General features: G+C 70.2%; 54 protein-coding genes, 2 tRNA genes and 1 other RNA gene (1 of these 57 only partly in view). 32 read left to right on the top strand and 25 right to left on the bottom strand.

The features are described from left to right. Window positions 1-973 carry the 5' portion of a TAXI family TRAP transporter solute-binding subunit gene (locus tag F6X53_RS02375; RefSeq protein WP_150996851.1) on the bottom strand. The gene continues 314 nt to the left of window position 1, outside the view, so the window shows 973 of its 1,287 coding nt (coding positions 1-973); the start codon lies at window positions 971-973; its stop codon lies beyond the left edge, outside the window. Between the two features lie 421 nt (window positions 974-1,394). Between F6X53_RS02375 and F6X53_RS02370 the strand changes: the two genes are divergently transcribed. Genes F6X53_RS02370 through F6X53_RS02360 form a run of 3 tightly spaced genes read left to right on the top strand, consistent with a single transcriptional unit; the run spans window position 1,395 to window position 3,154 of the window. Then, window positions 1,395-2,189, top strand: a complete 795-nt coding sequence (locus tag F6X53_RS02370) for a DUF2092 domain-containing protein (protein ID WP_191970665.1) — start codon at window positions 1,395-1,397, stop codon at window positions 2,187-2,189. 28 nt (window positions 2,190-2,217) lie between these two features. After that, on the top strand, window positions 2,218-2,745 hold the full coding sequence (locus tag F6X53_RS02365; RefSeq protein WP_150996847.1) for a hypothetical protein: 528 nt from the start codon (window positions 2,218-2,220) through the stop codon (window positions 2,743-2,745). A 40-nt stretch (window positions 2,746-2,785) separates the two neighbouring features. Next, window positions 2,786-3,154: a hypothetical protein gene (locus tag F6X53_RS02360; RefSeq protein WP_150997363.1), complete on the top strand. Its 369-nt coding sequence runs from the start codon at window positions 2,786-2,788 to the stop codon at window positions 3,152-3,154. A 110-nt stretch (window positions 3,155-3,264) separates the two neighbouring features. On the opposite strand, the gene F6X53_RS02355 is transcribed toward F6X53_RS02360, so the two are convergent. Then, entirely contained in the window at window positions 3,265-3,561 is a 297-nt protein-coding gene (locus F6X53_RS02355; protein ID WP_150996845.1) for a hypothetical protein, read from the bottom strand. 273 nt (window positions 3,562-3,834) lie between these two features. After that, window positions 3,835-3,912, bottom strand: a tRNA-Pro gene (locus F6X53_RS02350). 197 nt (window positions 3,913-4,109) lie between these two features. On the opposite strand from F6X53_RS02350, the gene F6X53_RS02345 reads away from it, so the two are divergent. The 6 genes from F6X53_RS02345 (at window position 4,110) to F6X53_RS02320 (ending at window position 12,786) form a co-directional block, all read left to right on the top strand. Then, the gene (locus F6X53_RS02345) at window positions 4,110-5,432 is read left to right on the top strand and encodes a glycosyltransferase family 4 protein (protein ID WP_150996843.1); all 1,323 of its coding nucleotides are present in this window, start codon (window positions 4,110-4,112) and stop codon (window positions 5,430-5,432) included. A 225-nt stretch (window positions 5,433-5,657) separates the two neighbouring features. After that, the gene (locus F6X53_RS02340; RefSeq protein WP_150996840.1) at window positions 5,658-5,978 is read left to right on the top strand and encodes a rhodanese-like domain-containing protein; all 321 of its coding nucleotides are present in this window, start codon (window positions 5,658-5,660) and stop codon (window positions 5,976-5,978) included. Window positions 5,979-6,130: 152 nt separating this feature from the next. Then, entirely contained in the window at window positions 6,131-7,294 is a 1,164-nt protein-coding gene (locus tag F6X53_RS02335) for an efflux RND transporter periplasmic adaptor subunit (RefSeq protein WP_150996838.1), read from the top strand. Window positions 7,295-7,456: 162 nt separating this feature from the next. Continuing rightward, the gene (locus F6X53_RS02330) at window positions 7,457-10,672 is read left to right on the top strand and encodes an efflux RND transporter permease subunit (protein ID WP_150996836.1); all 3,216 of its coding nucleotides are present in this window, start codon (window positions 7,457-7,459) and stop codon (window positions 10,670-10,672) included. Window positions 10,673-10,817: 145 nt separating this feature from the next. Next, window positions 10,818-11,828, top strand: a complete 1,011-nt coding sequence (locus F6X53_RS02325; RefSeq protein ID WP_150996834.1) for an SDR family oxidoreductase — start codon at window positions 10,818-10,820, stop codon at window positions 11,826-11,828. A gap of 94 nt (window positions 11,829-11,922) precedes the next feature. Further along, the gene (locus F6X53_RS02320; RefSeq protein ID WP_150996832.1) at window positions 11,923-12,786 is read left to right on the top strand and encodes an MBL fold metallo-hydrolase; all 864 of its coding nucleotides are present in this window, start codon (window positions 11,923-11,925) and stop codon (window positions 12,784-12,786) included. Between the two features lie 27 nt (window positions 12,787-12,813). Here the strand turns inward: F6X53_RS02320 and F6X53_RS02315 are convergent, their stop codons facing one another. Both F6X53_RS02315 and F6X53_RS02310 read right to left on the bottom strand, forming a co-directional pair. Then, complete coding sequence (locus F6X53_RS02315) at window positions 12,814-13,839, bottom strand: PAS domain-containing protein (RefSeq protein WP_150996830.1); 1,026 nt, start codon at window positions 13,837-13,839, stop codon at window positions 12,814-12,816. A 391-nt stretch (window positions 13,840-14,230) separates the two neighbouring features. Further along, on the bottom strand, window positions 14,231-14,938 hold the full coding sequence (locus F6X53_RS02310; RefSeq protein WP_150996828.1) for a glutathione binding-like protein: 708 nt from the start codon (window positions 14,936-14,938) through the stop codon (window positions 14,231-14,233). Window positions 14,939-15,184: 246 nt separating this feature from the next. Between F6X53_RS02310 and F6X53_RS02305 the strand changes: the two genes are divergently transcribed. The 4 genes from F6X53_RS02305 (at window position 15,185) to F6X53_RS02290 (ending at window position 17,908) form a co-directional block, all read left to right on the top strand. Beyond that, the gene (locus F6X53_RS02305) at window positions 15,185-16,084 is read left to right on the top strand and encodes an alpha/beta hydrolase (protein ID WP_150996827.1); all 900 of its coding nucleotides are present in this window, start codon (window positions 15,185-15,187) and stop codon (window positions 16,082-16,084) included. Continuing rightward, complete coding sequence (locus F6X53_RS02300; protein WP_150996825.1) at window positions 16,081-17,478, top strand: MFS transporter; 1,398 nt, start codon at window positions 16,081-16,083, stop codon at window positions 17,476-17,478. Before F6X53_RS02305 ends, F6X53_RS02300 begins: the two co-directional genes overlap by 4 nt. 14 nt (window positions 17,479-17,492) lie before the next feature. Next, window positions 17,493-17,569, top strand: a tRNA-Pro gene (locus tag F6X53_RS02295). A gap of 27 nt (window positions 17,570-17,596) precedes the next feature. After that, window positions 17,597-17,908 carry an ETC complex I subunit gene (locus F6X53_RS02290; RefSeq protein WP_150996823.1) on the top strand — a complete coding sequence of 104 codons (312 nt, stop codon included), beginning with the start codon at window positions 17,597-17,599 and terminating at the stop codon, window positions 17,906-17,908. A gap of 64 nt (window positions 17,909-17,972) precedes the next feature. On the opposite strand, the gene F6X53_RS02285 is transcribed toward F6X53_RS02290, so the two are convergent. From F6X53_RS02285 to F6X53_RS02275, 3 genes are read right to left on the bottom strand one after another with little or no spacing between them, the layout of a single operon-like run. Further along, window positions 17,973-18,437 (bottom strand): nucleoside deaminase, encoded by a 465-nt coding sequence (locus tag F6X53_RS02285; RefSeq protein WP_150996821.1) that lies wholly within the window; start codon window positions 18,435-18,437, stop codon window positions 17,973-17,975. 58 nt (window positions 18,438-18,495) lie between these two features. Further along, on the bottom strand, window positions 18,496-19,563 hold the full coding sequence (locus tag F6X53_RS02280; protein WP_150996819.1) for a spore photoproduct lyase family protein: 1,068 nt from the start codon (window positions 19,561-19,563) through the stop codon (window positions 18,496-18,498). 57 nt (window positions 19,564-19,620) lie between these two features. After that, complete coding sequence (locus F6X53_RS02275; RefSeq protein WP_150996817.1) at window positions 19,621-20,340, bottom strand: SHOCT domain-containing protein; 720 nt, start codon at window positions 20,338-20,340, stop codon at window positions 19,621-19,623. Window positions 20,341-20,729: 389 nt separating this feature from the next. Here F6X53_RS02275 and glgX point away from each other — a divergent pair, with 389 nt between their 5' ends. From glgX to F6X53_RS02260, 3 genes are all read left to right on the top strand, one after another. Next, window positions 20,730-23,009: a glycogen debranching protein GlgX gene (gene glgX / locus F6X53_RS02270; protein ID WP_150996815.1), complete on the top strand. Its 2,280-nt coding sequence runs from the start codon at window positions 20,730-20,732 to the stop codon at window positions 23,007-23,009. 122 nt (window positions 23,010-23,131) lie between these two features. Next, window positions 23,132-23,512, top strand: coding sequence for a response regulator (locus F6X53_RS02265; protein ID WP_150961916.1), 381 nt, complete (start codon window positions 23,132-23,134; stop codon window positions 23,510-23,512). Window positions 23,513-23,569: 57 nt separating this feature from the next. Next, the gene (locus tag F6X53_RS02260) at window positions 23,570-25,546 is read left to right on the top strand and encodes an AI-2E family transporter (protein ID WP_150996813.1); all 1,977 of its coding nucleotides are present in this window, start codon (window positions 23,570-23,572) and stop codon (window positions 25,544-25,546) included. Here the strand turns inward: F6X53_RS02260 and F6X53_RS02255 are convergent. Further along, the gene (locus F6X53_RS02255) at window positions 25,543-25,779 is read right to left on the bottom strand and encodes a hypothetical protein (RefSeq protein ID WP_150996811.1); all 237 of its coding nucleotides are present in this window, start codon (window positions 25,777-25,779) and stop codon (window positions 25,543-25,545) included. The genes F6X53_RS02260 and F6X53_RS02255 overlap by 4 nt on opposite strands. A gap of 386 nt (window positions 25,780-26,165) precedes the next feature. Here F6X53_RS02255 and F6X53_RS02250 point away from each other — a divergent pair, with 386 nt between their 5' ends. Together F6X53_RS02250 and F6X53_RS02245 are read left to right on the top strand one after the other, a co-directional pair. Beyond that, window positions 26,166-27,788, top strand: coding sequence for a hybrid sensor histidine kinase/response regulator (locus F6X53_RS02250; RefSeq protein WP_150996809.1), 1,623 nt, complete (start codon window positions 26,166-26,168; stop codon window positions 27,786-27,788). Between the two features lie 47 nt (window positions 27,789-27,835). Next, the gene (locus F6X53_RS02245; RefSeq protein WP_150996807.1) at window positions 27,836-28,153 is read left to right on the top strand and encodes a plasmid stabilization protein; all 318 of its coding nucleotides are present in this window, start codon (window positions 27,836-27,838) and stop codon (window positions 28,151-28,153) included. A 99-nt stretch (window positions 28,154-28,252) separates the two neighbouring features. Here F6X53_RS02245 and F6X53_RS02240 read toward each other — a convergent pair whose 3' ends face one another. The 6 genes from F6X53_RS02240 to gap all read right to left on the bottom strand — a co-directional run bounded on the left by F6X53_RS02240 (window position 28,253) and on the right by gap (window position 34,158). After that, window positions 28,253-29,272 carry a tetratricopeptide repeat protein gene (locus tag F6X53_RS02240; protein WP_150997361.1) on the bottom strand — a complete coding sequence of 340 codons (1,020 nt, stop codon included), beginning with the start codon at window positions 29,270-29,272 and terminating at the stop codon, window positions 28,253-28,255. A gap of 26 nt (window positions 29,273-29,298) precedes the next feature. Then, window positions 29,299-29,958: a thiamine phosphate synthase gene (locus F6X53_RS02235; RefSeq protein WP_150996805.1), complete on the bottom strand. Its 660-nt coding sequence runs from the start codon at window positions 29,956-29,958 to the stop codon at window positions 29,299-29,301. Between the two features lie 17 nt (window positions 29,959-29,975). After that, window positions 29,976-31,049 carry a class II fructose-bisphosphate aldolase gene (gene fba, locus F6X53_RS02230; RefSeq protein ID WP_150996803.1) on the bottom strand — a complete coding sequence of 358 codons (1,074 nt, stop codon included), beginning with the start codon at window positions 31,047-31,049 and terminating at the stop codon, window positions 29,976-29,978. 212 nt (window positions 31,050-31,261) lie between these two features. Beyond that, the gene (locus F6X53_RS02225; RefSeq protein ID WP_150996801.1) at window positions 31,262-32,461 is read right to left on the bottom strand and encodes a phosphoglycerate kinase; all 1,200 of its coding nucleotides are present in this window, start codon (window positions 32,459-32,461) and stop codon (window positions 31,262-31,264) included. 45 nt (window positions 32,462-32,506) lie between these two features. Beyond that, on the bottom strand, window positions 32,507-32,995 hold the full coding sequence (locus F6X53_RS02220; RefSeq protein WP_150996799.1) for a hypothetical protein: 489 nt from the start codon (window positions 32,993-32,995) through the stop codon (window positions 32,507-32,509). Window positions 32,996-33,150: 155 nt separating this feature from the next. After that, window positions 33,151-34,158, bottom strand: a complete 1,008-nt coding sequence (gene gap, locus F6X53_RS02215; RefSeq protein WP_150996797.1) for a type I glyceraldehyde-3-phosphate dehydrogenase — start codon at window positions 34,156-34,158, stop codon at window positions 33,151-33,153. 476 nt (window positions 34,159-34,634) lie between these two features. Here gap and F6X53_RS02210 point away from each other — a divergent pair, with 476 nt between their 5' ends. The 7 genes from F6X53_RS02210 (at window position 34,635) to F6X53_RS02180 (ending at window position 39,102) form a co-directional block, all read left to right on the top strand. Beyond that, window positions 34,635-34,925, top strand: coding sequence for a DUF4164 family protein (locus F6X53_RS02210; RefSeq protein WP_150996794.1), 291 nt, complete (start codon window positions 34,635-34,637; stop codon window positions 34,923-34,925). Between the two features lie 20 nt (window positions 34,926-34,945). After that, window positions 34,946-35,305, top strand: coding sequence for a cell division protein ZapA (locus tag F6X53_RS02205; protein ID WP_150996792.1), 360 nt, complete (start codon window positions 34,946-34,948; stop codon window positions 35,303-35,305). A gap of 77 nt (window positions 35,306-35,382) precedes the next feature. Next, window positions 35,383-35,540: non-coding RNA, 6S RNA (gene ssrS / locus F6X53_RS02200), on the top strand. Next, window positions 35,530-36,141 (top strand): 5-formyltetrahydrofolate cyclo-ligase, encoded by a 612-nt coding sequence (locus F6X53_RS02195; RefSeq protein ID WP_150996789.1) that lies wholly within the window; start codon window positions 35,530-35,532, stop codon window positions 36,139-36,141. The genes ssrS and F6X53_RS02195 overlap by 11 nt, the downstream gene beginning before the upstream one ends. 8 nt (window positions 36,142-36,149) lie before the next feature. After that, the gene (locus F6X53_RS02190) at window positions 36,150-36,971 is read left to right on the top strand and encodes a TIGR00282 family metallophosphoesterase (RefSeq protein WP_150996787.1); all 822 of its coding nucleotides are present in this window, start codon (window positions 36,150-36,152) and stop codon (window positions 36,969-36,971) included. 135 nt (window positions 36,972-37,106) lie between these two features. Continuing rightward, window positions 37,107-38,084: a MotA/TolQ/ExbB proton channel family protein gene (locus F6X53_RS02185; RefSeq protein ID WP_150996785.1), complete on the top strand. Its 978-nt coding sequence runs from the start codon at window positions 37,107-37,109 to the stop codon at window positions 38,082-38,084. Window positions 38,085-38,088: 4 nt separating this feature from the next. Then, window positions 38,089-39,102: a peptidoglycan -binding protein gene (locus F6X53_RS02180; RefSeq protein WP_150996783.1), complete on the top strand. Its 1,014-nt coding sequence runs from the start codon at window positions 38,089-38,091 to the stop codon at window positions 39,100-39,102. A 24-nt stretch (window positions 39,103-39,126) separates the two neighbouring features. On the opposite strand, the gene F6X53_RS02175 is transcribed toward F6X53_RS02180, so the two are convergent. Next, entirely contained in the window at window positions 39,127-40,989 is a 1,863-nt protein-coding gene (locus F6X53_RS02175) for an ABC transporter transmembrane domain-containing protein (RefSeq protein WP_150996781.1), read from the bottom strand. Between the two features lie 155 nt (window positions 40,990-41,144). Between F6X53_RS02175 and rpmE the strand changes: the two genes are divergently transcribed. Beyond that, window positions 41,145-41,399: a 50S ribosomal protein L31 gene (gene rpmE, locus F6X53_RS02170; RefSeq protein WP_150996779.1), complete on the top strand. Its 255-nt coding sequence runs from the start codon at window positions 41,145-41,147 to the stop codon at window positions 41,397-41,399. A gap of 147 nt (window positions 41,400-41,546) precedes the next feature. Here rpmE and rcdA read toward each other — a convergent pair whose 3' ends face one another. The 6 genes from rcdA to F6X53_RS02140 all read right to left on the bottom strand — a co-directional run bounded on the left by rcdA (window position 41,547) and on the right by F6X53_RS02140 (window position 45,904). Further along, entirely contained in the window at window positions 41,547-42,077 is a 531-nt protein-coding gene (gene rcdA / locus F6X53_RS02165) for a protease adaptor protein RcdA (RefSeq protein WP_150996776.1), read from the bottom strand. Between the two features lie 326 nt (window positions 42,078-42,403). Next, window positions 42,404-43,084 (bottom strand): phosphoribosylformylglycinamidine synthase subunit PurQ, encoded by a 681-nt coding sequence (purQ, locus tag F6X53_RS02160; RefSeq protein WP_150996774.1) that lies wholly within the window; start codon window positions 43,082-43,084, stop codon window positions 42,404-42,406. Continuing rightward, entirely contained in the window at window positions 43,084-43,323 is a 240-nt protein-coding gene (gene purS, locus F6X53_RS02155) for a phosphoribosylformylglycinamidine synthase subunit PurS (RefSeq protein WP_150996772.1), read from the bottom strand. Before purS ends, purQ begins: the two co-directional genes overlap by 1 nt. A 119-nt stretch (window positions 43,324-43,442) precedes the next feature. Then, window positions 43,443-43,679, bottom strand: a complete 237-nt coding sequence (locus F6X53_RS02150) for a hypothetical protein (RefSeq protein ID WP_150996770.1) — start codon at window positions 43,677-43,679, stop codon at window positions 43,443-43,445. 199 nt (window positions 43,680-43,878) lie between these two features. Beyond that, window positions 43,879-44,481, bottom strand: a complete 603-nt coding sequence (locus F6X53_RS02145) for an ActR/PrrA/RegA family redox response regulator transcription factor (protein ID WP_150996768.1) — start codon at window positions 44,479-44,481, stop codon at window positions 43,879-43,881. A gap of 37 nt (window positions 44,482-44,518) precedes the next feature. Beyond that, on the bottom strand, window positions 44,519-45,904 hold the full coding sequence (locus F6X53_RS02140) for an ActS/PrrB/RegB family redox-sensitive histidine kinase (protein ID WP_150996766.1): 1,386 nt from the start codon (window positions 45,902-45,904) through the stop codon (window positions 44,519-44,521). Window positions 45,905-46,056: 152 nt separating this feature from the next. Here F6X53_RS02140 and F6X53_RS02135 point away from each other — a divergent pair, with 152 nt between their 5' ends. Then, window positions 46,057-47,334 carry a polyhydroxyalkanoate depolymerase gene (locus F6X53_RS02135; protein ID WP_150997359.1) on the top strand — a complete coding sequence of 426 codons (1,278 nt, stop codon included), beginning with the start codon at window positions 46,057-46,059 and terminating at the stop codon, window positions 47,332-47,334. A gap of 79 nt (window positions 47,335-47,413) precedes the next feature. Further along, window positions 47,414-48,148 carry a M48 family metallopeptidase gene (locus F6X53_RS02130; protein WP_150996763.1) on the top strand — a complete coding sequence of 245 codons (735 nt, stop codon included), beginning with the start codon at window positions 47,414-47,416 and terminating at the stop codon, window positions 48,146-48,148. A 14-nt stretch (window positions 48,149-48,162) separates the two neighbouring features. Here the strand turns inward: F6X53_RS02130 and F6X53_RS02125 are convergent, their stop codons facing one another. Next, complete coding sequence (locus tag F6X53_RS02125) at window positions 48,163-48,531, bottom strand: hypothetical protein (protein ID WP_150996761.1); 369 nt, start codon at window positions 48,529-48,531, stop codon at window positions 48,163-48,165. Between the two features lie 189 nt (window positions 48,532-48,720). Here F6X53_RS02125 and F6X53_RS02120 point away from each other — a divergent pair, with 189 nt between their 5' ends. From F6X53_RS02120 to F6X53_RS02110, 3 genes are read left to right on the top strand one after another with little or no spacing between them, the layout of a single operon-like run. Continuing rightward, on the top strand, window positions 48,721-49,245 hold the full coding sequence (locus F6X53_RS02120; RefSeq protein ID WP_373875964.1) for an invasion associated locus B family protein: 525 nt from the start codon (window positions 48,721-48,723) through the stop codon (window positions 49,243-49,245). A 36-nt stretch (window positions 49,246-49,281) separates the two neighbouring features. Continuing rightward, window positions 49,282-49,935 (top strand): hypothetical protein, encoded by a 654-nt coding sequence (locus F6X53_RS02115; protein WP_150996759.1) that lies wholly within the window; start codon window positions 49,282-49,284, stop codon window positions 49,933-49,935. Next, window positions 49,919-52,000: a glycosyltransferase family 2 protein gene (locus tag F6X53_RS02110; protein WP_150996757.1), complete on the top strand. Its 2,082-nt coding sequence runs from the start codon at window positions 49,919-49,921 to the stop codon at window positions 51,998-52,000. Before F6X53_RS02115 ends, F6X53_RS02110 begins: the two co-directional genes overlap by 17 nt. 81 nt (window positions 52,001-52,081) lie before the next feature. Here F6X53_RS02110 and purC read toward each other — a convergent pair whose 3' ends face one another. Both purC and nth read right to left on the bottom strand, forming a co-directional pair. Next, window positions 52,082-52,876: a phosphoribosylaminoimidazolesuccinocarboxamide synthase gene (purC, locus tag F6X53_RS02105; RefSeq protein ID WP_150961889.1), complete on the bottom strand. Its 795-nt coding sequence runs from the start codon at window positions 52,874-52,876 to the stop codon at window positions 52,082-52,084. Window positions 52,877-53,148: 272 nt separating this feature from the next. Then, complete coding sequence (nth, locus tag F6X53_RS02100; RefSeq protein ID WP_150996755.1) at window positions 53,149-53,877, bottom strand: endonuclease III; 729 nt, start codon at window positions 53,875-53,877, stop codon at window positions 53,149-53,151. 20 nt (window positions 53,878-53,897) lie between these two features. On the opposite strand from nth, the gene F6X53_RS02095 reads away from it, so the two are divergent. Next, window positions 53,898-54,419 carry a DUF2244 domain-containing protein gene (locus F6X53_RS02095; RefSeq protein ID WP_150996753.1) on the top strand — a complete coding sequence of 174 codons (522 nt, stop codon included), beginning with the start codon at window positions 53,898-53,900 and terminating at the stop codon, window positions 54,417-54,419. Window positions 54,420-54,624 lie beyond the last annotated feature (205 nt).

Below are 54,624 nucleotides of genomic sequence, written 5' to 3'. Positions count from 1 at the left end.
AGAGGTAGTTCTGCGAGGTGTCGAAGAAGCTCTGGTCGCCGCTGCTCAGATAGGCGGCGGCGCCCGGGTGGATCGGGACCAGCGGGTTCTTGTCGTCCGTGTCCGGCGCCTCGATCTGGCTGGCCAGGGGGGTGGCGGCGGTGAGCATCGGCTTCATGGTGAAGATCGACCGGGCGACCGCCGCCGCCGTGACGTCGAGCATCGCGCGGGACGCCACGAAGCGGTAGGTCACCGCGACGCTCGTCACGCTGTCGTCGGGCGTCTCCGGGCGCCCCCGGAAGGCGCCGGCCGGCACCTCGATCGATTCGAAGCCCGGGTCGCGCTTGCCGATCGCCTCCGCGGCGTCGATGGCCAGGAGTTTCGGAGCGCCCTTCAGCGCCTTCGCGAGAGCCGCCGTCGCGTCGACCGCCTGGCCGGGCCCGATCGGGCCGACGGCCAGGACGGCGGCCACCCGGCCGTCCCGCATTGCCGGGCCGATGCCGTCGACCGGCAGGACGATCCGGTGCACGTGCTCGGCCGGCACCTCGAAATAGCCGAGCAGGGTGTCGAGGATCCGGGCGTTGTCCGCCGCGAGGGGACCCTCCACCAGGGCGACGGTGCGGCCCGCGAGCTGGCCGACATGCGCGACCGGGCTGTGGGGCGGCAGCAGGAGGGCGACGACGTCCCGGCGCAGGATCGCGATGGTCTGGGCGTTCCGGGGCGGCGGCAGGTCGCTGCGGATGACCGCGAGGTCGACCGTGCCGTCCTCGAGCGCCCCCGCGCCCGCCGCGAGGCTCGGCTCCTCGACCAGGATGAGGCGCACCCGCGGATGGACCTTGGCGTTGGCGGCCTCCAGGGCGGTCATCAGGCGCCGGATCGCGCTGCCGGGCGGCCCGGCCGTGACGCGCAGGTCGGCATGGACCATCCCGAAATATAGCGCCGCCACCGCGAGCCCGACGAGGGCGAACATCCCCGCGACCGCACGGATGATCATCAGCCTGCCCTTCCGCCGAGCCAAAGCCCGCCTCCGTCGCGACGGGGCGCGCCGGCCCCGCCTCACGACGGTTTACGACAGGCGCGGACGCTTTCACAGTGATCACGGGAAGATGGGCGCCGGCCTTGTTCTGGATGTAGATCAAGACCATTCTGTATTCGACCGTGTTGAACGTACGGTCTATTGCCATGGACTGGTGCGGGCAAAGCGCGTACCTTGACGACATGCCCCGGGCGGCAATCCTCTTGTCCGCGAAAGGGATGCGTGGACAGGCTTGGCCTGCGCGCGGGACCGCCCGCGATGGCCGCCCTCCGCAGGGCCGCGTCCTCCGCCGCCCCGATCCGGGCACCGTCTTCGCGCGCCGGCCCGGCGGCCAAGCGGGCTGCCGGCTGAGCGGAGCGCGCCGATGCGGGAGCGGAGCATGATGGCCTCGAGGCGGCGCTTCTCGATCCTGCGGGCCCTGAGCCTGACCGGGTGCCTCGCCGGAACCCTCGCGTCGGGCGGCCCCGGAGCGGCGCAGAGCCCGGGCCCGGCGCAGAGCCCCGGCACGGCGGTGGAGCCGGCGGCGGTCGCGCTCCTGAAGGCGGCGGGCGACGCGCTGGCCGAGGCCCGGAGCCTGTCCTTCACGGCGACCGCCCTGCACGACGTGCCCAATGCCGAGGGGCAGTCGATCTTCTACACCTTGCGCAGCCGGGTGGTGCTGCAGCGGCCCGACCGCCTGCGCGTCGTCACGGAGGGGGACGGCCCCGCGAGCGAGTTCATCGCCGACGGCCGGACCCTGACGCTGTTCAACCCCCACGACCGCACCGTGGCCTCGGCGCCCGCGCCCGGGGACCTCGATGCGGCGCTGAAGGCCGAGGTCGAGGCCGCGGGCCAGACCCAGGCCTTCGCCGACATGCTGATGGCCGACCCCGCCAAGGGCCTGACGGAGGGGCTCACCCGCGCCTTCGTGGTCGGCCGCTCGAACCTCGTCGGCGGGGTCGAGACCGACATCGTCGCCTTCGCGGCGAAGGACGCGCAGGCGCAGATCTGGATCGGCGTCGCGGACCGGCTGCCGCGCCAGCTCTGGGTCACCGAGACCACCACGGCTGGTCCGGCGCGCAACGGCGTGACCTTCACGGATTGGACGATCGGCCAGCCGGTGCCGGACCGCCTCTTCTCGACGGCCCACATGGCGGGCGCCCGGCCGATTCCCTTCACGAAGCCCCGGAACTGACGCGACGAAATCCGAAGAGGAGCCACCGATGAAACGCATCGTCCTCGCGCTTCTGGTTGCCGGCACGGCGGCCGGCCTCGCGACCCCCGCGGATGCCTTCTGGGTCGCCCGCGGCTGGCGCGGCGGCGTGGTGGCGGGCGGAGGCGTCCCGTTCGCCGCGCGCGCGGCCCTGCTGGCGCATTGCTGGCGCTGCGCCCCGGCCGCGGCCCTGGCGGGCGGGGCGGTCGTCGGTGCCGCCGTCGTCGGAACGGCGCCCGCTCCGACGCCCGCCGCCGCCACCGCGACGGCCCTGCCCGCCAAGGCGGCCAACACCCAGGTCGCGCAGGCGGGCGGGGCCGGGTCCGGCGCGGCGGCCCATTGCGCCTCCAGCCTGCCGGCGGATTCGAAGATCATCTACGACGCCTCGATCCGGAACATGAAGAGCCTCGAGACCTTGCGCGACACCGTGGTGGCCCAGACCCGCTCGCTCGTGGAGGCCGGCAAGATCAGCGAGGCCGATGCCCGCCCGGCCGCCGAGAAGGCCGGAACCTGCCTGCGCATGCTCGCGACGCCGTGAGGCGGCGCGCTCCGTCCTGCCGTGTCCAGGAGACAGGTTCATCCGAACGCTCATCATCGCGTCGACGGCCTTCGCGGCCCTGATCCTCACCGGATTCAGCGCCGATGCGCGCGGCTTTCGCGGCGGTGGCGGGTTCCACGGCGGCGGCTTCCGGGGCGGCGGATTTCGCGGCGCCGGGTTCCGGGGCGGCAGCTTCCGCGGAGCCCGGGTCTCCGGTGTCCGCGGCTATCGCGGCGGCGACGCTCGCGGCGGCAACGGCCGCTACGGCTTTGCCCGCGGCGGATACGGCCTGGCCGCCGCCGGGGTGGGGGCGGCCGCCGCCGGCTACGCCCTGAGCAATCGCGGCTATGGCGGCTGCGGCCCCTACCGCACCTACGATCCCAATGCGGGTTTCTGCCGGCCCTATTGAGGAGCGCCTGAGCCGGCATTCGGGGACCGCGCACGAGAAAGGCCCCGCCGCGATCTCCGCGGGCGGGGCCTCTTGGATTCGATCGGTCGGGCGTTCGACCGTCGCCTTGCTCAGTAGCCGCGGCCGTAGGGGCCCGGACCGTAGCCGCGATCATAGGCGCCGGCGGCCGCGGCCCCGGCGGCCACGCCGGCGATTCCGAGGCCGACCGCGGCCCCCGTCGACAGGCCGCGCCGGCCGCGACGGTCGTAACCGCGCTCGTGGCCGTAGCCGCCGCGGTCATAGCCCCGGGCATAGCCGCCATCGCGGTAGCCGCCATGGCCGTAGCCGTAACCCTGTGCCTGCGCGCCGGTTGCGCCGAGAGCCCCCAAGGAAAGCGTCACGGCGGAGATGAGAGCGAGCTTACGCATCGGTGTCTCCTTCGCTGTTGCGTTGGGGGGCCAACCCGAAGCGATGGGATGGGTTCCGATATTTTTCGAGACGGCCCCGAAGCCTCAGGAAGGATTGCGGGCCCGTCGCGCAGGACTTTCCTGACTGAGCGAGGGCCGAAAACGGCGCCGCGCGGGCGCGTCGGGACCCGTGAGCGCCAGCGTGCCGAACACGGCATTGCGGCCGACCGCCCTGAGCTTGAAATTGTGATGAGATGCGCGGGGAGCGGATCCGCTCGAACGCCGCGAACAGAATGGTCGGAGCGAGAGGATTCGAACCTCCGACCCCTAGTCCCCCAGACTAGTGCGCTAACCGGGCTGCGCTACGCTCCGACACCCCGTGGGGCCAGGGCGTCTTAGCTTTCCGGTTTAGGCTGCGCAACCCCCATCCTGATGCGGTTTCCTCAGGGGGCGGGGCCGGCTCGGCTGGCCCTCGGGGCGTCGGGGCGCTAACCGGGCGGAGAGGCCGGCGCCAGAGGCCGCGCCCTGCTTGCACGCGACCTGCCCGCACGCGACCTGCCCGGAGGATCATGCCCGAGACCGCGATCGCCTTCGATCTCACCCGCCTCGTCACCCGGCTGCGCCATGCCAGCCCCTCGGGGATCGACCGGGTCGACCTCGCCTATGCGCGCCACGTCCTCGCCGGGCAGGGGCCGCGCTTCGGCCTCGTCTCCACCGCGCTCGGGCCGCGCATCCTCGATCGGGCGACCTTCGCGGCGATCGTCGAGGCGGTGGCGGCCGGCTGGGTCGAGGACCGGGAGGCGGCGCAGGATCCGGTCTATGCCGGCCTCGCGACCCGCCTCGGCGGGCGGGCCGGTCCGGAGGCCGGGATCGACAGGCCGGGCCTCACGCAGGGGCCCCTGCGCGCCCCGCCCGGCGCCTGGGGCCGGCGTCGGGTCCAGGCCGAGACCCTCGCCCGCACCCTGCGGGGCGCCGGCCCCGCCGCCCTGCCGCCCGGCACCCTCTACCTGCACACCTCGCATCTGCGCCTCGACCGGCCGGAGCGGTTCGACTGGCTCTATACCCGGCCGGACATCCGCCCGGTCTTCTTCGTCCACGACCTGATTCCGATCACCCATCCGGAATATGGCCGCCCGGGCGAGGCCGGGCGGCATGCGGAGCGGATGCGCACCATCGCGCGCCACGCCCACCGCATCATCGTCAACTCGGCCGATGTCGGGGATCAGGTCTCGCGCCACATCGCGGGGCTCGGGCTCGCGCCGAAGCCCGTCACGGTGGCGCATCTCGGGGTCGAGCCGGTCTTCGGGCGCGCCGGGCCGGGCTTCCTGCCCGAGCGCCCGACCTTCCTCGCCTGCGGCACGATCGAGCCGCGCAAGAACCACCTGATGCTGCTCCAGGCCTGGCGGGCGATGGCCGAGCGCGCGGCGTCAGGGCAGGGGGCGGGGGCCTCCGGCCTGCCCCGCCTCGTCCTCGTCGGGCGCAGGGGCTGGGAGGCGGAGAACGTCATCGACATGCTGGAGCGCTGCGCGGCGATCCAGGCATCGGTGATCGAGGTCGCGGGGCTGTCGACCCACGGCCTCGCGGCCCTGATGCGCAGCGCCACCGCGTTGCTGATGCCCTCGTTCACGGAGGGCTACGGCCTGCCGGTGGTGGAGGCCGCCGCGAGCGGGCTCCCGGTCATCGCCTCCGACATCCCGGTCCACCGCGAGATCGGGGCCGGATTCGCCGATTTCCTCGATCCCCTCGACGGGCCGGGCTGGATCGCGGCGGTCACGGATCTCTGCGCCCCGGGCTCGACCCGGCGCGCCGCCCTCGCGGCCCGCCTCGACGGCTACACGGCGCCGAGCTGGGCCGGGCATTTCGCCCACGCGGAGGCCGCGCTCGCGGGTTGAGCCGGGGCAGGGCGGTCCGGCCCCGCCGGTGACATGGTTGTCAGGCTGACGACTGATGAATAAGGAAAAGCGTCACCCCGTGGTCGCGCCGCGGCGATGACGGTTGCGCGCACCGATCCACTGCCTGTCGCCTGCGACCCGCCCGGTCGGGTATGGGGTTCTGCCGGGCGGCCTGGCGCGGCCCGCCGCGGGCAGCGCCGGGGCGGCCACGGAAGAGGGAAGCACATGAAGGTTGTCGACCTGGACCGGGACGCGATCAAGAGCGGCCTCGCCGACGGCACGCTGCTCGTCATCGACGTGCGCGAGTCCCACGAATACGAATCGGGCCACATCCCGGGCTCAGTCACGCATCCCCTCTCGCGCTTCGATCCCGCGGCGCTCGCGGCCCTAATGGCCGAGGACGGGCGCCGGCCGGTCTTCTCCTGCGCGGCGGGCGTCCGCTCGCTCCATGCCCTGGCGGCGGCCCAGAATGCGGGATTGCCGATCGAGACGCATTACCGCGGCGGCTTCAAGGATTGGTACGGCTCCGGTGAGCCCATCGCGTGATGCGGCACCGCGACATCCGGTCTTGGCGGCGGCCTCAACCGCTCTCCCGTGTTTTCATCCGGCTCCGGCCGGCCCCATCCGCGGAGTTGTGCGGTAACGCACGACACGGCGGGCTCCAAGCTTCTACGGCGCAAGGCGCAGGGAAACCCAACATGCGCAAGCGGCTCTCAAGCCTTCTGATTCAACGCGGCCTGTTCATCGGGACAGCCGCCGGCCTCCTCGTCGGCCTGTGCGCCGGACCGGCCCTCGCCCAGGCTCCGGGCGGGCCGCCCCCGACCGTGTCGGTGGCCAAGCCCGTGGTGCGCGAGATCGTCGAGCGCGACGCCTATACGGGCCGCTTCGACCCGGTGGAATTCGTCGAGGTGCGCGCCCGGGTTACGGGCTATCTCGACAAGATTGCCTTCCAGGACGGCGCCACGGTGAAGAAGGGCGACCTGCTCTTCGTGATCGACCGGCGGCCCTACAAGGCGGCCCTCGACCAGGCCCAGGCGACGCTCACCTCCGCCAAGGCGCGCCTCAACTTCACCCAGACCGACCTCGACCGCGCCCAGACGCTCAGCCGCTCGGGCAACATCTCCGAGCAGGTCACCGACCAGCGCCGGCAGGCCTCGCAGACCGCGCAGGCCGATGTCGACAACGCCGAGGCGGCCCTGCGCCAGGCTCAGCTCAACTACGACTTCACCGAGGTGCGCTCGCCCATCAACGGCCGCATCAGCCGGCGCCTCGTCACCGAGGGCAACATCGTCATCACCGACCAGACCCTGCTGACCACGATCGTGTCCCTCGACCCGATCTATTTCGGCTTCACGGTCGATGAGCGCTCGTTCCTGAAGTACCAGGGCTCCCTCGGCATCGGCATGGGCCAGACGCAGCAGGGCAAGGGCGTGCCGATCGTGATCGCCCTGACCGGCGAGGAGAAGCCGACCCGCAAGGGCACCCTCGACTTCGTCGACAACCGCGTCGACAACCAGACCGGCACGGTGCTGCTGCGCGCCACGGTCGAGAACCCGGACGGCTTCATCAAGCCGGGCCTGTTCGGCATCGTCTCGCTGCCGGCGACGAAACCCTTCCAGGGCATCCTGATCCCGGACGACGCGGTGGCGGCCAACCAGGACAAGCGCATCGTCTACGTGATCGCCGAGGACGGCACGGCGTCGGCCAAGGACGTCAAGCTCGGGCCGAAGGTCGATGGCTACCGGGTGATCAGCGGCGGCCTGAAGGGCGACGAGACCATCGTGATCAACGGGATCACCCGCGTGCGCCCCGGCGCCAAGGTGACGCCCGAGATGAAGACGCTGCCGCCGAGCCGCAGCTGACCCGCATGCGCCCGGGCGCCAGACCCGCGAGGGGGCGGGGGTCGGCGACGGGCTTGAATCGATGAATGTCACGCCCGGGGCCCGATGCCCCGGGCGTCGCGCCGCAGACGACGCAAGCCGCCCACCGCCTCAGGCGCGCGGGGCGGCGAGAGGTTTGGACCGATGCGCTTTGCCCACTTCTTCGTCGACCGGCCGATCTTCGCCTCGGTCACGTCGATCATCTTCCTGATCATCGGCTACGTCGCCTACGAGGCGCTGCCGGTCTCGCAATATCCCGAGATCGTGCCGCCCACCGTGACCGTGCGCGCCTCGTTCCCGGGCGCCAATGCCGAGACCGTGGCGGCCACCATCGCGACGCCGATCGAGCAGGAGGTCAACGGCGTCGACAACATGCTCTACATGACGTCGCTGTCGACCAATGACGGCAACATGCTGCTGACCGTGACCTTCAAGGTCGGCACCAACCTCGATATCGCCAACGTCCTGGTGCAGAACCGCCTCTCGGTGGCGCAGCCGCGCCTGCCGCCGGACGTGCGCAACCTCGGCGTCACGGTCCGCAAGGCCTCGCCCGACCTGATGCTGGTCGTGCACCTGCTCTCGCCGAACCGGACCTACGACCAGAACTACCTCGCCAACTACATCTACCTGAACATCCGCGACGAGATGCTGCGCCTCGACGGCGTCGGCGACATCTCGATCTTCGGCGGCAACGAGTATGCCGAGCGCATCTGGCTCGACCCGAACAAGCTCGCGGCCTACGGGCTGACCACCACCGACATCACCAACGCCCTGCAGGAGCAGAACGTGCAGGTGGCGGCCGGCGCCCTCGGCGCCCCGCCGGCGCCCTCCTCGAACGCCTTCCAGCTCGTGGTGCAGTCCCAGGGGCGCTTTCAGACCCCGGAGGAATTCGCCGAGGTCATCGTCAAGGCCAATGACGGGCGCCTCGTGCGCATCAAGGACGTGGCCCGCGTCGAGATGGGCCAGAAGGACTACACCACCAACTCCTTCCTGAACGACACGCCAGCCGTCGGCATCGGCGTGTTCCAGCGCCCCGGCACCAACGCCCTCGACGCCGCCAGCCAGGTCCGCGCCACGATCGACCGGCTGAAGAAGAACTTCCCGCCGGACGTCGAGTACCGCATCGCCTACAACCCCACCGAGTTCATCGAGGAATCGATCCACGAGGTCTACAAGACCCTGTTCGAGGCGGTCGCCCTCGTGGTCATCGTGGTGCTGGTGTTCCTGCAGAGCTGGCGCACCGCGCTGATCCCCGTCATCGCGATCCCGGTCTCCCTCGTCGGCACCTTCGCGGCGATGGCGGCCTTCGGGTTCTCGCTCAACAACCTGACCCTGTTCGGGCTGGTGCTCGCCATCGGCATCGTGGTCGACGACGCGATCGTGGTCGTCGAGAACGTCGAGCGCAACATGGAGCAGGGGCTCTCGCCGGGCGAGGCCGCGCACAAGACCATGGACGAGGTCGGCGGCGCCGTCGTCGCCATCGCGCTGGTGCTCTCGGCGGTGTTCATCCCGACCGCCTTCATCCCGGGCATCTCGGGCCAGTTCTACAAGCAGTTCGCGCTGACCATCGCGGCCTCGACCATCATCTCGATGTTCAACTCGCTGACGCTCTCGCCGGCGCTCTGCAAGCTGCTGCTCAAGCCCCACCACGCCCGCAAGGAGCCGAAATTCTTCCTGACGCGCTTCATCGCCTGGCTCGCGAGCCTGTTCAACCGCGGCTTCGACGCGCTCTCGCACGGCTATGCCCGGGTGATCGGCGCCCTGACCGGCTACGTGGTCGGGCTCCTCGGCATGATGGTGCTCTACGCGGGCATCATCGCGGCGACGCTCCACCTCGCCCAGACGACGCCGACGGGCTTCATCCCGGACCAGGACCAGGGCTACCTGATCGGCGTCGTGCAGCTGCCCTCGGGCGCCTCCCTCGACCGCACCACCGCGGCGGTGAACCGGGCGGCGGCCGAGGCCCGCAAGATCGAGGGCGTGACGAACACCGTCATCATCGCGGGCTTCGACGGCGCCACCTTCACCAACACCACCAATTCGGGCGTGATGTTCATCACGCTCGCCAACGCCAAGGAGCGGGCCACCAAGGGCCGCAGCGCTGCGGTGATCACCGGCGAGGTGCTCAAGGCCACGGCCAACATCCAGGAGGCGCGGGTCATCGTGATCCCGCCGCCGCCCGTGCGCGGCCTCGGCAATGGCGGCGGCTTCAAGATGCAGGTGGAGAGCCGCCAATCCTCGGCCATCGGCCCGCTTCTGGCGGCGACCGGCGACCTGATCGGGCAGGCCAACCAGAGCAACGACGTGCAGCGGGTCTTCACGACCTTCGGCAACGACACGCCGCAGCTCTATCTCGACATCGACCGCACGGTGGCGCGCATGCTCAACGTGCCGCTCGCCAACGTCTTCGCCACGGTGCAGGCCAATCTCGGCGGCGCCTACGTGAACGACTTCAACACGCTCGGCCGCATCTACCAGGTCCGGGTGCAGGCGGACGCGCCCTACCGGCTCTCGAAGCAGGATATCGAGCAGCTCAAGGTGCGCTCCTCCACCGGCGCCCTGGTGCCGATGGGGACGCTCGCCCAGATTCGCGAGATCACCGGCCCGCAGATCGTGCAGCGCTTCAACCTGTTCTACTCGGTGCCGGTTCAGGGCGTGGCCAAGCCCGGCATCTCGACGGGCCAGGCGCTCACCGCGATGGAGCAGATCGCCGCCAAGGCCCTGCCGGAGGGCATGGCCTATGACTGGACCGAGATCGCGTTCCAGCAGAAGGCGACGGGCAACACCGCGATCTACGTGTTCGCGCTCGGCGTGCTCCTGGTCTTCCTGGTGCTGGCGGCGCAGTACGAATCCTGGGCGCTGCCCCTGGCGATCCTGCTGGTGGTGCCGACGGGCGTGCTCGCGGCCCTGTTCGGGGTGCAGCTACGGGGCCAGGACAACAACATCCTGACCCAGATCGGCCTGATCGTGCTGATCGGCCTGGCGGCCAAGAACGCGATCCTGATCGTCGAGTTCGCCCACGACATCGAGCAGACCGAGCGGAAGGGCCCGGTCCAGGCGGCGGTCGAGGCCTGCCGCCTGCGCTTGCGCCCGATCCTGATGACGGCCTTCGCCTTCATCCTCGGCGTGCTGCCGCTCGTGGTCGCCACCGGCCCCGGCGCCGAGATGCGCCAGGCGCTCGGCACCGCGGTGTTCTTCGGCATGATCGGCGCCACCCTGTTCGGCCTGTTCCTGACCCCGGTCTTCTACGTCGCCATCCGGCGCGTGCTGATCTGGATCGCGAAGAAGCGCGGCAAGGACCCGGCGGGCCCGACCCCCGACCGGCACGACGTGCCCCACGGCTCGCCCGCCCACCCCTGAGCGCGCGACGACCCGAACGGCCTCCAGCGGCCCCGGCACCGTGTCATTGAGGCACGGGGCCGGGGCCGCAACCGTTTCGAGGCCCCCGCATTGACCGGCCGGAAGGATCGCGGCGCGGTCCTGCGAGGACAACCGGGGGAACAGGATGGCGCGGGTCGCAGTCGTGACGGGGGGCTCGGCCGGAATCGGCCTCGCGACGGCCCATCTGTTCGCCGCGCGGGGCTGGTCGGTCGCGATCCTGGCCCGCGACCCCGCCCGCCTCGCCGCCGCCGAGGCGGCTTTGCGGGCCTATGGCCGCCCGGTCCTGGCGATCGCCGCGGATGTCGCCGACGCGGCGGCGGTGGACGCGGCCGCCGCCCGGATCGAGGGCGAGCTCGGCCCGATCCGGGCCTGGATCAACAACGCCATGTCGACGGTGGTGTGCCCGGCCGATGCGATCACGCCGGAGGAGTACCGGCGCGTCACCGAGACCACCTATCTGAGCCAGGTCTTCGGGACGCTCGCGGCCTTGCGGCACATGAAGCCGCGCAACCGCGGGGCCATCGTCCAGGTCTCCTCCGGTCTCGGCATCCGGGCCGCCCCCCTGCAGGCGCCCTATTGCGCGGCGAAATTCGCGGTCTCGGGCTTCACCGACGCGCTCCGGGCCGAGCTGATCCACGACGACGTCGCGGTCTCGCTCAGCGTCGTCTACCTGCCGGCCGTCAACACGCCGCAATTCAACTGGGCCCGCAACCGCACCGGCCACGCCCAGCAGGCCCCCGATCCGGTCTTCGACCCGCGCCTCTGCGCCGAGGCGATCCATCATGCGGTGACGCATCCGCGCCGGGAGATCTGGGTCGGCCGCTCGACCCTGATGATGGCGGCGGCCCAGGCGCTCGCACCGGGGTTTGCTGACCGCAAGGCGGCCGAGGCCTGGGAGAGCCAGCTCACCGACGCGCCCGCCCCCGACAAGGCCGGCAACCTGTTCGAGCCGGTGCCGGGCGAGGTCGGCATCGACGGCCGCTTCGGCTCGCGCACCAAGGCGACCCGCTCCGAGTTCTGGTCGAGCCGCGAGCGCGACCTCCTGGTGGCCGGCCTCGCGGGCGCGACGCTCCTGGGATTTGCCGGCCTCGCGGCCCTGGCGCGCGCGCCGCGGCGGCTGCTGCCGCGCCGCTGACCGCGCGGGGGTGGTCGGGCCGGCGATCGCCCGGATGCAATCCCGCCCGCAGCCTGATACCTGACCCCATCGCCGCCTTGAGGACGAGACGCCCGTGCCCGGTTACCTGCCCTTCGCGGGCGCCCTCGCGCTGCCCGCCTACACGTGCGACAATTGCGGCTTCTGGCAGCGCCATTTCGAGACGCCGCCGCATTGCCCGATGTGCCTCGATGCGCGCCACGTCGTGCCGCAGGACGGCTGGCGCTTCTGGACCGAGCGGGAGGCGCAGGCGCGCTTCCCCTGCCACTGGGAGGAGCTGGAGCCGGGGGTCTGGCGCTTCTGGAACGAGCCGGTCTCCGGCATCGGCCCGAGCGCCTACCTGATCCAGACGCCGGCCGGCAATATGGGGTTCGAGGCCTGCCCGGTCTTCAGCGAGGCGGCGCTCCAGCACATCGCGAGCCTCGGCGGCCTGAAGGTCCTGTCCTCCTCCCATCCCCACGCCTACGGGGCCCTGGTGCAGCTGCAGGACCGCTTCGACCCCGAGCTCTGCCTGCCGGCCGCCGATTTCACCTGGAGCGCGGCGCTCCAGGTCTCCTGGCCCTACGATGATTTCCTCGAGCCGCTGCCGGGCCTCGAACTGCACCGCACCGCCGGCCATTTCGACGGGCACGCGGTGCTGTTCGACCGCGCGCGAAAGATCCTGTTCTGCGGCGATGCCCTCAAATTCGAGCTCGATCCGGGAAATCCCCGCCGCGCCACCACGATCTCGGCCCACAAGGCCTTCGTGCGCGGCGTGCCGCTGACCACGAACGAGCTGCGCCGCTACCGCGACGTCTTCGCGATGCTCGATTTCACCCAGACCTGGACGCCCTTCGAGCCGGCGGCGAATTGCGGCCGGGCCGAGGTCCTGGCGCTCATCGACGGGATGCTGGCGACCCGCCCCCACGCGGCGCCGGTGCCCCTCGACAGCCTGCGCTGAGGGCTGGGCCGCCTTCGCCGCGTCGGTTCAGGTCGGTCGGCACAGGACCGCGATGCGGTTGTGGTCCATGAGCCGGAATCCGATGCCGGACGCGCGCAGGGCCGCGATGGCGACGTGGCGCGAGCGCGCGGCCGCCGCCTCAACATTCGCTTCGAGGCGCCGGATGGTCGATAGGGAGAGGCCGCTCGCCCGGGCCATATCGAGCATCGACCAGTCGAGGAGCGCGCGCCCCGCCCGCAGGTGATGCCCCCGCACGGCCTGTTCCAGGCCGGCGCGGAGCGCGCCCGAAACCGCGAGGCTGCCGACCGCCAAGGGCTGCGCGAGGCTGCTCCATTCCGCGATCCGCCCCTGCGCGTCGAGAACCGGGACCGTGACCACCATGAAGCGGCCCTGCCCGCCGGCCATGAGCGGCACCAGCGGCGTCGTGATGTGGACCGAACCGGCGGATCGCGCCGCGAGGCAGTGGCTGCGCCAATGCTCGCGCTCCTGCGCCACGATCGCTACATACGGATTGTCCGCGATCTCGTCGGCGGGCAGCCCCGTGAGGCTGAATAGCTCCTGCGGGTGGTTGAACCGGCCATCGACGGAACTGGAGAATTCGAAGCTCCGGACCGCCGCGAACAGGGCCAGCCGCCGCTGCCGCTCCAGCGCCTGCGCCCGTTCGAGGCGCTCGGGCTCCGTGATGTCCAGCACCGTGCCGGCGGCGGCAAGCGGCCGGCCCTCGGGGGTGACGTAGATCTCGCCGCGGGTCGCCAGGATGCGGATCGACCCGTCCGGGCGGATCACCCGGATCGCATGGTCGCGCAGGAGACCGTCCACCCGGATCTCCGAGACGGTCTCCACCATCGCGAGATCGTCAGGATGCACCCGGTCGCGGAACAGGTCGTAGCTCGGCCGCACGCTGCCGGGTTCGAGCCCGAGCAACCGATAGAATCCGAGAGACCAGGTCTGGATGTTGGCCTCGAAGGCCCAGTTCCAGTGGCCGGTGAGCCCGTAATCCTCGATCAACCGCAGGAACGCGTGCGACGAGAAGGGAGGACCCGCGGCGTTCATCGCCCGGCCTCGGCGACCCCACGCCGCGCCCCGAATTCCTGCCAGGTTCCCGGAGATCCAAGCGGCGACCGACAGGCCCTGCAACAGAAGATCCCGTCATCGATCGCCGCAATAACGCTACGAATACAAATTTTCACGCTGATAGCGCACCGCCCTGAGAGTCAGGCGTCGGATAGCACGCGAGATTGTACGAGCGAAGTCCTAATGTTATCAGAAATGATTGTTTTTAAAGACTAAAATCTGCATCGGCGAAAAAGCATCAGGATGTTTCTCCGCAACATGAGGTCGTTCAATCAGCGAAAACCGCCGCATCATCGTGCTTATAATGAATTTAAGGTGTTCTTTTGGTGCGACGAACGCGGAGCCTTCCTGGCCGGAAGGCCCCGGCGCCTCAACGCTTCGTGTTCGCGGCGGTCTGGCCGAACATCACCTTCTTGGCGTCCTCGCTCATGGTCTTGCCGAAATCCGGGTTGACCTCCGGGGCGCGGGCATAGGCCGCCCGGGTGGCGGGGCGCTCCGCGATGGCGCCGAACCAGCGCTTCAGATTCGGGTGCTCGTCGAGGTTCTGGCCCTGCTTCTCCCAGGGCACGATCCACGGATAGGCCGCCATGTCGGCGATGCTGTAATCGGCGCCCGCCACGAAGTCGCGGTCGGCGAGGCGCCGGTCGAGCACGCCGTAGAGGCGGTTCGTCTCGTTGACGTAGCGGTTGATCGCGTAGGGGATCGTCTCGGGGGCGTATTGCGAGAAATGGTGGTTCTGCCCGAGCATCGGCCCGAGGCCGCCCATCTGCCAGAACAGCCATTGCAGGGTCTCGGCCCGCCCGCGCAGGTCGGCGGGCAGGAAGCGGCCGATCTTCTCGGCGAGGTAGAGCAGGATGGCGCCGGACTCGAACAGCGAGACCGGGGCGCCGCCCCCGGCCGGCGCGTGGTCGACGATCGCCGGCATGCGGTTGTTCGGCGCGATCGCCAGGAAATCGGGCTCGAACTGGTCGCCCGACCCGATGTTCACCGGCTTGATCCGATAGGGGAGGCCGGCCTCCTCGAGGAACATCGTCACCTTGTGGCCGTTCGGCGTCGGCCAGTAATACAGATCGATCATCGGGACTCCTGGGATCACGTCCGGTGAGGGCCGCCCGCGCGGCTTCAGGCAAACGGCTTGAGGCGAAAGGCTTGGGGCAAACGGCACGCGCGGGAGGAGGGCCCCCGCCGCGCAGGTGGGACGCAGGCGTACCGAGGTCAAGCGAGAGCCGGCCGAAGCTTGACATCGACCGGGCCCCTGCGAGCCTGCGGGCACGGCCCGAGCCCGAACCTGCGGGCTCCCCTGACGCGCTTTGAGGGTGACGCGATGGCGATGTCCGAGATCGACGCCATCCGGGCCCGCCTCGCCGCCCATCCGCGGCCGGCCGACCTCGCCGCGCGGCGGGCGCGCCTCGACGGGCTCGGCGCCGATTACGTCCTGCCGGCGGATGTGCGCGTCGAGGCGACCGAGGCCGGCGGCGTGACGGCGGAATGGACCCTCACCCCGGCAGCCGATCCCGCGCGCGTGCTCCTGTTCCTGCACGGGGGCGGCTACGTCTCGGGCTCGCTGGCGAGTCACCGGCACATGGTGGCGGAGGCCGGGCGGCAGGCGGGGGCCCGCACCCTCGCGCTCGCCTACCGGCTCGCGCCCGAGCATCCCTTCCCGGCGGCCCTCGAGGATGCGCTGGCGGGCTACCGCGCCCTCCTCGCCCTCGGCATCGCGCCGGGCGCGATCGCGCTCGCGGGCGAGAGCGCCGGGGGCGGCCTCGCCCTCGCGACCCTCGCGCGCCTGCGCGCGGCCGGCGCGCCGATGCCCGGCTGCCTCTGGTGCAGCTCGCCCTGGGTCGATCTCGCGCTGACCGGCGCGAGCCTGACCACCAGGGACGCGGTCGATCCCCTGATCCACCGGGACTACCTCGCGGAACTCGCCGAGGCCTATCTGCAGGGTACCGATCCGCGCGACCCCCTGGTCTCGCCCCTCTATGCCGACCTCGCGGGCCTGCCGCCGACGCTGATCCAGGTCGGCTCCGCCGAGACGCTCCTCGACGATGCCGTGCGGCTTGCCGGCGCCGCCGCCGCGGCCGACGTGCCCGTCACCCTGGAGGCCTGGCCGCACATGATCCATGCCTGGCACCTGTTCCACCCGGACCTGCGCGAGGGCCGGGCGTCCCTGGCCAGCGCCGGCGCCTTCATCCGGGCGCATCTCGAACCCCGCGCCCGAGCGTGAGCCCGGCGGCCGCCGGGCGCGGGCGCGTCGCGGGGGCGTCCTGCCTCGGCATGCTCGCGGTCGGTGCCAACGGCACCGCCATCATGGCGGCCCTGCCGACCATGCGGCGCGACCTCGGCCTCGGGCCGGCGGAGCTCGAATGGGCGGTCAACGCCTACCTGCTGGCCTCGGCCGCCTGCATCATCCTCGGGGGCAAGGCGGCCGACCGCCTCGGGGCCCGGCTCGTGGCGGTGGCGGGGCTCGTCCTGTTCGCGCTGGCCTCCGGCCTCATCGCCGCCGCGAACGGTCCCCTCGCGCTGCTGGCCGGCCGCACCCTCCAGGGCCTCGGCGCCGCCCTCGCGGTGCCCGGGACCCTGGCGGCCCTCAGCGCCGCCGCCGCGCCCGAGCGGCGCAGCGCCGCCATCGGCGCCTGGGCCGGGGCGCTCATGCTCGGGTTCAGCCTCGGGCCGCTGATCGGCGGCGCGCTCACCCACGCCTTCAGCTGGCGGGCGCTGTTCTGCGCCAACGCGCTGGCGCTGCTCGCGGCCGCCGCCATCCTGGCGAGCGCCGGGGCCCTGCGCCCGGCGCCCCCCGGACGCTTGTGGCGCGGCTTCGACGGCCTGGGCTTCCTCGCCCTCGCGACCGGGATGGTGGCCCTGATCTTCGCATTGCGCGGCCTCGGCAGGGCAAGCGCGGCGCCCTTCGCCTTCGCGGCTCCCCTCGCGGTGGCGGGCGCGAGCCTCGCCCTGTTCCGGCGCATCGAGCGCCATCGCGCCGACCCGCTCGTCGACCTGCGCCTCCTTGCCGTGCCGGACTTCCGGCGCGCCGTCGGAACCGGGGTGGTCGCGATGTTCTGCATCCTGCCGCTCCTCCTCTATTTCAACCTCGATGCGCAGGCGCCACACGGGCTCGGCCTCAGCCCGATCGGGGCCGGCCTCGCCCTGCTGCCGCTCAGCGCCGGCCTGTTCGGCCTCTCGCTCCTCGGCCCCCGCCTCGCGGAGCGGTTCGGGCCCCGGCGGGTCGTCGGCGCCGCCATGCTGGGGATCGCGGCGGCCTGCGCCGGGCTCGCCGCCGCCTCCGCCGCGCACGCGCTCGCGGGTCTCGGCCTCGGCCTGTTCGTGATCGGGGCCGGCCTCGCGCTGCCCTACGCGACGGCGCCGCGCCTCGCGCTCGCCGCGCTCCCGGCGGCACAGGGCGGCCAGGGCTCGGGGCTCGTCAATGCCTGCACCTTCCTGGGCGGAAGCCTCGGCATCACCCTCGGGGGCCTCGCCTATGGGGCCGGCGGGTTCCCGGCCGTGACGGCCCTCATCGGCGCGGCCGCCCTCGTCGGGGCCGGGCTCGCCCGGCACCTCCCCGCATGGAGCAGGGCGCCCGTGTCACCGGCTGCCCTTGCCGGAACCGGGCGGAATCCCTAGAAACCTTGGCATGTCGGGGTGTAGCGCAGTCTGGTAGCGCACCTGGTTTGGGACCAGGGGGTCGTAGGTTCGAATCCTATCGCCCCGACCATCATCCGCGGAGCCGTTGAGTCGAACGATGTCGAGCGCGCGCATCTATCAGCCGTCGAAGGATGCTTCCCAGTCGGGCATGGCCCGCACGAAGCAATGGCTGCTGGAATTCGACCAGACCAGCCCGCGCGAGACCGATCCGCTGATGGGCTGGGTCGGGTCCTCCGACATGCTGCAGCAGGTTCACCTCGAATTCGACACCCGCGAGGAGGCCGTCGCCTACGCCCAGCGCGCCGGCATCGCCTACCGGGTCGAGGAGCCGCACAAGCCGATCGTTCGCAAGGGCCTGTCCTACTCGGACAACTTCAAGTTCAACCGCACGGCGCCCTGGACCCACTGATCCGGGCCCCGGGCCGCGCGGAACATTTCCATCGGTCCTGCGGCGCCGAAAGCGCGCGGATCGCTCATGATTTGTTCCGCTGTTCGCGCCACGCCGCGTAGGGCGGCTCGCGATCGTCGGGCCGGATCTGGCGCAGGCGCATCGGTTGTTCCTCGAGCGGCTTGCACAACTCGGCGTAGATTCCGGCGGTGGCCATCCCGTAACGGTCGGCCTCCTCCGCGGTGTAGCCGAAATAGCCCTCCCGGATTCCGGAGAGCCGCATTGCCGCATGGCACATCGGGCAGGGCTGCCCGCTGGCATAGACGACGCAGCCTGCGAGGTCCCGGCTCCCCAGCCGCCGGCTCGCCTCCCGCAACGCCACCATCTCGGCATGGTCCGTCGGGTCGTTGGTCCGGTGGATCGTGTTGACGGTGCGCGCCAGCACCACCCCATCCTTGACGATCACGGCGCCGTAGGGCGAGCCGCCCTCCGCCACGTTGTCCTGCGCCAGCGCGACGGCGTCGCGCAGATGGGCCTCATGCTCGCTCATGGACTGCTCCGGTCCGGGGGGGCGGGAAGGGGAACGTCCCCGGGCCGGCCCCGGTTCGTCAGAACGCGTAGCGCACCGTGCAATAGGGCATCCGCTCGGCGAGCAGGGCCTGGAACCGGGCGAGCCAGCGCCCCTTCCAGCCGCTGCGGTAGCGCAGGTTCTCGCCCCCGCCCTCCGAGCGCTTGCCCTCCTGGATATCCGGCCGCCACAGGAGGTCTTCCGCCTTCGGGTGCCAGCCGAGATTGACCTCGTGCAAGGCCGCATTGTGCGTGAGCAGGATGATCTCGCACTTGAGTTGCGCCTTGGCGGCGTCCGAGAGCGAATCGTCGATCTCCGCGAAGAGCGCGCGCCAATCCGCCTCCCAGCCCTCGTAGAGGATCACGGGCGAGAAATTCACGTGGACCTCGTAGCCGGCGGCCACGAAATCGTCGATCGCGGCGATGCGCTCGGCGATCGGCGAGGTCCTGACATCGACGATCCGGGCGATGCGCTCGGGCATCAGCGAGAACCGGATCCGGGTCTTGCCCCGCGGTTCGTAGGCGAGAAGGTCGCGGTTCACCGCCTTGGTGGCGAAGGAGCCCTTCGCGTTCGGGATGTCGCGAAACAGCGCGACGAGGTCGCGCACGTTGTCGCCGATCATCGCGTCGACCGAGAGGTCTCCGTTCTCGCCGATATCGTAGACGTGGAATTCCGGATCGATGCTGTCCGGCTCGGGCAGCGGTCCCTGCCGCCCGGCATGCCGCCGGATCGCCGCGCAGACCGCCTCGATATTCACGAAGAGCGAGATCGGGTTGGCGAAACCCTTGCGGCGCGGAACGTAGCAATAGGCGCAGGCCATGGCGCAGCCATTCGAGGTCGAGGGCGCGATGAAATGCGCGCTGCGCCCATTCGGCCGCATCGTCAGCCCCTTCTTCACGCCGAGCACCAGGGTCGAGCGCTTGATCCGCACCCAATCCTCCACCGAACCGGAATTGCCGTGCAGCGACGGGATGTTCCAGTGCGAGGGCACGGGGATGCGATCGGCCTCGGGGAAGCGGTCGAGGATCTCCCGTCCCCGCGCGAAGGCCGTGATGGCCGGCTCGTGATAGATCGTCCGGATATCGATGAGGTCGCGGGGAAGGGCCATGCGGCACGGATGCGGCGCGACTCGGAGCGGCCGCTTCCCCCATATGGCGCGCCCGCCTCAGAGACGGGAGAGCAGATCCGCCTTCTTCTGCGTGAACTCGGCCTCCGTGAGGACGCCCTTGCGGTGCAGTTCCGCGAGCCGCTCAAGCGTCGCGAGGATGTCGGCGCCGCTCGTCCGCGCCGCCTCGTCGGCATCCAGGGATGGCGGCCCGGCATCGCGAGCGGGTTCCGGCGGCGGCCCCTCGATACGCTTCAGGGCCGCGAGATCGACCGCCCCGTGCAGGCTCGAGAAGCGCAACGCCCCATTCGATTGCGAGGCGCCCGTGATGTGATGCTCCCCCGTATCGTAGAGCGTAAGGCCCTTCGCCGATGCGATCGCGAGGCGCCGGGTCTGCGGAAAATAGGCGTAGCGCAGATCGTTCTGCGCCCCGGTGGTCGAGGGCCGGCCGAGCCCGGGCGGGTACCACGTCTCTGTCGTGGCGCCGGCGGCCGCCGCGCCCGCGCCGTCCCACCCGGCCTTCGGCAGGGCGCCGGCCAATTCGCCGCAGAGGTTCGCGACCCGGGCCTTGAGGTCGGCGTCGAACATCCGGCCGACCATGACCATGCCGCCGGAGAACCATTGGCCCATGCCGCCGAGATCTGGATGGTCGAACTGCGCCATGGTGCCGTGTCCAGCTTCGAGGGCGCGCATCAGGTGGCGCACAGCCTCCACGCTGACCCCGTGCCGTTGGGCGATGGCGGCCAGGCCACCCGGCCGCTCGATGCCCTCGTCGATCATGTCCTGTCTCCGCTGACCGCAGGCTCGCCCGCGCCGCTCCGGTAACCCGGCCCCGCCGCCACCGGATCCGGTACGCAAGAAGCGCGCGACCGTGTCGGCGACCGCACGCAGGCGGGGATTGCAGCCTCGCCTGTCCTGGCGGCTCAGCGGCGCTGCGGCAAGCCCTCCTGGTCCTCGTCCGCGGGCGATTTCTGCTGGCGAATGGCAAGCCGCGACCTATCCCCTTGGACACCTGCGACGCTCGTCCCGACGGCTCGCGCTGCATCGCAAAAATTTTCGCCGCGAAGGACCTTCGTCGCCCTCAAGACGTTCACGTTCCGGCTCGGGCGCCCCCGTCTGCCGCAGGCGCGGCCCCCATGTGCGGCAGGGCGCCCACCACCGGAGAGATCATGGCCGACCATACCAGAAACGGGGCAACGCATGGTGCCTCGACGCGCGCCGCTCGGTCCCGAATCCGCGAAGGCCTGCCCTATCCGCGCGGTGCCACCTGGGACGGGCTCGGCGTCAACTTCGCCCTCTTCTCAGCCCACGCCACCAAGGTCGAGCTCTGCCTGTTCGACGATGCCGGCGAGCGTGAGATCGAGCGCATCGAACTGCCCGAATACACGGACGAGGTCTGGCACGGCTACCTGCCGGATGCGCGGCCCGGCACCATCTACGGGTACCGCGTCCACGGTCCCTACGAGCCGAAGGCCGGCCATCGCTTCAACCCGAACAAGCTCCTGATCGACCCCTATGCCAAGGGCCTCGTCGGCTCCATCGAGTGGAACCCGGCCCTGTTCGGCTACCAGATGGAGAGCGGCGACGACCTGACCTTCGATGAGCGCGACAGCGCGCCCTACACCCGCCGCTCCCGCGTCATCGATCCCGCCTTCACCTGGGGCCGGGACCGCAAACCCCACGTCCCGTGGGAGAAGACCATCTTCTACGAGGCACACGTCAAGGGCCTGACCAAGCTGCACCCGAAGGTCCCCGAGCGACTGCGCGGGACCTATGCGGGCCTCGGCAACCCCGCCGTGCTCGATTACATCAAGAGCCTCGGGGTCACGTCGGTAGAGCTTCTGCCGGTGCATGCCTTCGTGCAGGACGATTACCTGCAGCAGAAGAATCTAGTGAATTACTGGGGCTACAACACGATCTCATTCTTCACCCCCGCGCGGCGCTACGCGGCGGTGCCGGATTTCGCCTTCTCCGAGTTCAAGGAGATGGTGGCCCGCATGCATGGCGCCGGCCTCGAGGTAATCCTTGACGTGGTCTACAACCACACGGCCGAGGGCAACGAGAAGGGCCCGACGCTCTCGTTCAAGGGCATCGACAACGCCTCCTATTACCGGCTGCTGCCGGGCCAGGAGCGCTACTACATCAACGATACGGGCACCGGAAACACCTTCAACCTGTCGCACCCGCGCGTCCTGCAACTCGTGACGGACAGCCTGCGCTACTGGGCGACCGAGATGCGGGTCGACGGATTCCGGTTCGACCTCGCCACCATCCTCGGGCGCGAGCCCTACGGGTTCGACGAGGGCGGCGGCTTCCTCGACACCTGCCGCCAGGACCCCGTGCTGAACTCCGTGAAGCTGATCGCCGAGCCCTGGGATTGCGGCCCGGGCGGGTATCAGGTCGGCGGCTTCCCGCCCGGCTGGGCCGAGTGGAACGACCGCTTCCGCGACGATGTCCGCGGCTTCTGGAAGGGCGACGAGGGCCTGTTGCCGGCGCTCGCCTCGCGCATCACGGGCTCGGCCGACAAGTTCAACAAGCGCGGCCGCCGCCCCTGGGCCTCGGTGAACTTCCTCACCGCGCATGACGGCTTCACGCTGAACGACACGGTCTCGTACAACGAGAAGCACAATGAGGCGAACGGGGAGGACAACCGCGACGGTCACTCCCACAATCTCTCGTACAATTTCGGCGTCGAGGGACCGACGGACGATCCGGAGATCCGCACGGCGCGGCTGCGCCAGATGCGCAACATGCTGGCGACGCTGTTTCTGTCCCGCGGGACGCCGATGCTCCTTGCGGGCGACGAGTTCGCCCGCACGCAGAACGGCAACAACAATGCCTATTGCCAGGACAACGAGGTCTCGTGGATCGACTGGGGGGCGGTCGGCGCGGACGAGCGCGACTTGGCCGAGTTCACGCAGCGCCTCGTGCTCCTGCGCAACGCTCTGCCGATCCTCACCCGCGGCCGCTTCCTCACAGGCGCCTTCGACGAGGATCTCGGCGTCAAGGACGTGACGTGGTTGCGCCCCGACGGGCACGAGATGGCGTCCGAGAACTGGAACGAAGGCGGGGCGCGCTCGCTCGCCGTGCTCCTCGACGGCCGCGCCCAGGCGACGGGCATCCATCGCCGCGGCGGCGATGCCACCTTGCTAATCCTCTACAACGCCTATCACGACCTCGTGCAGTTCACGCTTCCGGAGTCGGTTGGCGGCAAAGCTTGGACGCGTCTCCTCGACACGAACCTGCCGGACGGCCAGGATGCGGAGAGCTTCAAGGTCGGCGAGCAATATGCCGTGACCGGCCGCTCGATGCTGATGTTCGTGCTGAAGCCCGAGGAAACCGAAGGCGAGGCCGCGACAGAGATGGAGCGCTCCTACCAGCACGTGATGCAGGCGTTCGAGCGGGCCAATATCGAGAGCGTGCGCTTCAATCTCGGCCCGGAGGATTGAGGTGATCCGCTGGGCCGAACGGCCTGGGGAACGGGCGTTCCGCCGGCGAGTTTGAGACGATCGTGCATCGCCGCGCGTTGGGGAACAGCGCGCGGCGGCGCATGTCAAAGGGGTAGCGCGTGATGGCCAAGATTCTGCTGGTTGAAGACCACGAAGAGATCTGGGACTTCCTGTCCCGGCGCCTCAAGCGCCGCGGCTACGACGTCATCCTGGCCCATGACGGCGAGGCCGGCGTGCAGCAGGCGCGCGCCGGCCGGCCCGACGTGATTCTGCTCGACATGAACCTGCCGGTGCTGGATGGCTGGTCGGCCGCTCGGGCGCTGAAATCCGGCACCGACACCCAGCGCATCCCGATCATCGCCCTCACCGCGCACGCCATGTCTGGCGATCGGGACAAGGCCATCCAGGCCGGCTGCGACGATTACCACCCCAAGCCGGTCGACTTCTCGAAGTTGCTCAGCCAGATCAGCGCCGCGCTCGGCGAGGCTGCGCCGGCAGCCTAGGACATGCGGGCCGCCGGGCCCGCAAGACGCGTGCGTTGTCGAAGTGAGGCGTAGAGCATGAGCGATGATCCCGTCACGGCGCGCCTCATGCGGCAGGGGCTGCCGGTCTTCATAGCGCTCGCCTCGTTCCTCCTCGTCGTCGCCGTGATGGCGGCCCTGTATTTCGGGCGCGACATCCTCGTTCCCGTCACCCTGGCGATCCTGCTGAGCTTCGTCCTCGTGCCGGCGGTGCGCCTGCTGCGCCAGATCGGGATGCCGCGCGTGCCGGCGGTCCTGCTCGTCGTCGTCATCGCGTTCGGGGCCCTGGTCGGCATCGGCACGCTGATCGCGAACGAGGCGGCCCAGCTCGCCGCCGACCTGCCGCGCTATCAGATCACGATGCGCGAGAAGATCACGGCCCTGCGCGGCGCCACGGCGAGCCAGGGCACGCTCTCGCGCATCATCGACATGGCGCAGGATCTCGGCGCCGAGCTTCAGCCCGCCCCCACCGGGGAGGCGGCGGCCAAGCCCGGCACGCCCGACCATCCCCTCACGGTCGAGATCAAGGCGCCCAAGGCCGGTCTCATCGAGACCTTCGGCACCTTCGCGGGCCCGATCCTCCACCCGCTCGCGACCACCGGCCTGATCCTGATCTTCACGATCTTCATCCTGCTGCAGCGCGAGGACCTGCGGAACCGAATGATCCGGCTCGCCGGCTCGGGCGATCTGCGCAAGACCACCGCGGCGATCGACGATGCGGCGAGCCGCCTGAGCCGCTTCTTCCTGGCGCAGCTCGCCCTCAACATCGCGTTCGGCCTCGTCATCGGGATCGGCCTCTGGATGATCGGGGTGCCGAGCCCGACCCTGTTCGGCGTCCTCGCGGCGATCCTGCGCTTCGTGCCCTATGTGGGAGCCGCGATCAGCGCGCTCCTGCCCCTGGTCCTCGCCGCCGCGGTCGATCCCGGCTGGACCATGATGATCGCCACCGCGGCCCTGTTCCTCGTCGTCGAGCCCATTGCCGGCCACGTCATCGAGCCGCTGCTCTACGGCCACTCCACCGGCATCTCGCCGGTGGCCGTGATCCTCGCCGCCACGATCTGGACCTTCCTGTGGGGGCCGATCGGCCTCGTCCTGGCGACGCCCCTCACGGTCTGCCTTGTGGTGCTCGGGCGCCACGTGGAGCGGCTCTGGTTCCTCGACGTGATGCTCGGCGATCAGCCGGCCCTGTCCCCGCCCGAGATCTTCTATCAGCGCATGCTCGCCAACGATCCGGCGGAGGCCATCGACCAGGGCCGCGAGTTCCTGCGCGAGCGCGCGCTCGTCACCTATTACGACGAGGTCGCACTCGCGGGCCTCCTGATGGCGCAGGAGGACCGCTCGCGCGGCACCCTCGATCGCGACCGCCAGGATCAGGTCGGCGCCGCGATCCGCTCCGTCGTCACCCGCCTCGGAGAGGCGCGCGTGCGCCGCCGCATCGGCAAGGGCTCGCCGCGGATCGGCAGCACCGAGACGGCCGCCGCCGTCGCCGCGGCCGGCCCGGACCGGCAGGTTGCCGCCATCGTGCTCTCGCAGGACGATCTCGCGCCGGCCTGGCGCGGCAAGGTCCCGGTCCTGTGCGTGTCGAGCCGCGGGCCCTTCGACGAGGCCGCGACGCTGATGCTGAGCCAGATCCTCGGGCGTCACGGCCTTGCTTCGGAGGTCGTCTCCATGGCGGCCCTGCGGGCGGGCGAGCGCCCGGAACATTCGAATTTCGCCCTGATCTGCTTCTCCTATCTCGAGCCGGTCAGCCTCTCGCAGATCCGCTTCACCGTCCGCCAGGCGCGCGCGGCGGTGCCGGGGGTTCGCATTCTCGTCGGCTTCTGGCGCGAGCGCGACCCGGCCACCCTCGACCGTCTGCGTCGCGCGACCTCGGCCGACATCCTGGCGACATCCCTGAACGACGCGCTGGCCGCCGTCCTCGAAGCCTCGCGCCTCCCGGCTGCGCCCACATCCGCGCCCGTGCAAGGAGCGCCCGCCCTGCTGCCGGAGCCGGCCGCGGCGGCCGCCTCCGCCTAACCGGCCGCCGGCGGCATCAGCTTGATGGCGATGCCGTGGGCATCCCCCTCGAAGACATGCGCGACGTCCTCCACCTGCCACCGGCTCGGCTCCAAGCCGAAAGCCAGGATCACGCATTCACCGATGCGCGGGATGGCCTCGCCCAACGCGAACACGATGGTGCGGCGCATCAGGGCCTCGCCGGACGCGGTCGCGGACACGGGCGCGATGAAGACCACGTCGATCCCCGACATGCTCCTCTCCTCGGGCAAACCCTCGTGCCGCTCAGCAACTTTCGTCGTCATCTCAGGAGTAGTGCAACCTGAAGATTTGGTAGCGCGAGTCTGCGCTTGGAGGAATCACGGCCGAACCATGTCGATCCTGCATGAATTCCCCAGGACGCAGGGAGAGGCAAGAAAATCAGGGCCGTCCATCGGCGTTTCCGTTGAATTGCGCCGAGATTGTTCTTCCTTTTCGCGACGACGTTGCGGGCGACGCGGATAAGCATCCGGCCCTACGCCTTCGTGCGGGACCTCGGCATCCTGCCGCTCGGTCGACAGCCCGGGCCCGGACGCCTAGAACGGTTGCGCATGGCTGCACGATGCCCGGCCTCGAAGAACCCGGTGTGACACACGCGAGCATGGCCGAATCGTCCGAGACTCCTGCGACCGGCCCGAGCGCGCGCGCAGGGTCCGGCTTCCCCACCGCTGAAAGCGATCATCGCGGCGACATCTTCTTCGCCGCGGTCGAGGCGACGCGGATGCCGATGATCGTCACGGAATTGCGCCAGCGCGACAATCCGATCATCTTCGCCAACAAGGCGTTCGCCGCGATGACGGGCTACGCGGCGGACGAAGTCGTCGGCCGCAATTGCCGCTTCCTGCAAGGGCCCGAGACCGATCCGGCGACGGTCGCGGAGTTGCGGCACGCCATCGCGGATCGGCGGGAATTCACCACCGAGATCCTGAATTACCGCAAGGACGGCTCCTCGTTCTGGAACGCGCTGTTCGTCTCGCCGGTGCTGAACCCCGACGGCGAGATCGTCTATTTCTTCGCCTCGCAGCTCGACGTCTCGCGCCGGCGCGACGCGGAGGAGGCGCTGGGGCAGGCGCAGAAGATGGAGGCGCTGGGTCAGCTCACCGGCGGCATCGCGCACGATTTCAACAACCTGCTCCAGGTCATCGTCGGCTATGTCGACATCCTGGCGGCCGGATTGGAGAAGCCGGATGCCGATCGGGCCCGCCTCGGCCGCGCCACTGAGAATATCCGGCAGGCCGCCGAGCGTGCCACCACCCTGACGCAGCAGCTTCTCGCCTTCGCCCGGAAGCAGCGGCTCGAAGGCCGGGCGGTCAACCTGAATGCCCTGGTCGAGGGCATGGCCGGCATGGTCAACCGCTCGCTCGGCGAGCAGATCACGGTCGATTACCGCCTCGCCGACCGCCTCTGGAATTGCCGGGTCGATCCGACCCAGGCCGAGGTCGCGATCCTCAACGTCCTGATCAACGCCCGCGACGCGATGCCGTCCGGCGGCCGGGTCGTGATCGCCACCGAGAACCGCACGATCCAGGACAGCGACGTCGCGGGCGTCGGCCCCTTGCGGGCCGGGCGCTACGTCAGCGTCAGCGTCAGCGACAACGGGACCGGCATCCCGCCGAGCGTGCTCGCGCGGGTGATGGATCCGTTCTTCACCACCAAGGAGGAGGGCAAGGGCACCGGCCTCGGCCTGTCCATGGTCTACGGCTTCGCCAAGCAATCGGGCGGGTCGGCGCAGATCGAATCCACCCTGGGGGAGGGGACGACGGTGCGCCTGTCCTTCCCGGCGACCGATGGCGAGGATCAGGCGGGCCCACGCGCCTCCCGAGGAGGCATCGACCAGCCGGGGACCGAGACGATCCTGATCGTGGACGACCGCGAGGACGTGGCCGAGCTCGCCCGGACGATCCTGCGCGATTTCGGCTACACCACCCTGATGGCCGCCAATGGCCGCGAGGCCTTGGAGATCCTCGACGCCAGCGGGCAGGTCGACCTGCTCTTCAGCGACCTGATCATGCCGGGGGGCATGAACGGCGTGGTCCTGGCCCGCGAGGCGCGCAGGCGCCAGCCCGGTCTCAAGGTCCTGCTCACCACCGTCTACGCCGAGGCGAGCCTGGAGCGAACCGATGCCGGGGGTTCGGAGTTCGACATTCTGAACAAGCCCTACCGGCGCACCGACCTGATCCGGCGCGTGCGCGCGGTCCTCGACGAACCGAAGGGCGCCGGTTGACCGAGAGCGGTCGACGGGCGGCGGGGCTCAGCACGAGGAGCATCAGCATGTCCCGCGGCGACAAGTCGAAATACACGGACAAGCAGGTCCGCAAGGCCGAGCACATCGCCGAAGCCTATGTCGATCGCGGCGTGCCGAAGGGCGAGGCGGAATCCCGCGCCTGGGCGACGGTGAACAAGGACGATGGCGGCGGCAAGAAGCCCGGCGGCTCCGGCCGCGGCAAGGTCACCGGGCACCCGGCGGCGCATAAGGGCGGCGCGGCCGGCGGCAAGGCCGCATCCGCCCGCACCGCCGCCGACCGCTCGGCCTCGGCCAAGAAGGCCGCCGCGACCCGCAAGCGGAACGCCGAGGCCCGCGCTTCCTGACGGGTTCGGCGCGGACCAGGAGGTACAAAGCCCTTTCCTGCCTCCCGGCACGGCCTTCGGGGAGCGGTTCGAGCCAATTGCGGGCGGTGATCCGCGACGCTACTTCACGTTCGCCCGCTCGGCCGCGAGCCGCTCGGCGCGTCCGCGCTCGTCGGTGGTGAGGCCGGTCAGGGTCTGGTCGAGCCAGGCGTCCGAGAGACCCTGCGCGGCGGCGGCGAGATTCCAGGCGGCCGCTTCCACGAGGTTCTTCGACACGCCGCGCCCGACGGCGTAGAGCCGCGCGACCCGGTTCTGCGCGATGGCGTTGCCGCGGGAGGCCGCGTGCAGGAAGTAGCGGGCGGCCCGGGGCTCGTCCTTGGTCAGGCCCGTGCCGTTGAACAGCAGGATGGCGAACTCGACCTCCCCGGCGAGATCGCCGTTATCGGCCGAGCGCCGGAACCACTCGGCGGCCTTGCTCGGATCCTTCGGCACGCCGCGGCCCTGCAGGTAGAGAACGCCGAGATCGTGCTGGGCCGGGCCGAGCTCCGCATCCGCCGCCTTGCGGAACAGGGTCGCGGCCCGGGCCTGATCGGCGTCCGTCCCGGAGCCGAGAAGGAGCAGCGCGAGGTTGTAGGCGGCGCTCGGCTGGCCGGCCTCGGCGGCCTGTTCGAGCCAGCGGCGGCCGGCCTTCGGGTCCTTCGTCATGCCGCGGCCGTCGATCGCCATCAGCCCGAGGGAGGCCATGGCCTGCGGCTCGCCCTGCGCGGCGGCGAGGCGGTACCACTCGGCGGCCTTCACGGCGTCCTGCCGGATTCCGAGACCCTGATTGTAGAGTTCGCCCAGCAACGTCATCGCCGCCACATCCTTGCGGTCGGCCTCGATGCGCTTCGTGGCCTCGCGAAAGGCGGTCACGTACTGGCCCCGCTGATAGGCGCCGTAGGCGAAGTCCGGGGCCTTGTCCGAAGGCGGGGGGCGGGCGCCGCCGGTGAAGTTCGGCGTGTAGGGCGAGGGCAATTCGCGCGTCGGCGCCTTCGGGGCCCCGCCCTTGGTCTCGGCGCTCCCGGTCTCGCCCGTGGGAGGCTTCGTGGTCGCGGCGGGCTGCGTCGGCGCGGCGAAAGCCGCCGTGACGACCAGGGACATTGCTGCCGCGAGCGCTCCCGCCCGACTCACGAAGTCGCTCCGGAGGCCTCGACCAGGGCCTGCGCCCGCGCCACCGCCGCCGCATCCGACAGCCAGATGCCGCTCTCGAGCCCGACGAACTCGGCACCGGTCACGGCGAGGCCGGCGATCTCGGCCTCCGTCGCCGCCACCGCGATGCAGGGCGTCTCGAAGATCTCCGCCCACCAGGAGGCCCGCTCCCAGACCGCGTCCGAGTCGGGCACCGCCCCGTCGGGATAGGCACCCCCGACCATCAGGTAGTCGATGCCGGTCTCGCCCGCATCCATCGCGGCGTGACGAGTCTCGAGGCCGCCGGTGCCGAGGATGCGCCCATCGCGCAGGCGCGCCCGCAGGTCGCCGAGGGCGCCCTCGCCGGGCTTGTCCAGGTGGACGCCGTCCGCACCGCCGCGGGCGGCGACGCTGACGAGATCCCCGTCGAAATCGGGGCAGGCCACCACGAGGGCCGCGCCGGTCTGCTGCGCGGCCGGCGCGATGCGCTTCACCAGGGCGACGAGGCTGCGCTCGTCGCTCGAGGCGAGGCGCAGCAGCACGGCGGCTACGTCGCCGACGGCGCAGGCCGCCGTGAGGGCCTCCACGAGGCCCTCGGCTTGGCTCCCGTCGACGCGGTGCGGCGTGAGGAGGGCGAGGCGGGTCTGCGGTTCGGTCATGGGAATCCGCAAACGGCTCAGCGGGCCGAATCGATCTTCGGGTCGAGGGAGCCGTCGGCGTAGCGCTTGGCCATCGCGCCCACGGAGACCGGGCGGATCTTCGAGCCCTGGCCGGCGGTGTTGAATTCCTCGAAGCGCTGCTTGCAGAGCTTCGTCATCGCGTCCATCGCGGGCTTCAGGTACTTGCGCGGATCGAACTCGGCCTTGTTCTCGGTGAGGATCTTCCGGATCTGGCCGGTCATCGCCATGCGGTTGTCGGTATCGATGTTGATCTTGCGCACGCCGTGCTTGATGCCGCGCTGGATCTCCTCGACCGGCACGCCCCAGGTCGGCTTCATCTCACCGCCGAACTGGTTGATGATGTCCTGCAGGTCCTGCGGCACCGAGGAGGAGCCGTGCATCACGAGATGCGTCGAGGGCAGGCGGCGGTGGATCTCCTCGATCACGTTCATGGCGAGCACCGCGCCGTCGGGCTTGCGGGTGAACTTGTAGGCGCCGTGGCTCGTGCCCATCGCCACCGCGAGCGCGTCGACCTTGGTGGCCTTCACGAACTTCACGGCCTCTTCGGGATCGGTCAGCAACTGGTCGTGGGAGAGCTCGCCCTCGGCGCCGTGGCCGTCCTCGGCCTCGCCCGTGCCGCTTTCCAGCGAGCCCAGCACGCCGAGCTCGCCCTCGACCGAGACGCCCGCCCAATGGGCCATCTCGGAGACCTTGCGGGTGATCTCGACATTGTAGGCGTAATCCGCGGGCGTCTTGCCGTCGGCTTTGAGCGAGCCGTCCATCATCACGGAGGTGAAGCCGTACTGGATCGCCGTGGCGCAGGTGGCTTCGTTGTTGCCGTGGTCGAGATGCATGCAGACGGGGATGTGGGGATAGATCTCCACCAAGCCGTCGATCATCTTGGCGAGCAGGACGTCGTTGGCGTAGGCGCGCGCGCCGCGGCTCGCCTGCAGGATCACCGGGCTGTCGGTGGCGTCCGCCGCCGCCATGATGGCCAGCCCCTGCTCCATGTTGTTCATGTTGAAGGCCGGCACGCCGTACTCGTACTCGGCCGCGTGATCGAGAAGCTGCCTCAACGTGATCCGCGCCATGATCTCACTCCTCGTCGCAAAGGGCCTGGTGTCAGCCGATATATAGGCGCTGCGGCAACCGTGGCGGGCATCGCGGCGCGAAAATTTCGTGGTATTTCCGGCTTGGCGCGCGCCGTTGAGCCGGCACCGCCGGCACGCGCCCGGAGGCCCGAGCGATGGGTGCCGCGGATGAGCCCGGGACAGCGCCCGGGCGGTTCCGTCGCGGGAGCGGCCTACTTCGCCCGCAGGGCCTCGACGCCCGGAAGGGCCTTGCCCTCGAGCCATTCGAGGAACGCGCCGCCCGCGGTCGAGACGTAGGAGAAGGTCTCGCCGACGCCCGCGTGGTTGAGGGCCGCCACGGTGTCGCCGCCGCCCGCCACCGAGACGAGGCGGCCGGCCGTGGTGCGGGCGGCCGCGTGGCGCGCCGCCGCCACGGTCGCGGCGTCGAACGGCGCGAGCTCGAAGGCGCCGAGGGGGCCGTTCCAGACCAGGGTCGCGGCCTCGTCGATCGCCGCGTCGATCTCCGCCACCGATTGCGGGCCGGCATCGAGGATCATGCCGGTCTCCGGCACGGCATCGACGCTCACCGTCTCGTGGGGCGCGTGCGCCTTGAAGTCGGAGGCCACGACGGCGTCGACCGGCAGGATGATGCGGCAATCCGCAGCCTTGGCGGCCTCCAGGATGCGGAGCGCGGTGTCCGAGAGGTCCTTCTCGCACAGCGACTTGCCGACGGCCTTGCCCTGCGCGTGCAGGAAGGTGTTGGCCATGCCGCCGCCGATCACCAGCATGTCGACCTTGGCCACGAGGTTCTGCAGAAGATCGATCTTCGAGGAGACCTTGGCGCCGCCCACGAGGGCGATCACCGGCCGCTTCGGGGCTTCCAGCCCCTTCGTCAGCGCGTCGAGCTCGGCCTGCATCAGGCGGCCCGCATAGGCGGGCAGCCGGTGGGCCAGCCCCTCGGTCGAGGCATGGGCCCGGTGCGCCGCCGAGAAGGCCTCGTTGACGTAGAGGTCGCCGTTCTCGGCCAGCGCCTCGGTGAAGGCCGGATCGTTCTTCTCCTCGCCCGCGTGGAAGCGGGTGTTCTCGAGGAGCAGCACGTCACCGTCCTTCAGGGCAGCGACGGCGGCAGCGGCGGCCTCGCCGACGCAATCCGGCGCGAAGGCGACCGGGCGTCCGAGGTGCCGGCTCAGGGTCTCGACGATGGGCGCGAGCGAGTCCTTCGGGTCGGGCTTGCCCTTCGGACGGCCGAAATGCGCCAGCAGGATGACCCGGCCGCCCTGTTCGGCGATCTCGCGGATCGTCGGCACCACGCGCTCGATCCGGGTCGCGTCGGTGACGCGCCCGTTCTCCATCGGCACGTTGACGTCGACCCGCAGCAGCACGCGCTTGCCCTGCAGGGCGCCGGCATCGTCGAGGGTGCGAAAAGCGGTCATCCTGGCTTCGTATCCGGTTTGGAGGCAGCTGAACGGCAGACGGGCTCAGCGCGGGGGCGGGAGCAGGTTCTGGAGGTTGAGGCGCTGCACGGCGACCATCAGCACCACCGTCAGGACGGCGGTGATGACCGCCGTGAGGACGAGCGCCCCGGCACCCGGCAGGCGCTTGGTGCGGTCGGCCACGCCGCGCAGCTCCGTGCGCAGGGCGGCGAGGTCGGACTGGCGGGCGGCCTCGTTCATGCGCGTCGAGGCGTTCTCGACCTTGTCCTCCACCCGCGAGAGCAGGGCCTCGGACCGGGCGTACTTGTCCTCGATCCGCGCGCACTTGTCCTCGATCCGCGCGAGCTGGTCGGCGAGGTGCGAGCCCGAGATCGGGCCGCCCTGAACCGGGGCCGGCTTTCCGGCGACCGGCACGGGCGCCCTCGTCTCCGCGGGGGCGGGCGGCTGCGTGGGGGGCGTCGGCACCGGGGCGGTGGGCGGCGAGGCGGGGATGAAGTTCGGGTCCGTCGCGGTCCTCGGCGAAGGGTCGGTCATCTCAGGCACACCTCTGCGTTCAGGAGCGGATGCGGCTGACCCGCAAGGCTCCATGTATCATCGGTTGGCGGACCGGGTCGTGCGAAGACGCGACCGGCCAAGCTGCCGGTGCGCCTTCGCACGTCGATCCTGGATCTCGCTCCCGAGATCCGCCCTCAGATGAGCTTGGCCATGGCCACGGCCGTGTCGGCCATGCGGTTCGAGAAGCCCCACTCGTTGTCGTACCAGGACAGGATACGCACGAAGGTGCCGTCCATGACCTTGGTCTGGTCGAGGTGGAAGGTCGATGAATGGGGATCGTGGTTGAAGTCGATCGAGACGTTGGGCTGGTCGGTATAGGCGAGAACGCCCTTGAGCGGCCCGTCCGCCGCGGCCCGGATCGCGTTGTTGATCTCCTCGACCGTGGTCTCGCGCTTGGCGGTGAACACGAGGTCGACCGCCGAGACGTTCGGGGTCGGCACGCGGATCGAGGTGCCGTCGAGCTTGCCCTTCAGCTCCGGCAGCACGAGGCCGACGGCCTTGGCCGCGCCCGTGGAGGTCGGGATCATCGAGAGCGCGGCGGCACGGGCCCGGTACAGGTCCTTGTGCATCTGATCGAGCGAGGGCTGGTCGTTGGTGTAGGAGTGGATCGTGGTCATGAAGCCGCGCTCGATCCCGACGAGATCGTTGAGCACCTTGGCCACCGGCACGAGGCAGTTGGTCGTGCAGGAGGCGTTCGAGATCACCCGGTGGTCGGCCGTCAGCTTGTCGTGGTTGACGCCGTAGACCACCGTGAGGTCGGCCCCGTCGGCGGGGGCCGACACGATCACCCGCTTGGCGCCGGCCTCGATATGGGCCTTGGCCTTGTCCTTCGAGGTGAAGATGCCGGTGCATTCGAGGGCGATGTCGACGCCGAGCTCGCGATGCGGCAGCTCGGCCGGGTTGCGCACGGCCGTGACCTTGATGCGCTGGCCGTCGACGACGATGAAGTCGCCCTCGACCTCGACCTTGGCGTTGAAGCGGCCGTGGATCGAATCGAAGCGCAGGAGGTGAGCGTTGGTCTCGACCGGGCCGAGATCGTTGATCGCCACCACCTCGATGTCCTTGCGGCCGGCCTCATGGATGGCGCGCAGAACGTTGCGGCCGATGCGTCCGAACCCGTTGATGGCAACCTTCACCGTCACGGCGTGCTTCCTTCCTGGTGCGCGGCGCCGAGGCTCGAGCGCCGTCCGTCGATGAGAGCGGGCCTTGGCCGCGGGCCAAGGCCCGCTCCGTGCAAAACCCGGCCCGCTCTGTGCGAAACCTGTTTGAACCTGCGATGAACCGAAGCCACGCCCGGTCTCGCTCCGGCGCCGAGGATCATCCAACGAGGGGATGACGCGCGCGGGGACCTGGGCAATGTCACGGGCTGGATTCCGGCAAATTTCGCCGTCACCAGCAGGTGAGCGGGCGGCGGCTGTCTAGCATGGCGCTCCGGGCTGTCAAAGCGCGCGGCGTGACAATCCCCCGATGATGACCGGCGACCCGACTCGGTACGGGGACGCACGAAGATTTCCCGCACGAATTCGGACAGGCGCGGCTAGAAATCTTGGGCCGTCTGGCCGAAACCTTGCCGCGGGAGGCGAACCATGACCTTGACGACGCGGAGCCCGGGCGCGCCATGACGGCGATCGACGATGCGCTGACCCGGCTCGACACCGCGCTCGGCCGGCTCGAAGCCACGGTGACGCGCCGCCTCGAGGCGGAGCGGAGCCCGGACGAGCGCGAGATCGAGCTCGCCCTAATGGCCGAGGACCGGGCCCGCCTGGCGGCCGCCCTCGACGCCGCGAGCGCCCGCCTCGCCGAGGTCGAGGCCACCGCGGACGCCGTCGGGGCGCGCCTGGACCGGGCGATCGACGCCGTCGAGGGCGTGCTGACCCGGCCGTCCGACGATCCGCGTCCCGCCGCCTGAGACCGGACCCGATCCCGACCATGCCCCAGATCAACGTCACCATCGACGGCAAGAACTACCGGATGGCCTGCGGCGACGGCGAGGAGGCGCATCTCTCCGCGCTCGCCGCCGGCCTCGACGCCCGGATCGGCGAGATGCGCCGCGCCTTCGGGGAGATCGGCGACATGCGCCTCCACGTCATGGCGGCCCTGACGGTCTCGGACGAATTGGCGGAGCTGCGTCGCCGCATGGCCGCCCTCGAGGCCGAGACCGCCGCCCTGCGCCGTGAGGCCGAGGGCGCGGTGGCCGGACAGGCCGAGCGCGACGCGCAGATCGCCCGCGGCGTGAGCCGGGCGGCCGAGCGGATCGAGCGCCTGGCCCAATCCCTCGCCGGCGGCTGAGCCGGCCGGATGTTTTTGTGGGTCCGGCCGGCCCGCCGCCCCTGGCGCGGGCGCCGCCGCGACGCTACATGGGGTCTGCGGGGCTGCAGGGTTCGTCAGGAGAACTTTTCCCCGGGGCCTTATCGACTCCCTCGGGAGCTGTCCCTGGCCTCGTCCCTGGACCTGGCCAACACGGCGCCCACCTACTCTGTAGGTTTCCCGGGATCGACACTCCAACGGCTCACGTGGCTCCGCACTCCTCCACTCCCCCCAGCACCCCCTCTGCAATCAGCGCCCTCAAGGCCGATCTCCGCCGGGAGGCGCTGGCGCGACGCGACGCCCTCGACCTCGATCACCGCCGCGCCGGCGCGCGCCGTATCGCCGAGATCGTCCTGGCCGTGCCGGGCCTCGCCGAGGCCCCGATCGTCGGGGCGTTCTGGCCGATCCGCAGCGAAGTCGATCCGCGGCCGATCATCGAGGCTCTGTTCGCGCGCGGGCAGCGCGTCGCGCTCCCCAAGGTGACGCCGGACGGGCTGGTCTTCCGCGAGTGGCGCGCCGGGGAGGCCCTGGTGCGCGGCGGGTTTGGCCTCAGCGAGCCCCGGGACGACCTGCCGCCCCTCGATCCGACCGCCCTCGTGGTCCCGCTCGCCGCCTTCGACCGGCGCGGGCAGCGCATCGGCTACGGGCGCGGCTACTACGATCACGCCATCGCGCGCCTTTCCGAGGCCGGCCCGGTCCTCACCATCGGCATCGCCTTCGCGGTCCAGCAGATCGCCGAGGTGCCGGCCGAGCCGCATGACCGACCCCTCGATCACCTGATCACCGAGGACGGCCCCATCCCCCTGCACAAGGTCTGACCCCGCCGATGCGCCTCCTCTTCCTCGGGGACGTCGTCGGGCGTCCGGGCCGCAGCGTCGTCACCGACCGGCTTCCGGGCCTGCGCGAGCGCTGGCGGCTCGATTGCGTCGTGGTCAACGGCGAGAACGCGGCCGGCGGCTTCGGCATCACCGAGAGCATCTGCGACGAGATCCTCCAGGCCGGCGCCGATGCGGTGACGCTCGGCAACCATTCCTTCGACCAGCGCGAGGCGCTCGTCTTCATCGCCCGCCAGCCGAAGCTGATCCGCCCGGCCAATTACCCCCCCGGCACGCCGGGCCGGGGCGCCGCCATCGTGGAGACGCACAAGGGCGCGCGCGTCCTCGTGGTGAACGTGATGGGCCGCATCTACATGGATGCGATGGACGATCCCTTCGCGGCCGCCGAGCGCGAACTCTCCGCCTGCCCGCTGGGCGAGGCGGCCGATGCCGTGATCGTCGACGTCCACGCGGAGGCGACGAGCGAGAAGCAGGCCTTCGGGGGCTTCCTCGATGGCCGCGCGAGCCTCGTGGTCGGCACCCACACCCACGCCCCCACCGCCGATCACCGCATCCTGCCCGGCGGCACCGCCTACCTCTCCGATGCCGGAATGTGCGGCGACTACGACAGCGTGCTCGGCATGCAGAAGGACGAGCCCCTGCGCCGCTTCCTGCAGAAGACGCCGGGCTCGCGCCTGGAAGCCGCGCAAGGGGAGGGGACCCTCTGCGGCGTCGCGGTCGAGACCGACGACGCGACCGGCCTCGCCACGCTGGTGGCGCCTGTGCGGTTCGGGCCGCACCTCGAGGAAACCTGGCCCCGCGCCTGGGATTAGCGACATTCCGTCGGGTTGGGCGCGCGGCGCCGACTTGATCGGACCTACGCCTGTCTTCACACTGCGCGCCTGATGATCCGGCGTACCGTTCAAGATTGAAGCGGTCCTGAGCCTGCAATCGAAGAGTTGCGACCGATGGCAGCCCGCTCCGCAGCCCCGACCCTGACGAAGCCCGGGATCTTCCTGGTGCGGATGCTGGTGTTCCTGATCCTCGTCGGGTTCCTGGCCTTCGTCCTGTTCCGGCAGATCACCCCGGCCTTCCTGGCGAATCCCGGCCTGAACGGCCTCATCCTCGGCGTGCTGCTGATCGCGGTGCTGCTCGCCTTCGGGCAGGTCGCGCGCCTCTACCGCGAGGTCTCCTACGTGAACGCGGTGGCGGCGGGCGAGGCGCCGCGGCGGGCTCCAAGCCTGCTCGCCCCCCTGGTTCCGGCGCTCGCGGCGCGGCGCGAGGGCGGGACGCTGCCCAGCGCGCGCGCATTCCTCGACACGGTCGCGGCCCGCCTCGACGAGGGCCGCGACATCCTGCGCTACATCGCGGGCCTGCTGATCCTGCTCGGCCTGCTCGGCACCTTCTGGGGCCTCATCGATACGCTCTCGGCGGTGGGCTCCGTCATCAAGTCGATGCGGGGCGGCGGCGAGGCGAGCGTGATGTTCGACGAGCTGAAGAACGGCCTCGCGGTGCCGCTCGCCGGCATCGGCCTCGCCTTCTCGGCCTCGCTCTTCGGGCTCGCCGGCTCCCTCATCATCGGTTTCCTGGATCTCCAGGCCGGTCAGGCGCAAGGCCGCTTCCACAACCAACTCGAGGATTGGCTGATGTCCGGCGAGGCCGAGGCGGCGGCGCCCCTGGCCCTTGCGCCACGCGCGGCCGGCCACGATCCCGCCTCCGCGGCGGAGCTGAGGGAGGCCGTCGACCGGCTCACCGCCGTGATCTCCGAGGGCGCGAACGGACGGACCGCCACCCAGGCGATGACGAACCTCGCCGAGGGCATCCAGGGCCTCGTGCAGCACATGCGCGCCGAGCAGCAGATGATCCGCGACTGGGTCGAGGCGCAGGCGAGCCGCGAGCGCGAGCTGAAGCAGGTCCTCGACCGTCTCGGCCGCGAGCGGGTCTGAGCCGGTGGCCTCCCGCCTCGCGCGGCGCGAGCGCACCCTCAACGTCTGGCCGGGCTACGTCGACGCGCTCGCGACGCTCCTCCTCTCGGTGGTGTTCCTGCTCACGATCTTCGTGGTCGGCCAGTTCTTCCTGTCCCAGGAAATCAGCGGGCGCGACACGGTGCTGCTGAAGCTGAACCGCCAGATCGCCGATCTCACGGATCTCCTCGCCCTCGAGCGCTCGAACCGTCGGGCTCAGGAGGAGACCGCCCAGAACCTGCGCACCACCCTTCTCTCGGCCGAGGCCGACCGCGACCGCCTGCGGGCGCAGGCCGAGGCCGGCAGCACGGCCCAGGGACAGACCTCGGATCTCGACAAGCAGCTCCAGGCCGAGCGCGGTGCCGCCGCGCGGGCGCTGACGCAGGTCGATCTCCTCAACGAGCAGATCAGCGCCATGCGCCGCCAGCTCGCCGCCCTGGAGGATGCCCTCGCGGCCTCCGAGGCGCGCGACCGCGAGAGCCAGGCCCGCATCGCCGATCTCGGCAGCCGCCTCAACGTCGCGCTCGCCCAGAAGGTGCAGGAACTGGCCCGCTACCGGTCGGACTTCTTCGGCCGCCTGCGCCAGATCCTCGGCAGCCGCAGCGACATCCGGGTCGTCGGCGACCGCTTCGTCCTGCAATCCGAGGTGCTGTTCCCCGCCGGCTCCGCCGCCCTGAAGCCGGAGGCCGGCCCCGAACTCGACCGCATCGCCGGCGCCATCCTCGACCTGTCGAAGCAGATCCCGCCCGATCTTCCCTGGGTCCTGCGCGTCGACGGGCACACCGACGCGCGGCCGATCGCGAGCGCGCAATTCCCCTCGAACTGGTCCCTCTCGGCGGCGCGCGCCATCGCGGTGGTCCAGTACATGGCCGCCAGGGGCATCCCGCCCCAGCGCCTCCTGGCCGGCGCCTTCGGGGAATTCCAGCCCCTCGACGCTGGAACCACCGAGGAGGCCTACGCGAAGAACCGCCGGATCGAGCTGAAGCTGACCGAGCGGTAGTCCGGGCTCAGAGCCGCCCGGGCGCTACTCGGCCGCCGGGAGCGTGGCGTGGCGCGGGCGCACCTCCTTGCCGCGGGCCGTCTCGTCGAGGGCATCGGTGAATTGCAGGGCGGCGAGCTGCGCGTAGAGCGCCCCCTGCGCCAGCAGGCTCTCATGCGTGCCCTCCTCGACGATCCGGCCGTCGTCGAGGACGAGGATGCGGTCGGCCGCCCGGATCGTGGCGAGGCGGTGCGCGATCACCAGGGTGGTGCGGCCTCGCATCAGGGTGTCGAGGGCGGATTGCACCGCGCGCTCGCTCTCGGCATCGAGGGCCGACGTCGCCTCGTCGAGGAGCAGGATCGGGGCGTCCTTGAGGATCGCGCGGGCGATGGCGATCCTCTGGCGCTGGCCGCCGGACAGGGTCACGCCGCGCTCGCCCACCGGGGTGGCGTAACCCTGCGGCAGGGCCCGGATGAACGTATCCGCGTTGGCGAGTTCCGCCGCGCGGCGCACCTCGGCCTCCGTGGCCGCGGCGCGCCCGTAGGAAATGTTCTGAAGCACCGTGCCGGAAAACACCGTTGGGTCCTGCGGAACGAGGGACAGGCGCTCGCGCAGGGCCTCGGGGTCGACCCGGGCGATATCCACGCCGTCGACCCGCACGGTGCCGGTCTGCGGGTCGTAGAAGCGCAGGAGGAGTTGCAGCACCGTGGTTTTGCCGGCCCCGGACGGACCCACGAGGGCGATCCGCTCGCCGGGCCGGACCGTGAAGCTGATGCCGTCGAGCGACGCGTGCCCGGCCCGGGTCGGGTAGGCGAAGCGCACGGCATCGAAGGCGACCTCGCCGCGCGCCGGGCGCGGCAGGCTCAGGGGATCGGCCGGCGTCGCGATGGCCGGCTCGGACGCCAGGATCTCGCCGAGACGCTCGGCGGCGCCCGCGGCCTGGGCGAGTTCGCCGTAGACTTCCGAGAGCTGTCCGAGGGCGCTCGCGCCGAAGACGGCGTAGAGCACGAACTGGGAGAGCTGTCCGGCCGTCATCGCGCCGCTGAGGACGCCCTGCGCGCCGTACCACATCACCCCGACGACGCTCGACGAGATCAGGAAGATCGCCACGCCGGTGAGGAGCGCGCGCGCGCGGATCGAATCGCGGGCGGCCGCATAGGCGTTCTCGGAGGCCTCGGCGAAGCGGGCGGCGGTCGCCGCCCCCATGCCGAAGGCCTGCATCGTGCGCACGGCGCCCACCGCCTCGGCCGCATAGGCGGAGGCATCGGCGAGCCTGTCCTGCGCGGCCCGCGAGCGGCGGCGCACGCCTCGTCCCGACAGGATGAGCGGAAACACGATCAGGGGAATTGCCACCAGCACCAGGATCGAGAGCCTGGGGCTCGTGATCACCATCATCACCACCGCCCCGATGAACAGGAAGGCGTTGCGCAGGAGGATCGAGATCGAGACGCCGAACACGGATTTGACCTGCGTCGCGTCCGCCGTGAGCCGCGAGACGATCTCGCCGGATTGCGCCTTGTCGAAGAAGGCGGGGTCGAGGATCGTCAGGCGTCGGAACACGGCGGAGCGCAGGTCCGCCACCACGCGCTCGCCGAGCGTCACCACGGTGTAGTAACGCCCCGCGCTGGACAGAGCCAGGATCGCGACGACCCCGAGGAGGGCCAGGAAATAGGCGTCGATGACGCTGTGGCCCTCGGCCGAGAAACCGTGATCGATCACCCGGCGCATGGCGATCGGGACGGTCAACGTCGCGCCGGAGGCGGCCAGCAGCGAGATGAAGGCGGCGAGGATGCGGCCGCGATAGACGGCCGCGAAGGGAATCAGCGGACGCAATGCGCCGAGCGGCGCCTTCCCGCGCCCCTCGCTGCCGCTCCCCTCGCTGCCGCGGCTCTTGTTACGGGCGGCCATCGTGCCTCATCGTCGTTGCTCCCTGACTCGGGTGTCTTCTACGCTTGTTCGCGGCTTAAGGCTGCGGTATACGCGCGCCTTCATCCGATTGCGCGTGTTCAATGGCCGCGGGCCGCCAGACGGGCCGGTCGGCGTGGCTATTCGAGGACTTCGTCATGGCAAAGAGTGCGGCCGACAAGGCCAAGGGGACCGAGCATCCCGACTACCATTTCATCAAGGTCGTGATGACCGATGGGTCCGACTACATGACCCGGTCGACCTACGGCAAGGAGGGCGACACCCTCAATCTCGACATCGATCCGTTCACCCACCCGGCCTGGACCGGCGGTGAGCAGAAGATGCTCGATCGCGGCGGGCGCGTCTCGCGCTTCAACTCGCGGTTCGGCAGCCTCAGCTTCGGCAAGAAGTAATCCGGCTCGGCAGACCGCGCGCCTTCGGGTGCGCGGGGCCTCAAACGACGCGAGCGGGCGGCACCCACGGTGCCGCCCGCTCGCGTTTTTGCGCTTCCGTTCGGGCGTTCCCCGGGCCGAAACGCCCGGACAACGCGCGCCGATCTCTTAATGCGCGCTGCCCGGGAAAGCCGAGCGCAGCAAACCCTGTTGGGCCGCCACCGGGCTCTCCCGGGTCGTCGGTGTCGGGCGGTCGTCCGAGATCAGCGTGTCGAGATGCAGGATACGGGCGTGCAGGCGGCGGGCCCGCATCACGAGGGCTTGCAGGCGCAGCGGCAGCATAGCCAGGGCTTCGGCGCGCACGGGCTCCGGCATCGCGAGCTTCACCCGCGTCTTCTCCTGCAAGGCCTGCCCGGGCGTGATCTCACCCTCGGAGACGGCGCGCTGCACGAGGAGCCAGGAGGCGATCTGCATCAGCAGGGTGGTGAGACGCATGCTCTCGGCGGCGTAGCCGAGGGTGGCGTCGCGCGAGATCAGGCGCGATTCCTCGCGGCCTTCGCCGTCGAGATAGGCGGCCGTCTCCTCGACCAGCGCCATCCCATCCCGAAACAGGGCCCGGAACGCCTCGGACGCGACGTAGGTCTCGCCGAAATTGACCCAGTCCCGCTCGTCCCGGAACGTGACGTCGAACCCGTTCATTGTGCCTCCTGTGCCGCGGCCGGTGCGGATCCGTCCCGAATTGGAACGCGACCGGCGCCTTCACGGCCCACGGCGCAACTCTAGCGCCGAACCCGAATTTTCGCTGGGCTAACCGGGGGGTAACGTTAACGGGGCCAGGAGGTGCCGCAGCGTCCGATCCGGCACGGACCGCCTTCGACGAAAAAAAAGCCGCCCGGGTGAGGGCGGCCTTGGATGAGTCTACAGGGAGGCATCAAACAGAGTGGACGGAGGTACCACTCGACATCCAGACATCTGGACTGCCTCCTTCATGGACCGGAAAGGTTAACGGCCGGTTAAAGGCCGCCTCAGGCCGCCATGCTCTCGAACAGGCCTCGCCCATCGGTCCCGCCGACAAGCCCTTCGACGAAGTTCTCCGGATGCGGCATCAAGCCCAGGACGTTGCGCTGCTCCGAGTAGATGCCGGCAATCGAATTCAAGGAGCCGTTGCGGTTGGCATCGACGGTGAGCGTCCCTTGCGCGTCGCAGTACCGGAAGGCGACGCGACCCTCGCCCTCGATCCTGGCGATCGTCTCGGGATCCGCGAAATAATTGCCCTCGCCATGCGCGACGCAGACGTCGATGACCTGACCCTGCGCGTAGGCCGAGGTGAAGCGGGTGTCGTTCCGCTCGACGCGCAGCAATTGCCGATGGCAGATGAAGCGCCGGTTGACGTTGCGCATCAGCACGCCCGGTAGGAGCCCCGATTCGCACAGGATCTGGAAGCCGTTGCAGATGCCGAGCACCAGACCGCCCCGGGCCGCATGCGCCCGCACCGCATCCATCGCCGCCGCGCGCCCGGCGATCGCCCCGCATCGCAGATAGTCACCATACGAGAACCCGCCCGGCAGAACCGCGAGGTCGGTGCCCTCGGGAAGCGCGGTGTCGGCGTGCCAAACCGTGACAACCTCGGCGCCCGCGAGCTTGAGCGCCCGCGCCACGTCGGCATTGCGGTTGGACCCGGGGAAAACCACGATGGCGGCGCGCATCAGACGATCTCGATCGCGTAGTTCTCGACGACCGTGTTGGCGAGGAGCTTCTCGCACGCGGCCTTCAGGGTTGCCTCGGCGTCAGTGCCGTCCGTCGCGGCGATCTCGACGTCGAAGACCTTGCCCTGCCGGACGCTGCCGACATCGTCGATGCCGAAGGATTTCAGCGCGGACTCGATCGCCTTGCCCTGCGGGTCCAGCACGCCTGTCTTCAGGGTGACGATGATTCGCGCTTTCATGGCAGGACACTCGTGTGATTGCGGGGCGGAGCGCCGTTCAGGCGTAACGGATGCGCGGACAACGAACCAGTGGGCGCCGGCCTGAACGATCGTCGGGACCGGTGCTCACGAGGGCCCGGTCAGCGTCGCGACGTCGGGGTGGAGCGAAGGGGCTCGATGCTCGTCGCGCGGCGCCAGAGCTGCAGCATGATCCAGGCGGCGAACAGGCTGAACAGCCCCATCAGCACGTGGCCGACGCGGTCACCGAGGTCCAGCAAACCGGCAAGGGCCCAGCCTGCGGCGATCGCCACGGCGAAGACCTCGGTCCCGACCAGCACCATCATGCTGACGATCGTGATCAGGTTGCGCGTGTTCACGTGGCTGGCATCCGTCGTAAATCGGGGTTCGGCGCGGATCGATCGGCGCCGGACCGTGGCGCAGTAGCCCGATTGGTCGGTGCTGCGCAACCGCGCGGCCCGGATGGCGGCGGCTTACCCCGGGGCGGTACGTGATTCCGGTGGACACGAACCCGCCCCGGCGCGCCCCGCAAGAGGCGGCGCCGAAGCGGGTCCGATCTCAGCGCGGCGCCCGCTTGGCGAGGATGCGCTGCAGCGTCCGGCGGTGCATGTTGAGCCGGCGGGCCGTCTCGGAGACGTTGCGGGCGCAGAGCTCGTAGACCCGCTGGATGTGCTCCCAGCGGACCCGGTCGGCCGACATCGGGTTCTCGGGCGGATCGGCCCGCTCGCCCGGCTGCGCCATCAGGGTGCCGTGGATCTCGTCGGCGTCGGCGGGCTTGGCCAGATAGTCGAAGGCCCCGAGCTTCACGGCGGTCACGGCGGTCGCGATGTTGCCGTAGCCGGTCAGGATGACACCGCGCGCCTCGGGGCGGCGTTCCTTCAGGCGGGCGATCACGTCGAGGCCGTTGCCGTCGCCGAGCCGCATGTCGATCACCGCGAAGGCCGGCGGACGTGCCTCAACCATGGAGACGCCCTCGGCCACGCTCTCGGCGACCTGAACGTGATAACCGCGGCTCTCCATGGCGCGCGCCAAGCGCGTCGAGAAGGGCTTGTCGTCATCGACGATCAGCAGGGAGCGGTCGCTGAAGGCGGCCAGGGGATCGTTCTCGGCAAGGGGCATGGCGTCGGCGCCGGGCGCCGACATTCCGGTCTGCGTCAGCATCGACGCTCCTCCAGTTTCATCGTGTCTGTTCAGCACCTTATATAGGTGTCGGGTCGCGTTGCGTCAGGGGCTGCGCAACACTGAATTCGGGGATCTGTCGGGGCGTCGCGCCGCGCTCGAAGATAGGGCGCGCCCAGGAGATTCGCACGATGGCGCCGCGCATTCCGGGTTGCGAGGCATTGGAGAGCGTGAGTTGGGCGCCCGACCGCTCGATCAGGGTCTTGGCGATGAAGAGCCCGAGCCCGAGCCCGGCGCCGACGGTCTCGCCGCCGACGACCCGGTCCGGGCTGCGGGTCGTCACGTAGGGCTCGCCGGCGCGCAGCAGGACCTCGCTCGAGAAGCCCGGACCATCGTCGCGGATCTCGAGGGAGACGCGGTCGAGCGTCCAGCGCGCCTCGACCACGACCCGCGATTCTGCGAAGTCGAGGGCGTTGTCGACGATGTTGGCGAGGCCGAACATGACGCCGGGGTTGCGGCGGCAGACCGGCTCCGGTCCTTCGCCCTGGTTCGAGGCCTCCAGGATGGTTCCTAGCGCGCGCTGCGGGGCGACCAGCTCCTCGACGAGGTGGCTGAAGCTGACGGTCTGGAGAAATCCGCCCTGGTCCCCATCGAGGGAGGTGAGCTTCGAGAGAATTCCGCGGCAGCGGTCGACCTGCTCGCGCAGGAGGCTCAGATCCTCCGCCACGGCGGGCGAGGCGGTCGGCCCGAGCTGGCGCACCAGCTCCTTGGTCACGACCATGATGGTCCCGAGCGGCGTGCCGAGCTCGTGGGCCGCCGCGGCCGCGAGGCCATCGAGCTGGGAGAGATGCTGCTCGCGGGCGAGAACCAGCTCCGTCGCGGCGAGCGCCTGGGCAAGCTGGCGCGTCTCCTCCGCCACCCTCCAGGCATAGACCCCCGTGAAGGCGGTCCCGAGCAGGATCGCGGTCCAGACCCCGGAAATATACAGGAACGGCAGCTCGATGCGCCCGTCCGAGAACCAGGGCAGCGGCCTGTGGACGAGGGCCAGCAGCGTGGCCAGGCCGATGGCGAGCAGCCCGAGCGCGAGCGTCCGCTCCGGCGGCAGGGCGGTGGCCGAGATCAGGACGGGGGCGAGGAACAGCAGCGAGAAGGGGTTCTGCAGCCCCCCGGTCAGGAAGAGCAGGGCGGCGAGCTGGATGATGTCGAAGGCGAGGAGCAGGGCCGCGGAATCGTCGCTCAGCCGATAGCTCGCGGGGAAGCGGATCCGCAGGGCGAGGTTCAGCCAGGACGAGGCCGCGATCACGAGGAAGCACCACCCGAAGGGCAGGGCGAGGCCGAGCCCGAACTGGGCACCGACGACCGCGGCGCTCTGCCCGGTGATCGCGAGCCAGCGCAGGCGCACGAAGGTGTCGAGCCTCAAATGGCGTGCATCGCGGACGAAGCCGCTCGTGCTCGTGTCTGACATGTCCTGCTGACGATAGGGTGCGGAAGGAAACCGTCCAGTTCTCTCTTCAGAGCCGTTATGCGGCGATTCATCCGGGAACCGCTAGGATCGCCTTCATGTTGCCACCTGCAGGTCGAAATCCTGTGGTGCTGATCGAAGTAGAGGCGCTTCCCATGGACTTGGCTTACTTCTGGTACGAGGGGGCGAGAGCAATGCTGACGCCGGCGCGCGTCGGCGCCGACATGGTCCGCCACAGTCTCTCGAACCCGGCCAATCCGATGGCGTACTCGCCCTATGCCCGCTCGATGTCGGCGGGGTGCGAGATGTTCGAGCGCGTCACGCGCCGCTACGGCAAGCCGAGCTTCGGCATCACCGAGACGCGCATCGACGGCAGGTCCGTCCCGGTCCGCGAGCGGATCGTGTGGGAGCGGCCCTTCTGCCGCGTCATCGCCTTCGATCGCGGTTTCCTCCAGGCGCGCGCGGAGGAGCAATCGAAGCTTCTCATCGTGGCGCCGATGTCCGGCCACTACGCCACGCTCCTGCGCGGGACGGTCGAGGCGATGCTGCCCAATCACCAGGTCTTCATCACCGATTGGACGGATGCCCGCATGGTGCCCCTCATCGAGGGGCGCTTCGATCTCGATACCTACATCGATTATCTCAAGGACATGTTCCGTGACCTCGGGCCGGACCTGAACGTCATGGCCGTGTGCCAGCCCGCCGTGCCGGTCGCGGCGGCGGTCGCCGTGATGGAGGCCGAGGCAAGTCCCTTCGTTCCCGTGTCGATGACGCTGATGGGCGGTCCGATCGACACGCGCCGCTCGCCGACGGCCGTGAATTGCCTCGCGCAGGAGCGCGGCCAGAACTGGTTCGAGCGCAACTGCATCACCTTCGTGCCGCCCCTGTATCCGGGCGCGTGGCGGCAGGTTTATCCGGGCTTCCTGCAGCTCTCCGGCTTCATGGCGATGAATCTCGACCGGCATGTCAGCGCGCATGCCGAGATGTTCGACCATCTGGTGACCGGGGACGGCGATTCTGCCGAGAAGCACCGTGAATTCTACGACGAGTATCTCGCCGTGATGGATCTCACGGCGGAGTTCTACCTCCAGACGGTGAAGGCCGTCTTCGTCGACCACGCGCTCCCAAGGGGGGAGATGCGGCATCACGGCGTCCCGGTCGATCTCGGGGCGATCCGGCGCTGCGGCATCCTCGCCGTCGAGGGTGAGAACGACGACATCTCCGGCGTCGGGCAGACGCAGGCCGCCCTCGACCTGACGCCGAACCTGTCGCCCTCGCGCAAGGCGTACCACCTGCAGAGCAGCGTCGGGCATTACGGCGTGTTCAACGGCTCTCGTTTCCGCACGGTGATCGCGCCGCGCATCAGCGCCTTCATCCGGGAGATGGCGCGCCAGCCGGCGGAGGCACAGCCCCACCTTCGGCGCGTCGTGTGAGGCGCCGCGCCTCTTGAAAACGGCCGCGCCGGGCCCGGCGTGACTGGAGAGCCGGACCGCGTGAGGCTAAGCTGGCCTCATGCCCATCGCCCTTCTGCGCCGGCCCGACCCGGATCATCTCGACGTCGTCCATGATGGCGAGAATTTCCGCATCTCCGTCCGCCGGCTTCCGAGCGCGCGCCGACTGACGCTGCGCGTGTCGCAGGCGACCGGCGAGGTCGTGATCACGTTGCCCGCACGGACCGCCATCGCGACGGCGCAGCGCTTTGCCGTGAGCCATGGCGGCTGGATCGCGGCGCGCCTCGCGCGGCTGCCCGAGCGCGTGCCCTTCGCACCCGGCGAGGTTCTCCCCTTGCGCGGCGAGGCTCACCGGATCGTCCATCGGGGTGTTCGCAGCGGCGCCACCACCCTCGACCGCGACGGCAGCGCGCCGGCCATCTCGGTTTCCTGCGAGGAAGCCCACGTGGCGCGCCGGGTGCGCGACTTCCTGGAGCGGGAGGTTCGGCGCGATCTCCAGGCCTCTGTCGGCCGCTACACCGAGGCCCTGGGGCAGGGCCCCAAGCGCATCACCGTGCGCGATACGCGCAGCCGCTGGGGATCCTGCACAGCGCGCGGAGACCTGAACTTCTCCTGGCGGCTGATCCTGGCCCCGCCGATGGTGCTCGATTACCTCGTCGCTCACGAGATGACGCATCTGCGGGAGATGAATCACTCGAACCGGTTCTGGACCCTCCTCGGCAGCCTCTGCCCGCAGGTCGACGAGGCGGAGGCCTGGCTCAAGCGGCACGGCGCGAGCCTGCACCGCTACGGCTGAGCTGGGACGCCGCTTCAGCCCTTGGAGCGGAGGACCCGCACCTCCTCGACAGGCCAGGTCGGCCGTGGATCGACCTGACCGGGATAGAGCGTGCGCGGTGCGACGCTGTCGCAGACTTCGCGTTGCCGGACGATCGTCGCATGCCCGTCCGCATCGCGGCGGCGCACATAGCCGCCATCCCGGCAGAAGCCGGCGATCTCGGCCGCGCGCCCGTTGCGGCGGCCGTAAGGATTGCGGGAGACCGGCGGGTGCTCGATCGTCAGCGGTCCATCGCGGTTGAGGGAGCGCTCGATATAGGTGGTCTCCCCGATCGGGAGCGGTTCGGCCGCAGCCTGGGAGAGGCCAGCGAGAACGAGGATGACCGGCAGGGCGAGGTGACGCATGGCGGGCGTTCCGGTGCGAGGGACGGGTCAGCTTCACACGTAGAGCGTAGCGGCACGCGCGGATAGCTCATTATGGCAACAATGAGCCCGCCGTCTTCGCTTGACAGCGCACGGCTCAGCATGGTCGGAACACCGGGCTTTCGGCTCTGCGCCCTCTCGGCGCCGGGGCGCTCGTAGAGGGATCGGCGCGTGGGTCTGCGAACTGGGCTGGCAGCGGCAAGGCGTTTCACCGTGGCGCTCGCCCCCGCATTCCTCGCGCTTGCCGGGGCCTGCCCCGCCGTTGCGCAGGGCATGGTGCGCAAGACCTTCGACGATTGGCAGTTGCGGTGCGAGACGCCGGCCGGGGCCAAGGCCGAGCAATGCGCGATGGTGCAGTATCTCGCCGCGGAGGACAGGCCGAACCTGACCCTCGTGGTCATCGTCCTGAAGACCGCCGACAATCGCGGCTACCTCCTGCGTGTGGTGGCCCCGCTCGGGGTTCTGATTCCCTCCGGCCTCGGTCTGAAGATCGATCAGACCGATATCGGCCGCGCCGGTTTCGTGCGCTGCCTGACGACGGGATGCGTCGCCGAGGTGGTGATGGACGAGAACCTGATCCGTCAGTTCAAGTCCGGTACGCAGGCGACCTTCATCGTCTTCCAGACGCCCGAGGAGGGGGTCGGGATTCCGCTGTCGATGAAGGGTTTCGGTGCGGGCTTCGACAGCCTGAAGTAGAAATCGCAGACAAGGGCCGCGAGGACGCGAGACGGCATGGTAGGGACAAGCCGGCGGGATCACGCGAAGCAGGGACAGTTATGGCGCGGCGGTCTGCTGGCGCTCGGGTTGCTGGCGGCCTCGGGGGCACGGGCCGAGGACGGCAACTTCCTGTCGAACATCTTCAAATATGGCGGGACGACCGTTCCGCCCTCGCAGGCGCCGGAACTGGAGGCGGCCTATTGCCCGCCCGTCGGGGTCGCGGAGGGGGGCGCGGCCTTGCAGGCCATGGGCGGGCAGGTCGGCAATGCGGCGAGCATCCGGACGCAGATGAGCCTCGGGCAACTCGCACGGGAGTGCACGCGGCGCCAGGACGGATCGATCGGCGTCAAGGTCGGGGTGGAAGGGCGCGTGCTGCTCGGGCCTGCCGGTGCGGCCGGTCGGTTCGACGTGCCGCTCACGATCGCGATCAAGTACGACGACAAGGTGGTGACCTCGCGCTCCCGCCGGACCTCGGTGACGGTCGCGCCCGGCGAGGCCCAGGGGTTCTTCTCGATCATCGAGGAAGACCTCGTGGTCCCGGCCGCCATGGGGCGCGATTACGAGATCGAGGTCGGACTTGGCGGTGCGAAGGCGAAGGCGAAGCCGCCCGCGCGCCGCAAGGCGCCGCCGGCGGCGGCCGCGTCCGGTGGCGATGGAGCCACGCAGTGAACCGCCCGCACAGGGGCGCGAGGGTGACGACCTGATCCGACCGCGTTCCGCCCGTCCGTGGCTCGGCCGGCAAACCGATTTCCACTTCGTCCCCACCGACGATCCGGTCTTCGACCGGAGTCTCGTCATCGCGGGCGATGCCCGCGACGGCTGGATCGTTCTCAGCTACCGCACCGATCCGACGGCCCTGCCGACACGGCCGATGCTCCGCCTGATCCGGGCAGACGGCTCGGTGCAGGATTTCGTTCTGCCGGGCGTGACGCTGACCCGCGCGCACTGGCTCGGGCTGCTGCCCTCCGACGTCACCGAGATCCGGTTGGCCGTCACCGCCGGTTCGGGTTTCTCGCTCGAACGCGTTGGCCTGCGCAGCCATGCGAGCCTGTTCTGCGATTGCCTGGTCCGGCGCCCCCTGCGGGCGGTCGCGGCTTTGTACGAGCGGATGCGCCGCGACGAGCGCCGGTTTCGCGACATCCTGCGCGGCGCCTGCGCGGTCACGCCGAGCGCCCGCTTTCCGGCCTGGGCGGCCGGGCGGGACGATCGCGCGCCGGCAACCCGTCATGCCTCCGGGCCGAAGATCCGCGTGCTCATCCCGGTGCGATCGGGGGAGGGGAGGGGGCTTTCCCGAACGATCGAGAGTCTGCGCGCGCAGACCCATGCGGACTGGACGGCCGACATCCGGTGGGAGAACCGGGAGGCCGAGACCGGGATCCCGCAGGATGGCCGGGTCAGCCACGCAGCATGGCAGGACGCCGCGCTTCGAGGGGAACTTGCCGCCGAGGCCGATGCGCTCTGCCTCCTCATTCCCGGAGAAACGCTGGATCCCGACGCCCTGGCGCTGCTCGCGCACCCGATGGCGAGCCGGCCGGAGCTCGATCTGATCTACGCCGACGCGCAGCACAGGGAAGGCCTGCCCGCCCTCAAGCCCGATTGGAGCCCCGATCTCGCCCGCGTCACCGGATATTTCGATACCCCGGCTCTGCTCTCGCGGGGGCTGATCGCCGGGCTGCCGAACCGGCCCGTCGGGCCGATCGATGCCTTCGCGGAGGAGCTTCGTCTCGGCGTGGCCTCGGCCGCCCGCCACGTGGTCCATATCCCGCGCGTCCTCTGCCGGACGCCGCGCTGGCCCTCCGACCTGATCCCGGCGGCGGGAGTGCTCTCCACACACCTCGCTGCGATTGCGGCCCCGGCCGAGACCGAGATGAGGGGCGGGTCCGTCGATCTCCGATGGCGCATGCCGCAGCCGGCCCCCGCGGTGAGCATCGTGATCCCGTCCCGCGACCGGTTCGACCTGATCTCCCGGGTCTGCAGAGGCCTCCTTCACGAGACGCATTATCCGGCCATCGAGATCATCATCGTCGATAACGGCTCCACCGACGCGGCGGTGCTCGATTTCTACCGGACGCTGCGCCGCGACCCTCGGGTTCAGATCATCATCGAACCGGCGCCGTTCAATTTTTCCGCGATGGTCAACCGGGGCGCGGCGGCGGCGACCGGCGACATCCTGGTCCTCCTCAACAACGATGTCGCGATCCTGGAGGCGACCTGGCTCGACGCGATGGTCCGCCAGGCCGCGCGCCCCGAGATCGGGGCTGTCGGCGCCAAGCTCCTGTACGGCAACGGGACCTTGCAGCACGCGGGCGTCGTCGTCGGGCTCGGGGGCCGTGCCGGGCATATCCTCAGGCGCCGGCCCGCCGGGACACCGGGCCGCCTCGGGCGCCTGCGCGTCGCCCACGAGGTCTCGGCCGTCACCGCCGCCTGCCTCGCCGTCTCGCGCGACAAGTATGAGGCGGTGGGGGGATTCGACGCCGAGGCCTTTCCGATCGATTTCAACGACGTCGATTTCTGCCTGCGCCTCGGCCAGGCCGGGTACAGGACGATCTGGACGCCGGCCGCGACGCTCGCACATCTCGAATCCGTGAGCCGCGGACCGGCCGTCGGCGAGGCGCGCCAACGCTTCGAGCGCGAGGCGGATCGCTTCGTCACGCGCTGGCGCGACGTGATCCGGCACGATCCCTATTACCACCCGGCCCTGTCGCTCACGACCTTCGGCGAGGATCTGGAATAGGGCCGCCGAACGAGACAGGGGCCACCGCTCGCGCGTGGCCCCTGTCTCGTTCGATGATGCTCGGGGGCCGGCCCCTCGATCCTACTGGACGAGGCGCGGACCGCCCGTCTGGACCTTCTCGTTCTCGGACATGATCCCGAGCCGCTTGGCCACCTCGGTATAGGCCTCGATCAGGCCGCCGAGATCCTTGCGGAAGCGATCCTTGTCGAGCTTGTCCGAGGACTTGATGTCCCACAGGCGGCAGGAATCCGGGGAGATCTCGTCGGCCACCACGATCCGCATCATGTCGCCCTCCCACAGGCGCCCGGTCTCCATCTTGAAGTCCACGAGACGGATGCCGACGCCGAGGAAGAGGCCCGACAGGAAGTCGTTGACCCGGATGGCGAGCGCCATGATGTCGTCGATCTCCTGCGGCGTCGCCCAGCCGAAGGCCGTGATGTGCTCCTCCGACACCATCGGGTCGTTGAGCTGGTCGTTCTTGTAATAGAACTCGATGATCGAGCGCGGCAGCTGCGTACCCTCTTCGAGGCCGAGCCGCGTGGCCAGCGAGCCGGCGGCCACGTTGCGCACTACGACCTCGAGCGGAATGATCTCGACCTCGCGGATGAGCTGCTCGCGCATGTTCAGGCGGCGGATGAAATGGGTCGGCACGCCGATGTCGTTGAGGTGCTGAAACACGAATTCCGAGATCCGGTTGTTCAGCACGCCCTTGCCGTCGATGATCTCGTGCTTCTTCGCGTTGAAGGCGGTCGCGTCATCCTTGAAGTGCTGGATCAGCGTCCCGGGCTCCGGTCCCTCGTAGAGGACCTTCGCCTTGCCCTCGTAGATGCGACGGCGGCGGTTCATAGGCGTGTACCGTGGTTTGAGGAAGTCCATGGGCCGTGACTCCAGGGCGACGAGAACGTTGTGCGGAATCCGCGGCGTGGCGACCTGACGGGAGGTCGGGCCGCGAGAGCACAACATTGCCGAAGGCCCTCGGCGACCGCCTGGCAAACTAGCCGAAGCGGACTTTCAGCACAACGCGTTGGCCGGGCTCCCGATCCCGCGCCGGCATCGGCCCGGTGGCGTGATCGGCCGCGCCGGGCGGCGTCGCCGGCCTGGCAGGCGATCGCGGCCCGGCGCCCGCCGGTGCCGTATCCTGAGGCGCGTCACACCGTCTTCGACGGGTAGCGGCAGAGATCGCGGATGGGGCATCGGGGGCATTCGGGCCGGCGCGCCTTGCAGATGTAGCGCCCGAACAGGATGAGCCAGTGATGCGCGTTGAAGCGGTAGGGCGCCGGCACGAGGGCCTCCAACCCGACCTGCACCTTGTCGGTGGTCGGTGCGACGACGAGGGGGATCCGGTTCGCGACCCGGAAGATGTGGGTGTCGACCGCGATGGTCTCCTCGCCGAAGGCGACGTTGAGCACCACGCTCGCGGTCTTCGTGCCGACGCCCGGAAGGACTTCGAGGTCGCGGCGCGCGCGCGGCACCACCCCGCCATGTTGCTCCACCAGGATGCGCGACAGGGCGACCACGTTCTTGGCCTTGGTGTTGAAGAGCCCGATGGTGCGGATGTAGCCGCGCACGGCGTCCTCGCCGAGGGCGACCATCTTATCGGGCGTATCCGCGATCGCGAAGAGCGGGGCGGTGGCCAGGTTCACGCTCCGGTCGGTCGCCTGCGCGGAGAGGACCACGGCCACCAGCAAGGTGTAGGGGTTGCGGTATTCCAGCTCCGCGCGGGGCTCAGGGTTGGCGGCGCTCAGCCGCGCGAAGATCTCACGCACGCTCGCGGCGTCGACGGGGCCGGGCGCGGTCTCGAGATGCGCCACGATCGGCCGGGCGAGCCTGCCTCCGACCGATGCATTCTTGATAGGGGACGACTTCCGGGCGGCCATCTGCGCGTTATATTGAGCCCATGGCGAGCGGCAACCTCTCTGCCCATCCGGATGGGCTCGATCCGAACACGATCGAGCGTCCCGTCTTCGCGGCGACGATCCGGCCGCATCAATCGCTCGGCCGAACGGGGTTCCGCGCGGTGATGGCGGGATGCTGCCTGGTCTCGGCCGCGACCTCGATCTGGTGCTGGCGCATGGGCTTCTGGCCGATCGCCGGGTTCTTCGGCCTCGACATGATCGCGCTCTACGCGGCCCTGAAGGTCAGCTTCCGGCGCGGACGCTCCTTCGAGGAGGTGATGATCTCGCAGCTCGAAGTGCTTCTCGCGCGGGTCAGCCATCGCGGCGAGCGGCGCGAATGGCGCTTCAATCCCCTCTGGACGAAGCTGACGACGGTGGAGGACGAGGAATACGGGCTCCAGCGCGTCACGTTGATCTCGCGTCGCGAGCACGTCGTGGTGGCCCGGGACGCCTCGCCGGACGAGCGCGCCCGCGTCGCCCAAGGTCTCACCCGCGCCCTGGCCGAGGTGAAGAAGGGCTATTGAGGCGAAAGCCACGCCGAGCGGAGGCGTGACGGGAGGCGCGCGAGGCTCCGACCTTCGGCTCCGGACCGCCTGGATCTGTCATCGGGATGTCGCGGGGTTCTGCTCCTTCGTTCGTTTTTGGGTTGACGGGTTTGGGCGCGGTGCGTATACCGCTGCTCATCGGCGCCGGCCGCGGAAGCGGCCCGGTCGCTGAAACGTCTCTTGG

This window comes from Methylobacterium soli (genome assembly GCF_008806385.1).
GTDB classification, from domain to species: domain Bacteria; phylum Pseudomonadota; class Alphaproteobacteria; order Rhizobiales; family Beijerinckiaceae; genus Methylobacterium; species Methylobacterium soli.
The sequence above is the reverse complement of the archived record's forward strand: the minus strand, read 5'-3'. Positions and strand labels throughout refer to the sequence as shown.

What these genes read in the sequence shown, in the direction of transcription:
- F6X53_RS02370 (WP_191970665.1), top strand. Translation starts at nt 1,395, where the DNA reads ATGATGGCCTCGAGGCGGCGCTTCTCGATCCTGCGGGCCCTGAGCCTG.
- F6X53_RS02365 (WP_150996847.1), top strand. Translation starts at nt 2,218, where the DNA reads ATGAAACGCATCGTCCTCGCGCTTCTGGTTGCCGGCACGGCGGCCGGC.
- F6X53_RS02355 (WP_150996845.1), bottom strand. Translation starts at nt 3,561, where the DNA reads ATGCGTAAGCTCGCTCTCATCTCCGCCGTGACGCTTTCCTTGGGGGCT.
- F6X53_RS02345 (WP_150996843.1), top strand. Translation starts at nt 4,110, where the DNA reads ATGCCCGAGACCGCGATCGCCTTCGATCTCACCCGCCTCGTCACCCGG.
- F6X53_RS02340 (WP_150996840.1), top strand. Translation starts at nt 5,658, where the DNA reads ATGAAGGTTGTCGACCTGGACCGGGACGCGATCAAGAGCGGCCTCGCC.
- F6X53_RS02335 (WP_150996838.1), top strand. Translation starts at nt 6,131, where the DNA reads ATGCGCAAGCGGCTCTCAAGCCTTCTGATTCAACGCGGCCTGTTCATC.
- F6X53_RS02330 (WP_150996836.1), top strand. Translation starts at nt 7,457, where the DNA reads ATGCGCTTTGCCCACTTCTTCGTCGACCGGCCGATCTTCGCCTCGGTC.
- F6X53_RS02325 (WP_150996834.1), top strand. Translation starts at nt 10,818, where the DNA reads ATGGCGCGGGTCGCAGTCGTGACGGGGGGCTCGGCCGGAATCGGCCTC.
- F6X53_RS02315 (WP_150996830.1), bottom strand. Translation starts at nt 13,839, where the DNA reads ATGAACGCCGCGGGTCCTCCCTTCTCGTCGCACGCGTTCCTGCGGTTG.
- F6X53_RS02310 (WP_150996828.1), bottom strand. Translation starts at nt 14,938, where the DNA reads ATGATCGATCTGTATTACTGGCCGACGCCGAACGGCCACAAGGTGACG.
- F6X53_RS02305 (WP_150996827.1), top strand. Translation starts at nt 15,185, where the DNA reads ATGGCGATGTCCGAGATCGACGCCATCCGGGCCCGCCTCGCCGCCCAT.
- F6X53_RS02290 (WP_150996823.1), top strand. Translation starts at nt 17,597, where the DNA reads ATGTCGAGCGCGCGCATCTATCAGCCGTCGAAGGATGCTTCCCAGTCG.
- F6X53_RS02285 (WP_150996821.1), bottom strand. Translation starts at nt 18,437, where the DNA reads ATGAGCGAGCATGAGGCCCATCTGCGCGACGCCGTCGCGCTGGCGCAG.
- F6X53_RS02280 (WP_150996819.1), bottom strand. Translation starts at nt 19,563, where the DNA reads ATGGCCCTTCCCCGCGACCTCATCGATATCCGGACGATCTATCACGAG.
- F6X53_RS02275 (WP_150996817.1), bottom strand. Translation starts at nt 20,340, where the DNA reads ATGATCGACGAGGGCATCGAGCGGCCGGGTGGCCTGGCCGCCATCGCC.
- glgX (WP_150996815.1), top strand. Translation starts at nt 20,730, where the DNA reads ATGGCCGACCATACCAGAAACGGGGCAACGCATGGTGCCTCGACGCGC.
- F6X53_RS02265 (WP_150961916.1), top strand. Translation starts at nt 23,132, where the DNA reads ATGGCCAAGATTCTGCTGGTTGAAGACCACGAAGAGATCTGGGACTTC.
- F6X53_RS02260 (WP_150996813.1), top strand. Translation starts at nt 23,570, where the DNA reads ATGAGCGATGATCCCGTCACGGCGCGCCTCATGCGGCAGGGGCTGCCG.
- F6X53_RS02255 (WP_150996811.1), bottom strand. Translation starts at nt 25,779, where the DNA reads ATGTCGGGGATCGACGTGGTCTTCATCGCGCCCGTGTCCGCGACCGCG.
- F6X53_RS02250 (WP_150996809.1), top strand. Translation starts at nt 26,166, where the DNA reads ATGGCCGAATCGTCCGAGACTCCTGCGACCGGCCCGAGCGCGCGCGCA.
- F6X53_RS02245 (WP_150996807.1), top strand. Translation starts at nt 27,836, where the DNA reads ATGTCCCGCGGCGACAAGTCGAAATACACGGACAAGCAGGTCCGCAAG.
- F6X53_RS02240 (WP_150997361.1), bottom strand. Translation starts at nt 29,272, where the DNA reads ATGTCCCTGGTCGTCACGGCGGCTTTCGCCGCGCCGACGCAGCCCGCC.
- F6X53_RS02235 (WP_150996805.1), bottom strand. Translation starts at nt 29,958, where the DNA reads ATGACCGAACCGCAGACCCGCCTCGCCCTCCTCACGCCGCACCGCGTC.
- fba (WP_150996803.1), bottom strand. Translation starts at nt 31,049, where the DNA reads ATGGCGCGGATCACGTTGAGGCAGCTTCTCGATCACGCGGCCGAGTAC.
- F6X53_RS02225 (WP_150996801.1), bottom strand. Translation starts at nt 32,461, where the DNA reads ATGACCGCTTTTCGCACCCTCGACGATGCCGGCGCCCTGCAGGGCAAG.
- F6X53_RS02220 (WP_150996799.1), bottom strand. Translation starts at nt 32,995, where the DNA reads ATGACCGACCCTTCGCCGAGGACCGCGACGGACCCGAACTTCATCCCC.
- F6X53_RS02210 (WP_150996794.1), top strand. Translation starts at nt 34,635, where the DNA reads ATGACGGCGATCGACGATGCGCTGACCCGGCTCGACACCGCGCTCGGC.
- F6X53_RS02205 (WP_150996792.1), top strand. Translation starts at nt 34,946, where the DNA reads ATGCCCCAGATCAACGTCACCATCGACGGCAAGAACTACCGGATGGCC.
- F6X53_RS02190 (WP_150996787.1), top strand. Translation starts at nt 36,150, where the DNA reads ATGCGCCTCCTCTTCCTCGGGGACGTCGTCGGGCGTCCGGGCCGCAGC.
- F6X53_RS02185 (WP_150996785.1), top strand. Translation starts at nt 37,107, where the DNA reads ATGGCAGCCCGCTCCGCAGCCCCGACCCTGACGAAGCCCGGGATCTTC.
- F6X53_RS02175 (WP_150996781.1), bottom strand. Translation starts at nt 40,989, where the DNA reads ATGGCCGCCCGTAACAAGAGCCGCGGCAGCGAGGGGAGCGGCAGCGAG.
- rpmE (WP_150996779.1), top strand. Translation starts at nt 41,145, where the DNA reads ATGGCAAAGAGTGCGGCCGACAAGGCCAAGGGGACCGAGCATCCCGAC.
- rcdA (WP_150996776.1), bottom strand. Translation starts at nt 42,077, where the DNA reads ATGAACGGGTTCGACGTCACGTTCCGGGACGAGCGGGACTGGGTCAAT.
- purQ (WP_150996774.1), bottom strand. Translation starts at nt 43,084, where the DNA reads ATGCGCGCCGCCATCGTGGTTTTCCCCGGGTCCAACCGCAATGCCGAC.
- purS (WP_150996772.1), bottom strand. Translation starts at nt 43,323, where the DNA reads ATGAAAGCGCGAATCATCGTCACCCTGAAGACAGGCGTGCTGGACCCG.
- F6X53_RS02145 (WP_150996768.1), bottom strand. Translation starts at nt 44,481, where the DNA reads ATGCTGACGCAGACCGGAATGTCGGCGCCCGGCGCCGACGCCATGCCC.
- F6X53_RS02140 (WP_150996766.1), bottom strand. Translation starts at nt 45,904, where the DNA reads ATGTCAGACACGAGCACGAGCGGCTTCGTCCGCGATGCACGCCATTTG.
- F6X53_RS02135 (WP_150997359.1), top strand. Translation starts at nt 46,057, where the DNA reads ATGGACTTGGCTTACTTCTGGTACGAGGGGGCGAGAGCAATGCTGACG.
- F6X53_RS02130 (WP_150996763.1), top strand. Translation starts at nt 47,414, where the DNA reads ATGCCCATCGCCCTTCTGCGCCGGCCCGACCCGGATCATCTCGACGTC.
- F6X53_RS02125 (WP_150996761.1), bottom strand. Translation starts at nt 48,531, where the DNA reads ATGCGTCACCTCGCCCTGCCGGTCATCCTCGTTCTCGCTGGCCTCTCC.
- F6X53_RS02115 (WP_150996759.1), top strand. Translation starts at nt 49,282, where the DNA reads ATGGTAGGGACAAGCCGGCGGGATCACGCGAAGCAGGGACAGTTATGG.
- F6X53_RS02110 (WP_150996757.1), top strand. Translation starts at nt 49,919, where the DNA reads ATGGAGCCACGCAGTGAACCGCCCGCACAGGGGCGCGAGGGTGACGAC.
- purC (WP_150961889.1), bottom strand. Translation starts at nt 52,876, where the DNA reads ATGGACTTCCTCAAACCACGGTACACGCCTATGAACCGCCGCCGTCGC.
- nth (WP_150996755.1), bottom strand. Translation starts at nt 53,877, where the DNA reads ATGGCCGCCCGGAAGTCGTCCCCTATCAAGAATGCATCGGTCGGAGGC.
- F6X53_RS02095 (WP_150996753.1), top strand. Translation starts at nt 53,898, where the DNA reads ATGGCGAGCGGCAACCTCTCTGCCCATCCGGATGGGCTCGATCCGAAC.